This window comes from Kitasatospora sp. NPDC048239, from assembly GCF_043202015.1.
Taxonomy (GTDB): Bacteria; Actinomycetota; Actinomycetes; order Streptomycetales; family Streptomycetaceae; genus Kitasatospora.
On the sequence record NZ_JBICZP010000004.1, the window covers coordinates 1 to 55,785 of the forward strand.

The window sequence follows — 55,785 nt, forward strand, 5'->3', positions numbered from 1 at the left end:
TTGACTTTTGGCACGCTGTTGAGTTCTCAAGGAACGGACACTTCCTTCGGACCGCCTTCCAGCGGGCCCTCCGGGCGCTTCGTTCTTTCGTGTTTGAAGCTTATCAGATGTTTTCCACTCCGTTTTCCGGAGTTTCATTCATCGGACTTGCTTTCCGCCGCCCCTCTCGGTGCGACTCCGGAACTGTACGGGGACGGGACCGTCACAAGCAAATCGTCCCGTCCCGCATCCGCGGGACGGGACGATCAGCTGCTCGAACGCCGTCAGGCGCGGCCCATCTCCTCGACGATGGCCGCCGCGAAGGCGTCGATGTCGGCCTCCGTGGTGTCGAAGGCGCACATCCAGCGCACCTCTCCGGTGTGCTCGTTCCAGAAGTAGAAGCGGTAACGCTTCTGCAGCCGCTCGCTCACCTCGCGCGGGAGGATCGCGAAGACCGCGTTCGCCTGGACCGGGCGGACGATCGTCACGCCGTCGATCTCCCGGACGGCGGTCTCCAGCCGGCGGGCCATCGCGTTGGCGTGCCCCGCATTGCGCAGCCACAGGTCGCCGGTCAGCAGCGCCTCGAACTGCACGGACACGAAGCGCATCTTCGACGCGAGCTGCATCGAGGTCTTGCGCAGGTACTTGATGTTCCGGACCTGCTCGGGGTTGAGCACGACCACGCACTCGCCGAACAGCAGGCCGTTCTTCGTACCGCCGAAGGACAGCACGTCCACGCCGACGTCCGTGGTGAACGCCCGCAGCGGCAGACCGAGCGAGGCGGCGGCGTTGCCCAGGCGCGAGCCGTCCACGTGGACCAGCATGCCGTGCTGGTGGGCGTGGTCGACGATGTCCCGGATCTCGTCCGCGGTGTAGAGGGTGCCGAGCTCGGTGCTCTGGGTGATCGAGACCACCAGCGGCTGCGCCCGGTGCTCGTCCCCCCAGCCCCAGGCCTGCTGGTCGATGAGCTCGGGGGTGAGCTTGCCGTCCGGGGTGGGGACGGTGAGCAGCTTGATGCCGCCCATCTTCTCCGGGGCGCCGCCCTCGTCCACGTTGATGTGGGCGCTGTCGGCCGCGATCACCGCGCCCCAGCGCGGGAGCAGGGCCTGCAGGGCGGTGACGTTGGCGCCGGTGCCGTTGAAGACGGGGTACGCCTCGGCCTTGTCCCCGAAGTGCTTGCGGAACACGTCCTGCAGGTGCGCCGTGTAGTCGTCCTCGCCGTACGCGACCTGGTGGCCGCCGTTGGCGAGGGCTATCGCGGCGAGGATCTCCGGGTGCACGCCGGCGTAGTTGTCGCTGGCGAAACCGCGGACGGAGGGGTCGTGCCGCCGTACGGCGTCCGTACGGGACTCCGTCGTGGAGGTGGGGTCGGTCATCGGGCTGTCAGCCACAGGTGCTGTCCGTTCAGTTCTGCTGCGGGGCGGTCCCAGAGGCCCGCGAGGTGGTCGGCGAGGTCGGCGGTGTCCGTGAAACCGGCGAACTTCGCCTCCGGCTTCTCGGCCCGCATCTCGGGACTGACCAGCGCCTTGATCACCAGGATCGCAGCCGCGGCGGTGGGCTCGCCATCGGCCGAGGTCGTCTCCTTCTTGAAGGAGTCGGCCATCGCGAGGGTCCAGGCCTCGGTGGCGGCCTTGGCCGCCGCGTAGGCGGCGCCGCCGGAGGTCGGCTTGTGGGCCGAGGAGGCGGAGATCATGGCGTACCGGCCGGACTCGCTGCGGATCAGGGCCGGCTGGAACGCCAGCGAGGTGTGCTGGAGCGTGCGCACCACGGTGTCGTGCAGGAAGTCCCAGTCGTCGATCCGGGTGTCGAAGAACCTCTTGCTGCCGCGCCAGCCGCCGACCAGGTGGAACAGGCCGTCGACGTGGCCGTGCTCGGCCTCCAGATGGTCGGCCCAGTCGTGGACCTCCTGCGGGTCGAGCAGGTCGATGACCTGCCCGCTGACCCGTGCGCCGGGGACGGCCCCGCGCACGGCGTCGAGCGCCTTCTCCAGCCGCTGCGCGTCGATGTCGGCGCCGATCACGGTGGCACCGTCGGCCGCGAGGCGGCGCAGGACGGCCTGGCCGGCCGGGCCGCTGGCTCCGGCGACGGCGATGACCTTGCCGGTCAGGGGCTTGGCGGATGCGGTGGTCATGCGGCGACTCCCTGGATGCCGGCGCCGGTGATGCCGGTGGTGGCGGCGATGACGCCGCTGAGCTTCTTGGAAAGGGCCTCGTAGAACATGCTCAGCGGGAACTCGTCCGGGTGGACGGCGTCGCACAGGGCCTTGTTCAGCGCCTTGCCCTCGGAGATGTCGAGCGGCAGCGCGTCGGTGCCCTTCGCCCACGTGGAGGCGGGGTGCGGGGTGAGGTAGCGCGAGACCAGCTGGTAGGCCGCGATCCAGTGGGCGGTCTTGGGACGGTCGATGCCGTCGCGGTACAGGGTCTCGATCTCGCCGCAGAGCGCGTTGGTGACCTCGGCGACGCGGTCCCAGTCGATGCTGAGACGGTTGTCACGCCAGCGCAGCGCGTCGTGCTTGTGCAGGTAGGCGAAGAGCAGCTGGCCGCCCATGCCGTCGTAGTTGCGGACGCGGTCGCCGCTGACCGGGAAGCGGAACATCCGGTCGAAGAGGATCGCGTACTGGACGTCGCGGCCCTGGTCGTAGCCCTCGGCCTGCAGCTTCACGGCCTCCTTGAAGGCGGTGAGGTCGCAGCGGAGCTCCTCCAGGCCGTACATCCAGAACGGGCTGCGCTGCTTGATCATGAAGGGGTCGAACGGCAGGTCGCCGTGGCTGTGGGTGCGGTCGTGGACGAGGTCCCACAGGACGAAGGTCTGCTGGGCGCGCTCCTGGTCCTGCAGTAGGCCCTCGGCGTCGGCCGGGATCTCCAGGCCGAGCAGCTGGACGGCGCTGGTGGAGACGGCACGGAAGCGGGCGGCCTCGCGGTCGCAGAAGATGCCGCCCCAGGTGAAACGTTCCGGCGCCTTGCGCACGGCCACGGTCTCGGGGAAGAGGACGGCGGAGTTGGTGTCGTAGCCGGCCGTGAAGTCGGTGAAGGTGATCGGCACGAACATCGGGTTGTCGAAGCGGGTCCGCTCCAGCTCGGCCAGCCAGTCGGGCCACACCACGCGCAGCAGGACCGCCTCGAGGTTGCGGTCCGGGTTGCCGTTCTGCGTGTACATCGGGAAGACGACGAGGTGCTCCAGGCCGTCCTCACGCTGCTCGGCGGGCTGGAAGGCGAGCAGCGAGTCCAGGAAGTCGGGCTCCCGGTAGCCGGTGTCGGCCCACTTGGCGAGGTCGGAGTCGACGGCGGCCAGGTAGGCGGCATCGTGCGGGAAGAGCGGGGCGAGCTCCTCCACGGCGCTGCGGACGGTGGCTACCAGCGGGTCGACCGCGTGCCGCTGGACGGCGGCCAGGTCGATCGAGCCGTCCTTGGACTGCAGCGGGCGCAGACCCTCGACGGCGTCCTTGAGGCGCAGCCAGGCCGGGTGGCCGGCGTGGCTCGAGAGCGGGGCGTCGGCCGCCGCAGCGAGCCTTGGCGAAAGATTCTGCATCGTGGACTCACTTCGACAGGAGTTATTTCAACGAGAACACCATAAGTACGAAAGGTTCTGCTGTTCAAGGGGGGCTCCACCGGCAATCGTCCCGAGGCGGCCCCTGCGGCGGGGGCCTGCACCGGATGTCCGGCATGTGGACGGGTATCTGGATGTTCTGGACAGCGGCACCGTGGGGATGCGAACCTCCCGCCATGCTCCCGGCGGTGATCCTGGTGGCCCGGCGCCACATCGACCTGCACCGGGTGCCCTCGTGTTGTCACGCCTGCGGTTGTGCGCGCGGCCTCTGCCGCTGCTGCTGATCCGGCTCGGGGGGCACCGCGGATGCGGCCCCGTACGCCGACCATGCCGCCTGTGTTCCGGCGCCGCCACCGGGGGGAAGTGACCCGCCGAGGCGCGGTCCACCCACAGCGTCCCCTGCGCCTCGCACCGCCCTGCACAGCACCGCACCGCACCGTCTCCCCCTTGCCCGGTCCTCTCCCTGGAGCCTGCCATGTCCTCCCTCCGCAAGCCGCTCTCCGCGCTGCCGCTGGCCGTGCTGCTGGCCGCCGCGGCCGCGCTGACCTCGTGCGCCCCGCAGGACGCGAAGTCCGACACCGCCGCCTCGGGCGGCGCGGGCGGCTGCGCGCCGGGTGCACTGGCCACCCGCACCGCGGGCACGCTGACGGTCGGCACCGACAAGCCCGCGTACGACCCGTGGTTCTCCGAGGACAAGCCGGAGAACGGGAAGGGCTTCGAGTCCGCGGTGGCGTACGCGGTCGCGGCGAAGCTGGGCTACCCCAAGGAGAAGGTGACCTGGGTGGTGGCGCCGTTCGGCAAGGCGACCACGCCCGGTGCCAAGGACTTCGACTTCGACATCAACCAGGTGTCGATCAGCGCCGAGCGCAAGCAGGCGGTGGACTTCTCCTCCGGCTACTACGACGTGCGCCAGGCGGTGATCGCGCTGAAGAACTCCAAGGCCGCGGGGGCCAGGAGCATCGCCGATCTGAAGGGCGCCAAGCTGGGCGCGCAGGTCGGCACGACCAGCCTGGACGTGGTCACCGGCACCATCAAGCCGAGCACCCAGCCCGCCGTCTTCGACTCCAACGACCTGGCGAAGGCCGCGCTGAAGAACGGCCAGGTCGAGGCGCTGGTGGTGGACCTGCCGACGGCCTTCTACATCACCGGCGCCGAGGTGACGGACGCCCAGGTGGTCGGCCAGTTCGAGGGCGCACCGCAGGGCGGCTCGCAGGGTGAGCAGTTCGGCCTGGTGCTGGACAGGGGCTCCAAGCTGACCGGCTGCGTGACGCAGGCGGTGGACGCCCTGCGGGCGGACGGGACCCTGGCGGGGCTGGAGAAGCAGTGGCTCTCCGACGCCGTCGCCGCGCCCGTGCTGAAGTGAGCGACGCAGCGATGGGCACCGAGTCCGCGAGCGCCCTGCGCAAGGAGTCGCCGACCGGGCCGGACGACCGCTACCGCCCGTCCGATCGCCGGCTGGCGCACCAGGCGTACCGGCGTCGGCGGGCCCGCCGCTCGGCGCTGATCGCCGGCGCCTCGACCCTGGTGACGGCGGTGGCGCTGTACCTGCTGGTGGTCAGCTCCCCCGGATGGGAGCGCACCCGGGAGACCTTCTTCAATGCCGAGTACGCCCGCCGGGCGCTGCCCGAGGTACTGAAGGGGCTGCGGATCAACCTGGAGCTGATGCTCGGCTGCGGGGCGCTGATCCTGGTCTTCGGCCTGCTGCTGGCGGTACTGCGGACGCTGCGCGGACCGGTCTTCCTGCCGGTCCGGCTGCTGGCCACGGCGTATGTGGACTTCTTCCTCGGCCTGCCGATGATCATCTGTCTGCTGATCATGATCACCGGAGTGCCGGCGCTGCGGCTGGCGGGGGTGACCACCGACCCGCTGCTGCTCGGCGGCGCGGCGCTGGTGCTGACGTACTCGGCGTACGTGTCCGAGGTGTTCCGGGCCGGCATCGACTCGGTGCACCCGAGCCAGCGGGCGGCCGCCCGGTCGCTGGGGCTGAGCAACGCCCAGGCGATGCGGTACGTGGTGCTGCCGCAGGCGGTGCGCCGGGTGGTGCCGCCGCTGCTGAACAACCTGGTCAGCCTGCAGAAGGACACCGGCCTGGTGTCCATCGGCGGGGCGATCGACGCGGTGTACGCGGCGAAGATCATCGCCTCCCGGGCGTTCAACTACACCCCGTACGTGGTGGCGGCGCTGGTGTTCATCGCGCTGACCATCCCGCTCACCCGCCTCACCGACTGGATGACCGCCCGGATGAACCGCCGCCAGCACCAGGGAGGTGCGGTGTGACCACCAGCAACGGTGTCCCGGCCGACCGCGCCGGGACGGCGGACCCGGCTCCGGCCGCCGGACCGGTCCTGCGGCTGGAGTCGGTCCGCAAGGCCTTCGGCACCCAGGTGGTGCTGCGCGATGTGGACCTGGCCGTGCCCGAGCACTCGGTGACGGCGCTGATCGGGGCGTCCGGCTCCGGCAAGTCCACGCTGATGCGGTGCGCCAACCTGCTGGAGGAGATCGACGACGGCGCGATCTTCCTCGACGGCGAGGAGATCACCGACCCGCGGACGGACGAGGACGCCGTGCGCCGCCGGATCGGCGTCGTGTTCCAGTCGTACAACCTGTTCCCGCACATGACCGTGCTGGAGAACATCACCCTGGCCCCGCGCCGGGTGCACGGCCTGCCCCGGGCCGAGGCCGAGGCGCGGGCGCTGGAGCTGCTGGAGCGGCTCGGGCTGGCGGCGAAGTCCGGGGAGTACCCGGACCGGCTCTCCGGCGGCCAGCAGCAGCGGGTGGCCATCGTCCGGGCGCTGGCCACCGGGCCCCGGCTGCTGCTGCTCGACGAGATCACCGCCGCGCTCGACCCGGAGCTGGTCGGCGAGGTGCTGGCGGTGGTCCGCGACCTCAAGGAGCAGGGCATGACGATGGTGCTCTCCACCCACGAGATGGGCTTCGCCCGCGAGGTCGCCGACCAGGTCTGCTTCCTGGACGCCGGGGTGGTGCTCGAACACGGGCCGCCGGAGCAGGTGTTCGGCGACCCGCAGCAGGAGCGGACCAAACGGTTCCTCAGCCGGATCGTCGCCTCCGGACGGCTGAACCCGTAACCGCGGACGGCGCCCGCCGGAGGGTCCGCTCCGACGGGCGCCACCATGCGCCCCGCGCACGCCCTGCTCAGCGGGGCCCCGAGCGGTGATCGTGGACGGTACGCCCGTACGCGCCGCTCGGGGGAGGACGCCGTTGCACGGACCGGTCCTGGTCAGCTGGCTGCTGGCCGCTCTCACCGCGGCCTCCGGGGCCTACTGCCTGACCCGGCTGCGCCGCTCGCCCTGTACGGCCCACGGTGACCGGCTCACCGACGACCGCCACGGGGACGACCAGCACGGCGCCCATGGCGGCGGAGCCGACCGGTCCGGGCCGGGCCGCGGCGTGCACCGGCTGCTCGCCCACGAGTCGGACGCCGCCGAGGCGCTGATGGGCCTCGGCATGGCCGCGATGGCCGTCACCGAAGGGGTGGTGCCGGCCGCGGTCTGGGCCTGGCTGTTCGGCGTACCGGCCGTCGGCTTCCTGCTCGGCGCCGCCGCGCCGACGGTCTCGGCCACACCGGCGGCATCGGCCACACCTACGGCGCCGACCACACCGGCCCGGCGGACGCACCGGTTGCACCATGCGGTCGGGGCGCTGGCGATGACGTACATGGCGCTCGCCATGGCCGCCGCGCCCGCAGGCGCCCATACCCACCACACCGTGGCCGCGGGCACGCCGCTGCTCACCGGCGTGCTCCTGCTGTACTTCGGCGGCTACTCGCTCTGGACCGGAAGCAGGCTGCTGACCACCTCGGCGGGCGGGCTGCTCACCGGCACCGCCGGACTGACCAGGGCCTGCCGGCTGTCGATGGGGATCGGCATGTTCGCGATGCTCCTGACCTTGTGAACCCCCCGCGTGGCGTTGGTCACTGGGCGGCCGAAAGGCGTTCCACCCGGCGTCGGCAGCCCGTAGGTTGGCAGGGAGCGCGTTGTCGCGTTCCGTGCGTACTCGGGGAGCCCATGCCATGACGGCCCTGCTCGGCCTGCTGCTGCTCGGACTGCTGCTCTCGACCGTGGCACCCCGGCTGCTGGCCCGGGCCCACTGGGCGGAGCGGGAGCCCGTGCTGGCGCTGCTGGCGTGGCAGTGCCTGGTGGTGGCCGTCCTGCTGTGCTGCGCGCTGAGCCTGGTCCTGGCCGCCTCGGCGGCGCTGCCGGAGCTGCGCGCCCTGGTGTTCGCGGGTGCGCCGCACGGCGTGGAGGCCGCCTACGGGCTGCACGAGGCCGAGGGCTGGGGCCGGCTGTGTGCGGCGGTCCTGGCGGCGGGCGGGGTCCAGACGCTGCTGGCGCTGACCCGCGAGGTCCGCTCGGCGAAGGCGCTGCGCAATCGGCGGCACGCCCAACTGGCCAGCCGCTCCCCCGCGCTGCCGGAGTCGATGGAGAGCGTTCGGCAACGCCGGGAGCGCCTGGTGGTGTTGGAGAACGTCCGCCCGGAGGCCTGGTCGCTGCCCGGCCACAACTCCCGGCTGGTGGTCACCACGGGCGCGCTCCAGCAGCTGACCGACCGGGAGTTGGCCGCCGTGCTGAGCCATGAGCGCGGGCACGTCCGCGCCCGGCACCACTGGCTCTCGCAGTGCGCCCAGGCGCTCGCCTCGGGCTTCCCCGGAGTCGGGGTGTTCAGCGCATTCCGCGACCAGGTGGGCGAGTTGGTGGAGCTCGCCGCGGACGACCGGGCGGCCCGCCGGCACGGCCGGCACACCACGGCCCTGGCGCTGGCCGAACTCAACCTGGACCGCGGGGTGTTCGGCTCCTGCCCGCCCGGCCTGGCGCAGTCCCCGAAGCGGGTGGACCGGCTGCTCGCCGGTCAGCCCCGGCTGCCCGTGGTGCACCGGCTCCGGCTGACGGTCGCCGCCCTCGGCGCACCCGCGACGGCCGTACTGCTGGCCGCCGCTCCGGGGCTCTCCAGCCTGATCCGGTAGGGAAAGCCCGACCCGGAAAGGGAACAGACGGACCGTCAGGCATACTCGGGCGCCGCCAGGGACCCAAGCGTCAGGAGCCCTGCCGTCAGGAGCCCTGCCGACAGCCACCCTCCAGCGGGCCGCCGAGGGTGAGCGCGAGCACCTCGCGGTGCAGCGGGCGGGCCTCGGCGTAGCGCCGACAGCCGTCCTCGGTCAGTGCGACCTGGATGCCGCGCCGGTCGTCCGGGCACATCGTGCGCGTCACCAGCCCCGCCTTCTCCAGTCGGCCGATCAGCCGGGAGAGCGCGCTCTGGCTCAGGTGCACGGTGTCGGCCAGCTCCTGCACCCGCAGCGTGTGGGCGGTGTCCGCGTTCCGCTCCTCGACCAGGCGTTCCAGCACCTCGAACTCGCTCATGCCCAGGCCGTGCTTCTCCCCCAGCTCACGGTCGAGCAGGCAGGCCGTGGCGGCATGCCGGGCCAGCAGGGCGCGCCAGGACGCGACCAGGTCCACATCCGCGCCGGAGTCGAGTTCAGTCACCTGTCCACAGTACCACATGCAGAAGCACTTAATGCGTTAACATCTTATTCACTTGCATTGAATGCATGTGCATGTAGTGTCCTCCCCATGACCACCGCGACCGCCTCCCGATCTGACGGCCCATCAACCAGCGGGCCAGCCTGGACTCCCCGCCTCTGGGGCACCCTCATCGTGCTCTGTGCCGCGATGTTCCTGGACGCCCTGGACGTCTCCATGGTGGGCGTCGCCCTCCCGTCCATCGGCTCCGAACTGAACCTCTCCACCTCCACCCTGCAGTGGGTGGTCTCCGGCTACGTGCTCGGCTACGGCGGCCTGCTGCTGCTCGGCGGACGCGCCGCCGACCTGCTCGGCCGCCGCCGGGTCTTCCTGGTCGCACTGGCCGTGTTCGCCGCCGCCTCACTGGCCGGCGGCCTGGTCGACGACGGCGCCCTGCTGATCGCCGCCCGTTTCCTCAAGGGGGTCAGCGCCGCCTTCACCGCGCCCGCCGGCCTGTCGATCATCACCACCACCTTCGCCGAGGGCCCGGCCCGCAACCGGGCGCTGTCGATCTACACCACCTGCGGCGCCAGCGGCTTCTCCCTCGGCCTGGTGCTCAGCGGCCTGCTCACCTCGGTCGGCTGGCGCTGGACCTTCCTGATGCCCGTCCCGGTCGCCCTGCTGGCCCTGGCCTTCGCCGTCAAGCTGCTGCCGCGCCAGGTCGAGGAGCGCGCCAAGGGCGGCTACGACGTGGCGGGTGCCATCACCGGCACGCTCACCGTGCTGCTGCTCGTCTTCACCGTCACCGAGGCCCAGGGCGCGGGCTGGCTGAGCCTGCGCACCCTCGGCTCGCTCGCCGTGGTCGCCCTGCTCGCCGCCGCCTTCCTGGCGATCGAGAGCCGGACCGCGCACCCGCTGGTCCGGCTCGGCATCTTCCGCAACGGCTCGGTCGCCCGGGCCAACGTGGTCGCGTTCGCCATGACCGGCGCCTACGGCGGGTTCCAGTTCGTCGTCACGCTCTACCTGCAGCACCTGCTCGGCTGGTCGGCTCTGGAGATGGCCCTCGGGCTGCTGCCGGCCGGCGCCTTCATCGCGCTGTCGGCCCCGTTCATGGGACCGATCGTGGACCGCTTCGGCACCGGGCGGCTGCTGCCGATCGGCCTGCTGTCGCTGGTCGCCGCCTTCGCACTGTTCCTGCGGCTGGACGAGCACAGCTCCTATGTCGCCCTGGTGCTGCCGTCCATGCTCCTGCTGGGCGTCGGATTCGCCCTCGCCTTCCCCTCGGTGAACATCGCCGCCACCGACGGCGTCGACGACAAGGAGCAGGGTCTGGCCTCCGGGCTGGTCAACACCGCGATCCAGGTGGGCACCGCGGTCGTGCTCGCCGGCGGCACCGCGATGATCACCGCCGGCAGTGGCGGGGGCGACAGCCCGCAGGCCCAACTGGACGGCTACCGGCCCGCGCTGGTCCTGGTCACCGCGGTCGCCCTGCTGGGCTTCGTGATCGCCGCCGTGGGCGCCGTGCTCGACCGGCGACGCAAGAGTGCGGCCCCCGTGTCGGTGCCGGACTACGACTACCCGGCCGTGGATCTGGCCGACAACCGCGGCGAGGTCCTGAGCAAGAGCTGACCAGGGCTCCAGGCCCGGGACCTCGGACTCAGACCCGGCCCCGGCCCCGGCCCCGGCCCCGGCCCCGGCGGCAGACAAAAGGGTGCCGGCTCCACCAAACCCCCGTGTTGGTGGAGCCGGCACCTCCGTACGAGCCGGCCCGCGGCACCCCGACTACGGGGTTCACCGGTTCGACCGCTCGCTCCGCCAGTATATTGGCCGAGAGCCAACGAACCTACGGAGCTGACACGATGGCACCTCGCGGGGATTCGGTCAATGAGGAAATGCGTCAACGCTCCCGCCGGCGCATCATGCGCGCCACCGTCGAGCTGGTCGACCAGCACGGATACGCGGGAACCACGCTGACCGACATCGCAGAGCGGGCCGGGCTCGCCCGCGGACTGCTCTCCTACTACTTCGACGGCAAACGGCTGCTGATGCAGTCGGCCACCCACCGGATGATCCACCAGGCGCTCTCCGCGAACCTGGGCGAACTGCCCGCGGACGCCTCGCCGGACGCGCGACTGGCCCGGGGCATCGACACCGTCCTGGGCCTGGCACTGGACCACCCCCGGGTGATGCGCTCACATCTGGCACTGATCCTGGACCCGGACACCGGGACCTTCGTCCAGGACCCGGAGCAGCAGCAGGTGGCGGCGATCCTCCAGGGGCTGGTGCGCGAGTGGGGCGCGACCGACCCGATCGCCGAGCACGCGGTGCTGCGCAGCGCGCTGATGGGCGGCTGCATAGGCCTGCTCCTCCCGGGGGCCGAACTGCCGCTTCCGCTGATCCGCGCCGACCTGTTCCGCCTCTACGGCCTCGCCTGGGCCCTCGGCTGCCCGCCGCAGCCGGAGCCGCCGGAGCGCGAACGGCCGCCGGCCCGGGGGTGAACCCGGACCGGCGGCCGTTCGCCGCCCGTCAGGAGCCGGTTCCTGTCCGGCCGATCCGGCCGGACAGGACCGCGCGCCTCCCGAGGGGCGTCGCCGAGGCTGCAGTCGGACCCGGTGGGACTTTGCAAAGTCCCGCCGGGTCCGACACGACTTCGCAGAGTCGCCCTACCGCTCCTTGAGGATCGACGCGAGCAGGTCGATGGTGCGCTCGGGCGTCAGGCTGTCCACGCAGAGCCGCTCCATGACCTGGATGTAGGCGTCCACGTCGTCGCGCTTGTCGAGGTACAGCGCACTGGTGAGCTGCTCCAGGTAGACCACGTCGGCGAGGTCCTGCTCGGGGAACCGCAGGATGGCGCACGCCCCGGACTCCCCGGCGTGCGCCCCGAAGCGGAACGGCATCACCTGGATGACCACGTTGGCCTGCTCGGCGACGTCGATCAGGTACTGCACCTGACCGCGCATCACCTTGGGCCCGCCGACCGGCCGGCGCAGCGCGGCCTCGTCGATGACGGCCCAGAGCCGCGGGCTGTTGCCCTCGGCGAGCAGCTTCTGGCGGCGCAGCCGGAGGCTGACCCGCTTCTCCAGCTCCTCCTCGGAGATGACCGGCCGACTCTGGCCGAAAACCGCCCGCGCGTACTCCTCGGACTGCAGCAGTCCGGGGATGAACTGCACCTCGTAGGTGCGGATCAGCGCGGCGGACTCCTCCAGGCCCACGTAGGTCTGGAACCAGCCCGGCAGAACGTCGTTGAAGCTGTGCCACCAGCCGGACTTGTTGGCCTCGCGGACCAGCCCGAGCAGGGCCTCCCGCTCGCCGCCGTCGTCCACCCCGTACAGGCTGAGCAGGTCGGCGACGTCGCGCTCCTTGAAGCTGACGCGGCCGAGCTCCATGCGGCTGATCTTGGACTCGGAGGCGCGGATGGCGTATCCGGCGTCCTCCCGGGTGATGCCGCGCCCCTCGCGGAGTCGGCGCAGCTGGGAGCCGAGGAGGATCCGGCGGACCATCGAGCCGCCGCCCGGCTGAACTGTGGTCATGCGGTCGAAACCTCCACCTAGGGCAAACAGCGCACAGTCTGCCATCAGTTGAGCGCTGACGGTGCCGATACTGACGGATGTTCCTATCAGTTCTGCACTCCGCACACCAGGATGCACGTGCATTCGACGCTTGCATATGCCAATAGTGCGACTGCACGTGAATCGACTCTTGCATCTGCAGTGAGCGCAGAGGACCATGGTGCACGTGCACCTGCACATCCCTGGCAATCCCGCGGGCTCCGCGTCGACCGAACGCGCGACTCCGTGCACCAGCCCGGCAGCGCATCCGCGTTACCGGGCCTTCGTGTGCGCGCGCGCCTGGTCGAGGGGGCGGCCGTGCGGCCGAGCGAGTCGGAGGTGACCGGCATGACCCCGGCGGGTCCAGCCGTGTCCGCCCCCTTATGGGAGGAGCTCTTCATGAGCACCGGTACGGCTTTGGCAGTCGACCCCCATGTGGTCACCTGTACGCTCGCTCCCCGCTACGAAGCCGTCAGAACCGCACGCGAATTCGCCAGGACCGCTCTGCAGCGCTGGGGACTGGGCGAGCTGTTCGACGATGTCGCACTGGTGGCCTCCGAGCTGGTGACCAACGCCCTGCGGCACGCGATCGGTGCCAGGCCCGACCTGTCGGGCCACGCGCTGGACGCCCTCCCCGGGCCGGCCCTGCCGGACGGGCGGCTACCGATCCGAATAAGCCTGGTCCACCGGGCCCCCCAGATCGTGTGCGCGGTGAGCGACCCCAGCAGTATCGGGCCGGTGGCGCGGGAGGCGGACTTCGTCGCCGAATCCGGCCGCGGACTGCACCTGGTGGACTCCTTCAGCCGCTCCTGGGGCTGGCATCCGCTGGGCGGCGGCAAGGTGGTCTGGGCGCTGTTCGAGGCGGAGGAGAGCGCGGTACCGGAGATCGGCGGTCGACACCGGCGCTCCGCCTAGCAGCGGCGGGGCGGCGATCGGACGGACGACGGCAGTGGCAGGACCGGGACGCACCACACCGTTCCGGGCGCACGGCGCGACGGGCAGCCGCGCACGGGCGGGCCACGCCGGAGACGGTCACACCCACCGGGCAGCACCGCGGGCACCGTTGCGGGCACCACCGCAGACACCACTGCGGAATTCCCTGCGGACGCCGGTCCGGGCAGCGACCGAAAGACTAAAGGCCGTCGCGGTGTCAGCACCCACGACGGCCCCCCGATGGCGAAGGCGACGGCCGGTCAGACCGCCAGGTGGTCGAACTCCCCGTCCTTGGCCCCCAGCAGCAGCGCCGCTATCTCGGCTCGGGTGTAGATGAGCGCCGGACCGTCCGGGAAGCGCGAGTTGCGCATCGCCACATCGCCCCCCGGGAGGGCGGCGAACTCGACACAGTTGCCCTGAGAGTTGCTGTGCAGGCTCTTCTGCCAGACCACATCCTTGAGGTCTGCAGCCGCCATCCCGTTGTACGCGTCGTACATGTCGTGCATAGAAATCTCCCGAAGAGCTCCGGAGTGGTCGTCCAGCTCGGCGCCCCGGCCTCAGCCGCAACGGCTGGGCCGGCCCCGTACCGGCCCGGCACAACGCCTCACTTGACGTGATGATAGCTCCAGTGCACGTGCATCAGCACGGGACATTGCAGGTGCACGGGCTCTTCGCAGCCAAACCGGAACTCTCCACAGGTGACCGTTCTGACGGCACGTAAGCGGACATAGCCGACTGAATCGACAGGCCGCCGATAACCGCCCGTAGGCGACCACCCGCTGAATGTTGATCTTCGAACGCCCGGAGTCGCGCCGCCGTGACCCTCCGTCAGCCAGCACCGACCCTGTGAGACATCTCACTCACCCGGGGTGCAACGAACCGCCCGTCCCGACGCGTCAAGAGGGACACCGGGGGCCTAGCAGGGATTGGTTGGGAAATGTCCGGATTTTCAACATCCAGACCCTCCCGAAACGGCAGCCGACTGCAGGCCCGGCCGGTCAATGTCCTACGATCTCCGCCATGAGCACCGCAGCCATCCCGGGCGCGCCACTGCCCGTCCGCAACCCAGGCTCCCGTGCGCGGGGGCGCCACCGCCGCCCTGAGCGTCCCGAGATCCCCGCCGGCTCCCCGGCCCTGGTGCTCGCCGTGCCCGCGGCCGCCGGGCCCGAGTCCCGCTCCGTGGTCGAGGAACTGCTCTCGATCGTGCGCAGCGAGCAGAGCGGCGTGCAGACGGCGGCCGGCTACCTCCCGGGCGACGGCACCGACGGCGAGCGGGCCGGCGAGGACTTCACCGTCGCCGAGCTGCTGGCCCACGCCGCCGAGGCCGGGCTGCCGGCGCCGATCGTGGTTCCCCTCGTGCCCGGCCCGCACGGCTTCCTGACCGAGCTGCACGCGCTGGCCGCCCACTACGGCGCCCCCGTCACCGATGTGCTGGGCCCGCACCCGCTGCTCGCCGAGGCCGTCCACGTCCGGCTCTCCGAGGCCAATCTCGCCCGCGCCGACCGCGCCCGGCTGTTCGCCATCGCGACCGCCGCGGACGGCGTCGTGCTCACCACCGTCGGCGGCGAGGAGGCGGCCGCCGCGGCCGGGATCACCGGTGTGCTGCTGGCCGCCCGGCTGGCCGTGCCGGTCGTCGCCGCCGCGCTCGACGTGCCCGGCTCGGTGGCCGCCGCCGTCAACCACCTCAAGGAGACCGGCTCGCAGCGCCCGGCTCTGGCCCCGCTGGTGATCGGCCCGGAGGCCGACTCCGAGCTGCTCGCCACGGCGGCCGAGGAGACCGGCTGCCCGAGCGCGGCGCCGCTCGGCGGGTACCCGACCGTCGGTCAGCTGATCGCCTCCACCTATCTGGCCGCGCTGCCGGCCCGGGTCTTCGAGGCGCCCGCCGACGAGGCCGCGGAGCCCGTCGCCGAGTAGGGCCCGTCCAGCCCTGCCCGCCCGGCAGACCGAAGGGCCCGGAGCGCACCCCGCTCCGGGCCCTTCGGCCGTCTCCGCCCCCGCCGACGCACGACCGCCGACGCACAGGCCCCGCCCACACGCCCAAGCCCCGCCCACGCACAGCGCCCGCCGACCCGGACACCCCGCCGACGCACAGCGCCCGCCGGCCCGGACACCCCGCCGGTCAGGCGCGGCCGCCGACCCGGGTGGTGGGCGCGGCCGCGTCCTTCAGCCGCAGCGCGGGCAGCTGTACCGGCCGGGGCTGCACGGCGGGAGCCGGGGCCGGGTTGCTGACGGCGTTCCACTGCGGCTGCGCCGCCCCGCCGCCGTCCGCCCGGCCCACCTGGACGGCCTCGGACCGCCCGGCCCGGCGCAGCACGATGCTCCTGGGCGGCTGGGACTCCGGGTCGATCCAGAGCTCGTTGCCGCCGAACTCGCAGTCCAGTACCGCGATGTCGTCCGGCTTGCCGTCGCCGGTGGCCCGGAAGGCGACGCCGGCCCGGCGGTAGCCGGTGAACAGGCTGCGGCTGAAGGTGACGGCCTCCCCCGCGAGTTGGTGCTTCGCGGTGGCCACGGCGAAGTCGCTCTGCCCGGCGGCGTCGATCAGCAGCCCGTCGAAGAGGCTGCCCTTGTCCCGGCCGAGCGCGTGCAGGGCCACTCCCCCGGCGCCGTTGCCGTAGAGGACGCTCGCGGTGTAGTCGAAGTCGTTGAGGTAGGCGCCGTGCTCGATGCCCCAGCCGCCGTTGTGGTAGGCCGCGAACTCGGTGACCACGTGGTGGTGCTGGGCGTTCAGCCAGACGAAGACGCCGTCCTGCAGGTTGTTGTGGGCCAGGCAGCGCCGGAAGGTCCAGACGCCCTCGCTGTTCTCCGGCCACTCGTAGCCGGAGGCGCCGGTGGCGCCCTGGACGCCGACCGCGACGCAGTCCAGCGCCTTGCCGCCGGTGCCGGCCCCGAGGTTGAAGCCGGTCAGCCGGTAGGCCCGGGGGGCCGGTTCCAGCACCGTCCGGGAGGCGACGCAGGACTCGTACACGATGTCGTCGGACGGGCGCTGCGGGGTCCGGGTGTCCAGCGGGCCGTCCCACCAGTAGGCGTCCTCCCAGGTGTCGTGGCTGATGCAGCTGCGGAAGGTGATGCCGTGGCTGGCGTGCGGGACGAAGGCGTGGTTGCCGGCGTCGCGGACCACCACGCCCTCGACGACGGTGCCCCGGGTGGTGTCGCCGAGCATGTGGAAGTGCAGCCCGTACCGGCCGAGTACGGGCGCGGTGACCGGCGCGGCGCCGTCCGGGCCCTTCCACGTCTCCTTGGTGTCGGTGCGCGGGCCGACCCAGCGCAGCGCGGCGTGCCGGACGTCGGCGCGCCGGGAGCTGGTGAGGTGCACGTGGGCGCGGCCCTTGGCGGTGCCCTCGACCCGGACGCTGCGGGTCAGGTTGAGCACCTCGGCGCCGACGGTGACGCCCCCTCCGGCGGCCACCCGGGGGTGGGCGTGGGCCAGCGGGGCGTCCAGGGTGACGGTGGTTCCGTTGACGGACCGGACGGTGGCCAGGTCGTAGCGGGTGGAGAAGCCGTCCTCGTCGGGCGGGCCGGTCGGGGTGACGGCCAGTTCGTCGCCGGGCAGCCAACCCGTGGGTGCGGCGGCCAGGCTGACGGAGGTGTCGCCGGCCCGCAGGCCGCCGGCGGCGCGCACCCAGGCGGTCTTGGCGGCGCCGTCCAGCCGCAGGTAGCCGGCGCCGCCCACCCACAGGCCGGTGTCGGTGTCGACCACCTGCATGCCGTCGCCCTGGAAGCGGCGCTCGTCGACGGCGGGGAAGCGGACGGTGTGCACGGCGGCGCCGTCGGGGGCGAGGGCGAGGGTGCCGCGGATCTCGACGTTGCCGGCCGAGGCGAGGGTGAGCGTGCGGTCGGCGGCGAAGGTCAGCGCTCCGGTCGGTTCGACCAGCAGGGAGGCGACGGTGGCGTCGGTGTCCAGCAGCACCCGGTCGGTGATCCGGACGGCGCTCCCCGGGCCGGGGACGGCGCCGCCCCAGCCGGCCGGATCCGACCAGCGGCGGCCGCCCTGGTCGACGGTGGGTGCGGCGGCGGGCTGCTCGGGCGGCGCCTGGGCGGCGGCGGTGCCGTCGCCGCCGTCCTCGGGCGGTCCGGCGGACGGGTCGGACGGGTCGGCGGTGGCGGGCCCGCCGTGCCGGTGTCCGCCGGGCGCCTCCCCGGCGGCCGGGGCCCCGGTGGCGGCGACCGGCTGCGTCGGCCCGGTCAGCGAGCGGCGCACCACCTCCTCGCCGGCGATCGCGGAGAACACCGTGCCGACGGCGAGCCAGCGCAGCATCGTCCGGCGCGGTACGGGAGTTCGGGCCGCCGCCGACGGAATGTCCGGACTGTGGCGTTTTGCCCGGCGGTGCGCTCCGCGCGCCCTGACGGTCGGCCGTTCGGCGCGCGGGTCCTCGTCCATGGCCATCGTTGCGTAGCCCTCCCCCCAGACGGCTGCGTCGGTTGCGACGCTCTGAAGCATAGGCAGTTGCGCTCATCCGCAAGGGCGTTGCTCGAAAACGGTCATTTCTGATCATGATGGACAGGCGCAAAAGGTCAGGCCGGCACACTGTGACGACCATCACACATGTTTGCGGTTTGAACTTAAGTCTGCTTAACGTGCTCCCCGTTCGTGGCCACACGGACCCAGCTCATCCGCAACGCCGAGTCCTGCCGTCGGTTGCGCTGGCAGCGCAGAACGCACCACGGCAGGAGCGGGGGACCCACAGGTAAGTCGCCCTAGACCGGTCCCGTACCGGTCCAGGGCTAGGGGTGAAGCCGCGTCCACAGCGCGGCCGGGCAACTCCAGCCCGAATCCGACAGCTCACCTCGCAGGCGTGGGAGAGGACCGCGTCACCATGCTGCCCAGCAACGGCACCAGCCTGTCCAGCCGTACCCGCCGCGCGATCGCCACCCTCGGCGTCGTCGGGATCGGCCTCACGATTCCCTGCCTCACCTCCGGCACCGCCTCCGCCGCCTCCGTCGCGACCTGGGACAAGGTCGCCCAGTGCGAGAGCGGCGGCAACTGGAGCATCAACACCGGCAACGGCTTCTACGGCGGCCTCCAGTTCACCTCCAGCACCTGGGCCGCCTTCGGCGGCACCGCCTTCGCGGCGCAGGCCAACCAGGCCACCAAGGACCAGCAGATCTCGATCGCCGAGAAGGTGCTCGCCTCGCAGGGTCCCGGCGCCTGGCCGGTCTGCTCCGTCCAGGCCGGCCTGACCAAGGGCGGCACCCCGGCCGCCGTCGACACCTCGGCCGGTGCGACCGCCGCCAAGCCGGCCGCGCAGACCCCCGCCCCGGCCGCCAAGCCCGCCGCCAAGCCGACCACCCCGGCGCCCGCCGCCAAGCCCGCGGCCCAGGCCCCCGCGGACGCCGCCAAGCCGGCCGCCTCCGACTCCGCCAAGGGCGGCCAGAACTGGCAGCAGTACCGCCAGCAGGACGGCCAGGCGAAGTCCGCCGAGTACACCGTCATCGCCGGTGACTGGCTCTCCGCGATCGCCGACAAGAACAACGTCCAGGGCGGCTGGGAGCGGCTCTACGAGCTGAACCGCGACGTCCTGGCCGACGGCCCGCACGTCATCTACCCGGGCCAGCACCTGGCCCTGCGCGACCGCGGCCAGGCCCAGCAGTCCGAGGAGTCCGGCAAGAACTTCGACTGGTTCAACCGCTCCTCCTCGACCTCGGACCAGGCCGCCGGCTCCACCGCCGCCAAGCCGGCCGCACAGACCCAGGCCCCGGCCGCCAAGCCCGCCGCCCAGGCCGAGACCCCGGCCCCGGCCCAGGCCGCCACCGGCAGCATGGCCGCCGCCGTCTCCTTCGCCCAGTCGAAGGTCGGCCAGGCGTACGTCTACGGCGGCACCGGCAACGGCGGCTGGGACTGCTCCGGCCTGACCCAGGCCGCGCTGCGCGCCGCGGGCATCTCCGTCCCGCGGGTCGCCGCCGACCAGGCCGCCGCCAGCACCCACGTCTCGCTGGACAGCCTCAAGCCGGGCGACCTGCTGTTCTGGTCCAACAACGGCCAGGACTCGGGCGTCTACCACGTCGCGCTGTACATCGGCGACGGCAAGTACGTCGAGGCCGCCAACCCGAGCTCGGGCGTCCGCACCCAGACCGTCGCCAACTGGGCGCCGGACTTCGCGGGCCGCGTCTGATCACCCCGCGGTAGGGCCGCACGGGCCCCGAACCGCCGCGACCCCCGGGGAGAGTCTGGTCGGCTCCTCCCCGGGGGTCGCGGCCTGCCCTCGGCCATGGCCAAATCGGCCCGCAGCGGGCATGCTGCTGCTTCGGACCCGAGGAGGAGTCACCATGGCCCAGGTCACCGTCACGCTCGACGCCAATCTCGCCATCGACGCGATGATGCTCTCCGGTACCAGGAACCCGCAGGACGCGGTCGAACTCGTCCTGCGCGACTACCTGGCCCGGGGCCGGCGCACCGATAGCCTCACCGGTGACTCCGAGGACGGCCGGCGGGTCACCCCGGAGCGCCCGACCGCCCAGGAGGGCTGAGCAGGCACGCGCAGGGGCCCCCGGAGAGCGGTTGCTCTCCGGGGGCCCCTGCGTCGGTTCACCTGGCCCTGGCGCCGGTGGAGCCGCGCATCACCAGCTCCGGCTGGAACATGAACTCCCCGCGCTGGACGGCGTTCGCGCCGACCTCCTCCAGCAGGGCGTCGACGGCCGCGGTGGCCATCGCCTCGACCGGCTGGCGGATGGTGGTCAGCGGCGGCTCGGTGAAGGCTATGAGCGGCGAGTCGTCGAAGCCGACCACCGAGACGTCCTGCGGCACCGAGAGCCCGCGCTGGCGCACCGCGCGGATCGCGCCGAGCGCCATCATGTCGCTGCCGCAGACGATCGCCGTGCAGCCCTTGTCGAGCAGCGCGCCGGCCGCCGCGTGCCCGCCCTCCACGCTGAACAGCGTGTGGTGGACGAGGTCCTGGGCCTCCTCGGCGGTCCGGCCGAGCACCTCGCGCATCGCGGCCGTGAAGCCCTCGATCTTGCGCAGCACCGGCACGTAGCGCCGCTGCCCGACGGCCAGCCCGATCCGCTCGTGGCCGAGTTCGGCCAGGTGCTGGACGGCCATCCACATCGCGGCCCGGTCGTCCGGCGAGATGAACGGCGCGTCGATCTTCTCGCTGTAGCCGTTGATCAGCACGAACGGCACCTGGCGGCCGGTCAGCCGGGCGTACCGGTCGTGGTCGGCGGTGGTGTCGGCGTGCAGGCCGGAGACGAAGACGATGCCCGCCACGCCCCGGTCGACCAGCATCTCCACCAGTTCGTCCTCGGTGGAGCCGCCCGGCGTCTGGGTGCAGAGCACCGGCGTGAAGCCGTGCCGGCTCAGCACCTGCTCGATCACCTGCGCCAGCGCGGGGAAGATCGGGTTGCTGAGCTCCGGGGTGATCAGCCCGATGAGGCCCGCGCTGCGCTGGCGCAGGCGGGTGGGGCGCTCGTAGCCGAGCACGTCCAGCGCCGCCAGCACGGTCTGCCGGGTGGCGGCGGACACGTTCGCCTTGCCGTTGAGTACGCGGGAGACGGTGGCTTCGCTGACCCCCGCCTGCGCCGCGATGTCTGAAAGTCGCGCCGTAGTCACGGTCCCAGAGCTTATTGCAACCACGTCAGACCGCCCACCAGTCGGTGCTGTCCGGAGCGAGCACCGTCTCGCCGCCGTCCACCACCGCGTCGGCGGAGGAGAGCAGCAGACGGCCGGGCGCGGCTATCCGGACCGGCTCGGCGGTGGTGTTCACGGTGCAGACGAACGAGCCGCGGCGGAACACCAGGGTGCCCTCGGGGCCGTCCAGCCACTCGACCGCGGTGCCGGCGCCGAGGTCGGCCTGCGTGCGGCGGACGGCCAGCGCGCTGCGGTACAGCTCCAGCGTGGACGTCGGGTCGCCGGTCTGCGCCTCGACGCTGAGCCCGGCCCACTCGGCGGGCTGCGGCAGCCAGCTGGGGCCGCCGGCGGTCGGCCCGAAGCCGTACGGCGCCTCGGTGCCGGACCACGGGATCGGCACCCGGCAGCCGTCGCGGTAGCCGTCCTGGCCGGCCTGGCGGAAGAACGACGGGTCCTGGCGGACCTCGTCGGGCAGGTCGGTGACGTCCGGCAGGCCGAGCTCCTCGCCCTGGTAGAGGTACGCGGATCCGGGCAGCGCGAGCATCAGCAGGGTGGCGGCGCGGGCGCGGCGCAGGCCGAGGGCGCGGTCGCCGGCGGTGCGGATCTGGGTGCCGAGCCCGGGCGGGTTGGCGAACCGGGTGGCGTGCCGGGTGACGTCGTGGTTGGAGAGCACCCAGGTGGCGGGGGCGTCGACCGGACGCATCGCGTCGAGCGAGACGTCGATCACCTCGCGCAGCTCTGCGGCGTCCCAGGAGGTGCCCAGGTACTGGAAGTTGAAGGCCTGGTGCAGCTCGTCGGGGCGGACATAGTTGGCGGTGCGCTGGACGGTCGGGGTCCACGCCTCGGCGACGCCGATCCGCTGGCCCGGGTACTCGTCGAGGATCTTGCGCCAGCTGCGGTAGATCTCGTGCACGCCGTCCTGGTCGAAGAACGGCATCACGTCGTTGCCGAGCAGCTTGAGCTGGTCGGCGCCGCCGAGGTCGGGCAGGCCGGGGGCCTTGACCATGCCGTGCGCGACGTCGATCCGGAAGCCGTCGACGCCCATGTCCAGCCAGAAGCGCAGGATCGAGCGGAACTCGTCGGCGACGGCCGGGCTGTCCCAGTTGAAGTCGGGCTGCTCCGGGGCGAACAGGTGCAGGTACCAGTCGCCCGGGGTGCCGTCCGGGTTCGCCGAGCGGGTCCAGGCCGGGCCGCCGAAGATGGACTCCCAGTCGTTGGGCGGCAGTTCGCCGTTCTCGCCCTTGCCGGGACGGAAGTGGTAGCGCTCGCGCAGCGGCGATGCCGGGCCCTCGCGCAGGGCGCGCTGGAACCACTCGTGCTGGTCCGAGGAGTGGTTGGGGACGAGGTCCACGATGATCCGCAGGCCCAGCGCGTGGGCGTCGCGGATGAGCGCGTCGGCGTCGAGCAGGGTGCCGAACATCGGGTCCACCGCGCGGTAGTCGGCCACGTCGTAGCCGGCGTCGGCCTGCGGGGAGGCGTAGAAGGGGGAGAGCCAGACGGCGTCCACGCCCAGGTCCCGCAGGTAGGGCAGGCGGCTGCGGATGCCGGGCAGGTCGCCCATGCCGTCGCCGTTGGAGTCGGCGAAGCTGCGCGGGTACACCTGGTAGATGACCGCGTCCCGCCACCAGCCTCTGGACGCGCCGGCGCTGGCCTTGTGAGCGGTGGCGTCGGCGGCGGGCCGGGAGGTGTCGGCCAGGTTCTGGGTCATGGACGGTATCCCTTGGGGACTAGGCGGTGAGCGGGCGGCAGGTCAGGACTTCGAGGCACCGGCGGTCAGGCCGGTGACGAGGTGACGCTGCACCAGGTAGAAGAGGACCGAGGACGGGATCGCGATCAGTACGGCGGTCGCCGCCATCAGGTTCCACTGCGCGTCGTGCTCGCTGACGAAGGTCTGCAGGCCGACGGCGAGGGTGTACTTGTCGGAGCTGAGCATGAACGTGGAGGCGAAGGCCACCTCGGCCCAGGCGGTCAGGAAGGAGTAGAACGCGGCCACCGCCAGGCCCGGGCGGGCCAGCGGCAGCACCAGCCGCCAGAAGGTGCCGAACGGGTTCAGCCCGTCGACCCGGCCGGCCTCGTCGATCTCCACCGGGATGGTGTCGAAGTATCCCTTCAGGAGCCAGGCGCAGTACGGCACGGTGGTGGTCGAGTAGACCAGGATCAGGCCGAGGTAGCTGTCCAGCAGGCCGATCTCGGAGAGGATCGTGTACATCGGCACGATCAGCACCGCGATCGGGAACATCTGGGTGACCAGCAGCGACCACATCAGCGGCTTGTGGCCGGGGAAGCGCATCCGGGAGACGGCGTAGCCAGTGGTGGCGGCGATCAGCACACCGAAGACGGTGGTGATGCCGGAGACCAGGAAGGCGTTGCCGAACCAGCGGAAGAAGTCGGTGTCGAACAGCACCTTGTCGTAGTTCGACAGCGTCATCTTGTCGAGGATCTCGCCGGGGTGGAGGTAGTCCGTCTTGTCCGGACCGAGCGAGACGTAGAGGATCCAGACCACCGGGAACAGCGCGATCAGGCTGGCCAGGATCAGCGCGCCGTGGGACAGCGCCCGGGCCAGCGGGCTCGCCTGGCCGCGGCGGCGGACCTTGGCCGGGCGGGCGGCGGCCGGCGCCGCGGGGCCCGTGGCCAGGGTGGTGGGTCGGTCGGTGGTGGTGCTCATCGGGGGGTACCTGCCTTCGTGGTCGCTGGAGTCGCCGGGGTCAGCCGTTGGCCTGCTCGTTGCGGGCGAGCCAGCGCCGGTAGAAGGCGGTGAAGACGATCAGGATGGAGAGGAGGATCACGCCGTACGCGGCGGACTGCGCGTAGTCCCGGGGCTGCTGGCCGAAGCCGAGCCGGTAGGCCCAGGTGACCAGCAGCTGGGCGTCGGGGGCGCCGTTGGCGCCGAACAGCAGGAAGATGACGGCGAACTGGTTGAAGGTCCAGATCACGCCGAGCAGCACCACGGTCGAGGAGACGGTGCGCAGCCCGGGCAGGGTGACGTGGCGGAACCGCTGCCAGGCGGTGGCGCCGTCCATCTCCGCGGCCTCGTACAGCTCGGCCGGGATCGACTGCAGGCCGCCGAGCAGCGAGATCATCATGAACGGCACGCCGACCCAGGTGTTGACCAGGATCGCGGCGGCCTTCTGCGCCAACGGGTCGTCCAGCCAGCCGGGTTCGGGCAGGTGCAGGGCGGCGAGGACGCCGTTGACGGCGCCCCCGTCGGCGAGCATCAGGCGCCAGGAGAAGACGGTGACGAAGGTCGGGACGGCCCACGGCAGGATGAGCAGCATCCGGTAGACCGCGCGTCCGCGCAGCTTCTGGTTGAGCAGCAGGGCGAGGCCGAGGCCGACGGTGTAGTGCAGGAAGACGCAGAGCGCCGTCCAGGTGATCGTCCAGACGAAGTGCGACCAGAAGCGGTCGTACGAACCGGGGCCCCAGAGGATGTCGGCGTAGTTGTCGAAGCCGACGAACTGGTAGCTGGCCGGGATCTCGTTGACGCCGATCGTGCGGGCGGCGTTGAGGCTGTTGGCATCGGTGAGGGTCAGCCAGAGACCCTCGGCGAGCGGGTACAGCACCAGGACGCCGAGGACCAGCACGACCGGCGCGATCATCGCGTAGGCGTACCAGTGCTTGGCGTACGAGCGCTTGACGCGCTCCATCAGGCCCGGACGCGGATCGCGCTCCCGGCTGCCCTGGCCGGTGGCGCCCTGCACGGCGACTGACATTGTTCGACACCTTCTCGGGGAGGTCCGCCGCCTCGCTGCGGCGACTGCTGCTACGGGTCTGGCCGTCCGGCCCGCCGGGAGGTGGCGGCGGGCCGAACGGCCCGGGGCCGGTCCGACGGTTGCCGCCGCGCGCAGTTGCGGCGCGAACCGTCGGACGGGCCCCCGTTGCCTACTTGGCGAAGCCCGGGAGGAGCTTGGCGTAGTCGGTGGCGACGGTGTTCAGGCCGTCCTGGGTGCCGGTGCCCTGGGCCACCTTGCCGAGGTTGGTCCCCAGCGAGGCGAACAGCGAGCTGTACTCCGGCAGTTCGGGGCGCGGCTTGGCGCTGTCGAGGACCGCCTGGAAGCCGGCGATGCCGGGGTCGGCCTTGACCTCGGGGGTGAAGGCGTCGGCGCGGGTCGGCAGGGTGGAGTTCTTCTTCGCGATGAAGGACTGGCTCTCGGCCGAGGTCATGAAGGCGGCGAACTTCTCCGCCGCGGCCTTGTGGGCCTTGTCGGCGCCGGCGTAGACGGAGATGTTGTGGCCGCCGGTGGGGGCGCCGGCCTTGCCCGCGGAGCCGGCCGGGACGGCGGCGATACCGAGGTTGGTCTTGTCGGAGAACGCGGAGCCCTTGTAGATGTTGGTGATCTCCCAGGGGCCCTGGATGATGGCGGCGACCTTGCCGCTGTTGAAGGCGTCCATCATGTGCGCGTAGGCGTCGGTGGTGACGTCGGCCTTGGCGGTGCCCGGCGCGGTGAACATCGACTTGTAGGTCTCGATGGCCTTGACGGCCTCCGGCGACGCGACGGTGATCTTCTTGCCGGCGGCGTCGACGGTGTCGGTGCCCTCGCCGAACAGGAACGGCATCGCGTAGTAGCCGTCGGCGGCGCGCAGCCAGAAGCCGTCCACGCCGGCCTTCTCCTTGACGGCGGCAGCGGCGGTCTTCAGCTCGTCCCAGGTCTTGGGGGCGGCGGTGATGCCGGCCTTGGTGAAGAGCTCCTTGTTGTAGAGCAGGCCGAGGGTGTCGGTGACCAGCGGCACACCGTAGATCTTGCCCTCGTACTTGGCCTGCTGGATCAGGCTCGGCTGGAAGGCGGCGGAGTCGGCGGCGGCCGGGGTGCCGTCCAGCGGCTCCAGGAAGCCGGCCTTGGCGAAGGCGGCGGTCCAGCCGACCTCGGAGCGGAACACGTCCGGAGCGCCCTTGGCCCCCATGGCGGTCTGGAGCTTGTTCTGCGCCTGGTCGAACGGCACGTTGACGAAGTCGACCTTGACGTTCGGGTTGGCGGCCTCGAACTTCTTGGCGAGCTCCTGGTAGTTCGGCGCCTCGTTGGTGGCGTTCGAAGTGTCCCAGTAGGTGAGGGTGACCGGCCCGTCGGCCTTGCCGTCCGAGCTGGAGCCGCTGCTGCCACAGGCAGCCATCGAGACCGCGAGGGCCACAACGAGGGCAGAGGCCGCGATGCCACGCCGCATGAGAACTCCTTGGAGGGTGGGGGTGCCCGAGATGGGGGGAGACAGGCGCATAATGGCTGTCTCGTGCCGACTGCGCCGTTCCGGCCGTCGGGCTCGGAAGGAAGTTAACAGCGGCACAATCACCACGGAAAGTCCTTGCAGCAAGTTTCTGCAAGAAACGGCGATCGTTACGCCCACGTGTCCTTGACGTTGCCGCACGGTAGTTGACAGGCGAAGGTCTTGCCACGGTTTGTCCGGTTCGCCCCCGCGTTCCCCCGGGGCTGGAAATACGCTGGGTTGCGGCAAGCCGCTTGCAGCAGACTGGGCGGATGCGAATCAGAGCCGTCACGAGGGAAGAACTGCCGCTGCTGGCCGCGCTCGAACGCGCCGCCGGGGCACCGTTCGCCGAGATCGGGATGCCGGAGATCGCCGAGGACGAGCCGCCCACCCTGCCCGAGCTGGCCCGCTACCTGGACGAGGGGACGGCGCTGGTCGCGCTTGACGACCTGGGCGCGCCCGTCGGCTACCTGCTGGCCGAGCCGGTGGACGGCGCGCTGCACATCGAGCAGGTCTCGGTCCACCCCGGCCACGCCCGCCGGCGGATCGGCCGGGCGCTGATCAACCACCTGGCGGCGGGCACCGACGCACCGGCCCTCACCCTCACCACCTTCGCCGACGTCCCGTGGAACGCCCCCTACTACGCCCGCTGCGGGTTCCGCCCGCTCGCCGAGGGCGAGCTCACCCCCGGCCTGCGGGAGATCCGCCGCCAGGAGGCCGCGCACGGCCTGGACCGCTGGCCCAGGCTCTGCATGCGCAAGGAACTCGGCTGACCCCCGGGCCCGGCGGGCGGCGTCTGCCCGGCCGCCCCCGGGCCCGACACGGGCCGCCTGGTCAGCCGACCCCCAGCCGCAGCACCGTGGTCGAGCGGAACTCCTCCCCCGGGCGCAGCTCGGTGCTGGGGAAGGCCGGGTGGTGCGGGGAGTCGGGGAAGTGCTGCGTCTCCAGGGCTACCCCGGAGAACGGCCCGTAGGCCACCCCGCTCGCCCCGGTCACCGCGCCCCGGAAGCCGTTGGCCGTGTACACCTGGACGCCCGGCTCGGTGGTCAGCACCTCCAGGGTGCGGCCGCTGGCCGGGTCCTCCAGCAGCGCCGCACGCCCCGGGGTGCCGTCGGCCGGGCGCGGGCGCAGCACCCAGTTGTGGTCGTACCCGCCCGGGCCGGTCAGCTGCGGGTGGTCGTCGTGCACCGACTTGCCGATCGGCCGCGGCGAGGTGAAGTCGAACGGCGTGCCGGCCACCGGCTCGGTCCGCCCGTACGGGATCTGCCGCTCGTCGGTGGGGGTGTACGCGTCGGCGTCCAGGGTGAGCAGGTGGCCGAGGATGTCGCCGGCGCCCTCACCCGCGAGGTTGAAGTAGGCGTGGTTGGTCAGGTTGACGACCGTCGGCCTGGTGGTGACCGCGTGGTAGGCGATCGCCAGCTCGCCGGCGGCACGGAGCGTGTAGTCGACGGTGATGTCCAGCCCCCCGGGGAAGCCCTGGTCGCCGTCCGGGCTGTGCAGCCGCAGCCGGACGCCCTCGGGCAGCGGCTCGGCCTCCCACATCCGGTGCGCGAAGCCGTCCGGGCCGCCGTGGATGGTCATCCCGCCGCCGGTGGGGGCGAGCGGGTGCTCCTCGCCGTCGAGGGTGATCCGGCTGCCGTCGATCCGGTTGGCGTACCGGCCGACGAGGGCGCCGTAGTGCCGGGCCGGGCCGAGCACTTCGGCCAACCGGTCGGTGGAGAGCAGGATCTGCGCCGACCGGCCGGCGCGGTCGGGGGCGGAGAGGGTGTGCAGGGTGGCGCCGAGGGTGAGCACGCTCGCCTCGTACGGGCCCGCCTGCAGGATCCAGCGCTCGATCGCGGCGCCCGCACCCGCGGGGTCGAAGGGTTCGTGCCGCACGCTGGTCGTCTGCGGCCCGTCCGCCGGGGGCGTCGCCATGGCCTGCTCCTCACTGGCGGCCACGGCGCGCCGCGCCCGCCTTGGTTCCGAGTCCGGTCCGGGGTCCGTCGCGGCGGCCCCCGGCTGTTTCAGCCTAGTCAGCGGACCGGCGGGCGCCGCCTGAAACGCCCCCGCGCGCCGCGGGTCACTCCTCGGCATCCCTGCGCTGCTCCGGCGGGATGCCGAGGGCCGAGGCGAGGCCGTCCGGGCCGCTGCCCGCCTTGCGGTAGACGGCCGCCAGCCGGCGGTTGACCAGGTTGAGCTCGACGCCCAGCGTCTCGGAGATCCGCTGCGGCGGCACACCCTCGACGGCGAGCCGGGCGACGTCCCACTCGGACTGGCTGAGCGTCTCGGGGAAGTCGTCCAGCCGGTTGGGCCGCAGGCCGTAGTTGGCCAGCTCCCGGCGGGCCTGGTCGACCAGCCCGTCGGCGGCGCAGTGCTGGGCCAGCTCGATGCCCTGGTACAGGTACTCCTGGGCGTCCTCCAGCCGGCCGACCCGGCGCAGCGCGGCGCCGAGCTCCACCAGGGCGACGGCGTGCTCGTACCCGGCGGGCGACTGACCGAGGTGGCGCACGGACTGCTCCAGCAGCTCCACCGCCTGCTGGCCGTCCTCGATCTGGGCGGACAGCCGCAGCGCGGTGCCGATCGCCGAGGCGGTGCCGAACCGGCGGGCGTCGCGGACGGACCGCTGGGCGTACTCGCGGGCGCGGTCGGGCTCGTCCTCGGCGAGGGCGATGGCGAGGTGGCTGGCCCACGGCGCCCAGACGGTGTTGTGCCAGCCCCGGGCGTCGAGCTGGGCGCCGGCCTCGATGAGCGCGGCCGCGGCCCCGGCGGGCCGGCCCACGGCGAGCAGCAGCTTGCCGTAGAGCGAGGGCGCGTCGGGCAGCACCATCGCGGTGGCGTGGTACGGCGGGTTGAAGCCGAAGCCGATCGCGAGGTCCCAGGCCTCGTCGACCCGGCCGCGGGCGAGCAGGGTGTCCACCAGGACGCCGACGGCGTCCCAGGCGAGCGGCAGCTTGGAGCCGATCCGCTCGGACAGTCGCAGCGAGCGCCGCAGGAAGTCCTCGGCCTCGGCGAGCAGGCCGCGGCGGAAGCGCGCCAGTCCCATCAGGAAGTAGGCGAAGCCCCGGTGGGCGCCGCTCCAACCGGCCACCTCGAACTGCATGATGGCGTCGCCGAACAACCGCTCGGCCTGGGCGATGCGGTCGTTGTAGGTGTAGGCCAGACCGAGCGTGCCGGGCAGTTCGAAGCCCCAGGTGTTGTCGGTCCAGCCGAGGCCCTTGGGCAGCCGGCCGTGGTCGAGGACCTGGTCCGCGTGGCGCAGCGCCTCGGCGGAGGGTTCGCCGCGCAGGGTGAGGTCCCAGGCGCGCATCGCGAGGACGGCCCGGTCGGCGGCGTCGCGGCCGGTGAGGCTGGCGCTGAGCTCGCCCAGCCGCCGGGAGCGGGCGGGCCCGTTCTCCTCGGACTTGCGGTAGGCGTGCCACATGAACGACGCGGCCTGCAGGCGGAGTTTGCCCGCCGGGTCGCCGACGGTCTGCTCGGCCTCCTCCTGGCAGACCAGCGCGGCCTGGCCGAGTTCGCCGCTGTGGGCGAGCACCTCGGACAGCCGGAAGGTCGCGTCCACCCGCAGCTCGGGGCGGAGCGGCCCCTCCTCGGGGTCGAGCGCGAGCTTCAGCTGGTTGACGGTGGCGACCGGGTCGGTGAGCAGGGCGGAGCAGCCCAGCTCGTACAGCACCTCGGCGCGGATCTCGTCGGCGGGCGGTTCGGCCAGGGCGCGGTTCAGGCAGCGCTGGGCGGCCTCGGGGGCACCGATCAGCTGGTGTTCGCTGGCCGCCCGGCGGAGCTTGCGGACGGTGCGGTCGTCGCCCTCGCCGGGGATGGTCTCGACCAGGTGCCGGGAGGCGGCGAGCAGGCCGAGCCCGGCGTTCTCGATCTCGGCGGCGGCGACCCCGTGCATGGCCGTCCGGGCGGAGTCCGGCATGGTGTTGTAGATGGAGCTGCCGATCAGCGGGTGGACGAACTCCAGGTTCCCGTTGGGGGTCGCGGTGAGGACCCGTTGCTTGCGCAGCTGCTTGATGGACTCGCGGGAGCCCTCGGTGGTCTGGGTGGAGATCCGGGCGGCGAGGTCGGCCCGGATGTCGGTGCCCAGCATGGCGGCGGCCCAGGCGAACCGCAGGGTGGTGGCGCCGAGCCGGTCCAGCCAGCCCTTGAGGGTCATCCCGGTGGCGTCGACGGCGAGCTCGCGCAGCTGGACGGAGTTCTCCTCGACCGGGTCGAGGTCCTGGTCGCGGATCTGCTCCAGGAGGGCGGTGACCTCGTAGGGGTTGCCGTTGACGACGTTCCAGAACTCGTAGCAGAAGGCCTCCTCCGCCGCGTCGCCGAGCTCGGCCCGGATCATGTCGGTGACGGAGACCAGCGTGAGCCGGTTGAGCTCGTGCTTGCGGGTCGCGAGCTTGGCGATCTCCTTCTGCCGCTTCTGGGCCTCGCTGTCCCAGTCCGCCTCGTCGTCGCGGTAGGCGAAGACCAGCAGGACGGGCAGCTCCATGGCGCGCAGCGCGAACTGGGTGAGCCAGCTGAGGGATTCGAGGTCGGCCCAGTGCAGGTCGTCGACGATCATGACGAGCGGGGCGCGGCGCGGGGCGAGCTGGGTGAGGACGTAGTCGAGGCCGTCGCGGACGCCCTGCGGGTCGAGTCGGCGGGCGCCGGCCTTCGGCTGCTTGAGGCCCATGGCCGGCCCGACGACCTCCTCCCAGGTGCCCATCACCTGCTTGAGCTCGTCGGCGGCCAGGCTGCCGAGGACGGGCTGGAGCAGCTGGCGCAGGACGTGGTAGGGCTCGTTGAACTGCCGTTCGCCGCCGCGGGCGAACAGGACGGTGGCACCGGGTCGGAGCTTGGCGATCCGGCGGACTTCGTGCAGCAGGCTGGTCTTGCCGATACCGGGTCGGCCGGAGAAGGTGAGCAGCTCGCCGATCTCGGTGCCGCCGGCGGCGAACTCGCGGCAGAGCTTGTCCACAGCCGTCTCCGCGGAGCGGATTTCCGAGTCACGGTCGCGCAGCCTGATCCGGGGTGACACGGCGTCACCCTCGCGGCCGGAGCCGGAGCCACCCGCTGCCCGAAGTTCGTGTCCCTGCTCGGTCACCGTCGCGCCTCCGCCTCGCCGTTCCCTGCTCGTGCAGCCGAGATTAGCGTCGGCGAAGCGGCGTCGTGCGGCATTCGCCCAGGCTGGGGCCGAGTTTGAGGGTTCGGACGCCTTGCCGGGGGCAATTGCCCTATATCCCTAACGTCGGATCATTGCATCAGATACTCTACGGCCCGCGAGGCAGAGTTGATCTTGCCATGCCCGCGCCCGCCTGTCGAGCCGTACCGCACCACTCCCCCGCGATCAGTCCTCGAACCGCCAGCGCCCCCACCCTCCGCAGCACCGGGAGTCCGATGTCTGACGACACCTCACTTCAGATCCCGTTCCCGCACCGCCGCAATTCCCATGGCCCGTACGCCACCGCGCTCCACCGCGACTGGCTCACCCGCCACCCCCTGCTCGCCGACCCCTCCCACCCCGCCTACGCGCACTGGGAGGTGGTGGAGCTCGCCGCGCTCGGCTACCCCGACGCCGGGCCGGACGAACTCGCCCTGGCCGCCGACCTGATGGGCTTCTACTTCCTCTTCGACGACCAGTTCGACGGCCCCCTGGGCCGCCGCCCCGCCGAGGTGGCGCCGATCTGCGAGCGGCTGATCGCCGTCCTGCACGGCGCCCACCCCGATCCCGGCTCGCCGGCCGAGACGGCCTTCGCGGACCTCTGGGCGCGCAGCGTGCGCGGCATGCCCGCCCGCTGGCAGTCCCGCGCCGCCTACAACTGGGAGTGGTACCTGGCCAGTCACCCCGCCGAGGCGGCCGGGCGGATCTCCAAGCGCCCGCCGGACCGCGAGGGGTACCTGGTCCTCAGACGCGGTACCGCCGCCATGGAGACGATCTTCGACATGGTGGAGCGCCTCGGCCGCTTCGAGGTCCCCGCCGCCGTGCTGCACCACCCGGTGCTCCGCCAGCTGCGCCAACTCGCCGCCGACATCCCCTCCTTGAGCAACGACGTCCGGTCCTTCCCGCTGGAGGCCCCGCGCGGCGACGTCAACAACCTGGTGATGATCGTGCAGCGCGAACGCCACTGCTCGGCCGAGGAGGCCTGCGCGGTGGTGACGGCCGAGGCCCAGCTGATGGTCGAGCGCTGCCAGCACCTGTACGCCCAACTGCCCGACGTCTACCGGGAGCTGGGCCTGGCACGGGTGGAGCGGATCATCGCGCAGCGGTACGCGGACGGGCTGCTGACCTGGCTGGCCGGCTACCTCAGCTGGGAGTCCAGGACCGGGCGCTACCAGACGGCCTGACCGGGGCACCCGGGCGCAGCGGCCCGGACGGCCGCGGTCGCGGCCGCGCCGACGGACCACGGCTACGGACCACGGCCACGGCGCGGACCGCGACCGCCCGGGCGCCCGCGCCGGGTGGCCGGAACGCGCCACCCTCCGTGGGCGCCGGTCGCACGCACCGTAGCCGTGGCCGCCGTCCCGGGCTAGGGTGCTCGACGGCGGACGGCCCGGGGAGGCCCCCGGCCGCCGCCCGCGCCCAGGCGTGCCGGGGTGCGTCCGGCCACGGGCCCGCCCACCGGCCCGGCCGCGCCGTCCCCGAACCGCCCTCCGCCACTGCACCCGTGCCCGCTTCTGCACCCGCTTGTGCGTTCGCCCCTCCGCCGGGCCGCCCGGTTCGCGGCCCGGCGCACCACCCAGGCCCGTGCGCCGGGGTGGTGCCCCCGACGTCGCGAGGAGACACCCGAGCATGACGGTCTACCAGCCCCCGGGACACCCCGGAAGCATCGTCGCCTACCGCCCCCGCTACGAGCACTGGATCGGCGGCGAGTGGCGGCCGCCGGTCCGCGGCGAGTACTTCGAGAACCCCAGCCCGGTCACCGGCGAGGTCTTCACCGAGATCGCCCGCGGCACCGCCGAGGACATCGAGGCCGCACTCGACGCCGCCCACGCCGCCGCCCCCGCCTGGGGCCGCACCCCGCCCGCCGAGCGCGCCCAGGTGCTGCTGCGGATGGCCGACCGGATGGCCGACCACCTGGAGGAACTGGCCGTCGCGGAGAGCTGGGAGAACGGCAAGCCGGTCCGCGAGACGCTGGCCGCCGACATCCCGCTGGCCATCGACCACCTGCGCTACTTCGCCGGCGCGCTGCGGGCCCAGGAGGGCGGCCTCTCCCAACTGGACGAGGACACCGTCGCGTACCACTTCCACGAGCCGCTGGGCGTGGTCGGCCAGATCATCCCGTGGAACTTCCCGATCCTGATGGCGGTCTGGAAGCTCGCCCCGGCGCTGGCGGCCGGCAACGCGGTGGTGCTCAAGCCCGCCGAGCAGACCCCGGCGTCCGTCCTGCTGCTGGTCGAGCTGACCGCGGACCTGCTGCCGCCCGGCGTGCTCAACGTGGTCAACGGCTACGGCCTGGAGGCCGGCCGCCCGCTGGCCTCCAGCAGCCGGATCCGCAAGATCGCCTTCACCGGCGAGACCACCACCGGCCGGCTGATCTCCCAGTACGCCAGCGGCAACCTGATCCCGGTCTCGCTCGAGCTCGGCGGCAAGAGCCCCAACCTGTTCTTCGCCGACGTCGCCGCCGAGCAGGACGCCTTCTACGACAAGGCGTTGGAGGGCTTCGCGATGTTCGCCCTCAACCAGGGCGAGGTGTGCACCTGTCCGAGCCGTGCGCTGATCCAGTCCTCGGTCTACGACCGGCTGCTCGCCGACGGGCTGGAGCGGGTCCGGGCGATGCGCCAGGGCAACCCGCTGGACACCGACACCCAGGTCGGCGCCCAGGCCAGCGACGAGCAGCTGAAGAAGATCCTCTCCTACCTGGAGATCGGCCAGGCCGAGGGCGCCAAGGTGCTGGCCGGCGGCGAGCGCGCCGACCTCGGCGGGGCGCTCGCCGGCGGCTACTACGTGACGCCCACCGTCTTCGAGGGCGTCAACTCCATGCGGATCTTCCAGGAGGAGATCTTCGGCCCGGTCCTCGCCGTCACCCGCTTCGACGACTTCGACGACGCGGTCGAACTCGCCAACGACACCCCGTACGGGCTCGGCGCCGGAGTCTGGTCCCGGGACGGCAACACCGCCTACCGCGCCGGACGGGCCATCCAGGCCGGCCGGGTGTGGACCAACTGCTACCACGCCTACCCCGCGCACGCCGCCTTCGGCGGATACAAGAACTCCGGCATCGGCCGGGAGAACCACAAGACGGTGCTGGAGCACTACCAGCAGACCAAGAACCTGCTGGTGAGCTACTCCCCGAACGCCGTCGGCTTCTTCTAGGCCCTGCCCGGTCGAGAACCCCAGCCACCCGGCCGCCGGAGCGCCCACCGGGCCCGGACACACGGAGTGGGAAGTCGGACCAGCCGACTTCCCACTCCGCAACCACTCCCCGTGGTCCGCGGTCCGACGCCCTCACGAGCGCCGGTCCGCGGTTCTCCCGCACTCACCCCCCGAGCAGCCGCGCCTTCGCCGTCGCGAACTCCTCGGGGGTGAGCAGGCCCTGCTGGACCATCCGGCCCAACCGGGCGAGCTTGTCGGCGATGTCCGCGGGCGCCGCCGGAGCGGCCGGAGCCGCCTGGACGGGCGGCGCGGCCTGCTGCGCCTGCAGCTCGGCGATCGCCTCGTTCTGGTCCTGCTCGTTTCGGCGGCCGTTCGCCACGCTGCGGCCCGCCGCGTACGCGGCGCCGCCCACCACCAGGCCGCGCACCAGCGGCGCCCCGACCGGACGCATCACCCGCATCGGCCGGATCGGGCGCAGGGGTCGGAACATGGCGTCCTCACTTCCCGGCCGCGCGGTGTGCCTGCGCGGCGCGAACGGCCTCTTCGATGTGCTCCGGCGGAATCCGCACGCCGGAGGGGATCCGCCCGCCGACCGCGCGCAGCGCCTCGGCGGCCTCCTGGGCCCAGACGTGCTCGATCAGCACCAGCAGGGCCACCGTGCCCGGCGCCAGCAGCTCGGCCGCCTCCTGCGCGTCCTCCGGACCGATCAGCGGGAGCTCGGCGTGGCCGTTGGAGACGACCCCCGCCAGATGCTCGAAGTCGGCGAGCTCCCCGTAGGTCGCCTCCCCGTCGGGGTGGCGGGTGACCACCAGCGAGTCGATCACCCGGATGTCGCCCCCGGTGCGCAGCTTGCCGAGCGCGGTTGCGGCCTCGACGGTGACGGTCTGCTGCGGGAACGTCAGGACGAGCAGTTCGGCCGGACCCATGCAGGACTCCCTTCGGCGCGCAAATCACCCATATCGGGATCTAAGCACACCAATATCGGAAATCCTCGACGCGCCGCCGACATTCCCGGACACGCCCGGCGGACGCAATAGACAGGAGGTCCACACCCGTACCCCACCCCTGGGAGGCACCCATGACCATCGCGACCGCCAAGCTCTCCGACCCGACCGTGCGCGCCGCCGTCACCGCCATCAACGCGGGCGACCGGGGCGCCTTCGTGGCCCTGCTCACCGAGGGCGCCACGATGTCGGACGACGGCTCGGACCGCGACCTGCACGAGTGGATCGACCGGGAGATCTTCACCAGCCGCGGCCACATGGACGTCCAGACCGAGTCGGACCACGGGCGGGCGCTGGTCGCCAACTACAGCAACGAGACCTGGGGCGAGATGCGCACCGCCTGGCGCTTCGTGGTCGAGGACGGCCGGATCAGCCGCTTCGAGACCGGCCAGGCCTGACCCCCGCGGCCTGACCCCCGGGCCGGCCGGGGGCCGTGCGCCCGGATGCGCGCTCTCAGCCGGACACGCCGAGACACTCCCGCACCGCGCGGATCAGCGTGCGGGAGCGGATGTCCCCCGTCACCCCGGGCTGCATGCCGTTGGTGACATAGCCGAAGCCGACCCCGAGGTCCGGGTCGGCGAAGCCGAGCGAGCCGCCCCGCCCCGGGTGGCCGAAGCTCGCCGGCGAGGCCATCACGGCGGTCGGGCCGTGCCGGAAGAAGCCCAGGCCGAAGGTGGAGTTGACGATCAGCACCCGGTCCGGCCCGCTGACCACCGGCCCGACCGCCTGCGCCAGCACCGGCGCGCCCAGCAGGGGCGGCAGCAGCTCGCCCGGCGCGCCGCCGTGCCGGTCGGCCTGGCCGATCAGCGCGGCGTAGAAGCGGGCGAGCGAGCGCGCGGTGCCGATGCCGCCGGCGCCGGGGATCTCGGCGGCCTGCACGGCCGGGTCGTTGAGATCCACCCCGGGCCGCACCGAGGCGAAGGCGCGGGCGGTCAGCGAGGCCGGGTCCTGGTACGCGTCCCGCACCGCCTGCTTGGGGCGCAGCCGCAGTCCGCTGGGCCCGGTCCGGGCGGCCTCCGGCGCGGGCAGGTCGACCAGCCGCCCGACCCGGGGCGCCGCACCGGCCGGCAGCCCGATCCACAGGTCGAGCCCGAGCGGGCGGGCAATCTCCTCCGCGAAGTACTGGCCGACGGTCCGTCCGCTGACCCGCCGAACCACCTCGCCGACCAGCCAGCCGAAGGTGTACGGGTGGTAGCCGTGCGCCGTGCCGGGCTCCCAGGCGGGCGTCTGGGCGGCCACCGCCGCGGCCGCCCGCTCCCAGGTGAGCACGTCCTCCAGGCGCAGCGGCACGTCCAGCGCGGGCACCCCGGCCTGGTGCGAGAGCAGCCACCGCACCGGCACCCGCTCCTTGCCGGCCGCCTTGAACTCCGGCCAGTAGGAGGCGACCGGGGCGTCCAGGTCGAGCTGCCCGCGTTCGGCGAGCAGCAGCGCGGTGGTGGCGGTCAGGCCCTTGGTCACCGAGCGCAGCACCTGCGCGGTGTCCGCCGTCCACGGCACGGCCGGTGCGGGCCGCCCGCCGACCTCGGGCCGGGCGTCGCCGCCCCACAGGTCGACCACCTTGCGGCCGCGCACGTACAGCGCGAAGGCCGCGCCGAGCTCCCCGTGCCCGTCGAAGTTGCGGGCGAAGGCCGCCCGGACCGGCTCGAAGCCTTCGGCCGTCTCACCCCAGATCTCCACCACCGCGCCGCCCTCACCCTGTCCGTGCATGTGTCCGTCAGCCGACCCGAAACCCTAACCTGTGGGTCATGACCGATCCTGCCGAAGAGCTGTTGGACGTCGTCGACGAGCACGACCGGGTGACCGGGACCGCTCTGCGCGGGGAGGTGTACCGCCAGGGCCTGACCCACCGCTGCGTGTTCATCCTGGTCCGCGACCCGGCCGGGCGCATCTTCGTGCACCGGCGCACCGACACCAAGCTGTTCGCCCCCGGTGCGTACGACATGTTCGTGGGCGGCGTGGTCGGCTCCGGCGAGACGTACGCGAGCGCGGCCGTCCGGGAGGCCGAGGAGGAGCTGGGGGTCAGCGGGATCGAGCCGCGGCCGCTGTTCAAGTTCCTGTTCCGCCAGGACCGCCTCTCCTGGTGGTGCGACATGTACGAGGCCGAGTGGGCCGGCCCGGTCGCCCCGCAGGAGTCGGAGGTGGCCTGGCACGCCTGGCTGACCCCGCAGGAGCTGGCGCAGCGGATCACCCGCGACGAGTTCGTCGCGGACGGCCTGGAGGCGTACCGCCGCTACCGGGAGTTCCACTCGCTCTAGTCCGGCCGACGCCGCCGCACGATCCGCCCCGGCGCGTCGGACCGGCCGGATAGGGTGGCGGCCATGGCTTCCCGTAGGCCGTCGGCGCCGCCGACCGCCGCACCCTCGTCCACGCCCGCGCCCGCCGCCGGCGACCGCCCGCGTCGGCGGCTCAGCGTGGACGAGCGGCGCGAGCAGCTGATCGCCGTCGCGCTCGAGCTGTTCAGCCGCCGCCCGCCGGAGGAGGTGTCGATCGACGACATCGCGGCCGCCGCCGGCGCCTCCCGTCCGCTGGTCTACCACTACTTCCCCGGCAAGCAGGCGCTGTACGAGGAGTCGCTGCGCCGGGCCGGGCGGGAGCTGGCCGGGCGGTTCGAGGAGCCGCTGGACGGCCCGCTCTCGGAGCGGCTGTACCGGGTGATGGGCCGCTACCTGGACTTCGTGCAGAGCCACGGCCCGGGCTTCGCGGCGCTGCTGCGCGGCGGCTCGGTGGCGGCGAGTGCGGGCACCTCCGCGGTGATCGACGAGGTCCGGCAGGCCGCGCACGACCAGATCCTGACCCACCTGGCGGTCCCGAAGGCCAGCCCGGCCCTGCGGCTCACCGTCCGGGCCTGGATCGCCAACGCCGAGATCACCTCGCTGGAGTGGCTCGCCGAGCGCTCGGTGCCGCTGGAGGAGCTGCAGCTGCACCTGGTCCAGGAGTTCGTGGCCTCGCTGGCCCTCACCGCGGCCCGCGAGCCCGCGCTGGCCGCCGAGCTCTCCGGCTACCTCGCCGGGGAGCGCCCGGACGGCCCGACCGGCCGGCTGGTGCGCGACCTCGCCGGACTGTTCGCCGTCCCCGGCATCGCCGAGGCCGTCGCCGCGCTGTCCGCGGAACCCTCACCGCAGGACTGACCTCCCCTCACCGGACCTCCACCGGGCGCCCGGCCGCCGCCCGCCGACCCGGTGGCCGGTTCTGCCATGACGGCGGCCTCTGATAGGAATGTGCACGGATCTGACGGGACGCCGATCGCTCGGCGCCGCCCGCATCCCCAGGACCACCGAATGCACACGCAGCAAGAGCGGGGGGCTCATCAGTTGACCCAGGACGGCCAGTTCAGCACGGAGGCCGTGGACGCCGGCCCCTTCACGGCGGCGGAGCGGGTCTCCGCGACGCTCGGCACCCTCACCGACGCGCTCTTCGACGAGCGCACCTCGCGCCACCCGGCGGCCTCGCTGACCGCGCTGCGCGCGGCCTCGCACCCGTCCGCCGAGTCCCTGCTCGGCCTGCCGCTGGCGCCCAACGGCCCGGTCCACGCGGCGGTCCCGCGGCTCGGCACCGTGGTCACCGCCGGCACCGCCCGCCCGGGCAGCGGCGCCCGGGTGTCCGGCCTGGCCGCCACCGCCCTGCTCGCCCGGTACGGCGGCGAGCCGGTACGCGGCACGACGCCCGGGCAGGGCGCCCCCACGGCGGCGCTGTTCGAACTGCCGGTGACCGGCGAGATCGCCGACCCCAAGCTGCGGCCGCCCTTCACCGCCGCCCTGGCCGCGCTCGCCTCCGGGCAGCAGACCAGGCAGCCGATCGAGCTGGCCACCGGCTCCGGCGCCGAGGTCCGCCTGGTGGTCCCGCCCGGCTTCCACGCGCTGACCTCCCCGGGCGGCCCGGCGGGCGTCTCGGCCCGGACGGTCCCCACCGGCCCGATCACCGGCGACGGCACGGATCCGGCCACCGGCGCGGCCGCCGCCGAGCTGACGGCGCACCTGGCCGAGGTCGCCGAGGAGCTGTTCAGCGGGACGGGCCCGGCGCCGCGCCGCGACCTCGCGGTGATCGCCGCGTCCCTGGCCGACGTCATCACCGACTCGGGCGTGGTCTACGCCGGCGTGTCCGCACTGGAGGTGGACGGCCGGGCGGCCGACGCCACCCTGGTGGTCTCGCTCGCCCGGCACCCGCTGCCGGTCACCGGCCTCGCCACCGAACTGGCCACCCTGCGCCGGCACGCGGAGGTCTGGACGGTCCTGCTGCCGGCCGGCCCGGCGAACGTCCTGGTCGAGGGCCGCAGCGTCCCGGTGCCGGGCCCGCTGGCCGCCGACGGGCTGCGCCGCTGGGTGGTCACCTCCGTCGTGGAGGCCTTCGTGCCGCTGCCGGACGGCGTCTCGGTGCTCTGCGTCCAGCTGTCCACCGCGCAGCCGCAGGACTGGGAGCTGTACACCGAGGTCTTCGCGGAGCTGCTGAAGAGCGTGCAGTTCGGCTGGGACGGCGTCGCCGGGCGGCTCCCGGAGCCGGTCTCCGTGCCGGTCGCGGTGCCCACGGCGGTACCCGCACCCGTCGCCGTTCCGGTTCCCGCCACCGCGCCCGTGCCGGTCGCGGTCGCGACCCCGCCGCACGGCGTGCCCGCCGAGGCCGAGGCCCCGGCCGTCGTACCCGTACCCGCGCCGCCGGTCGCCGCACCGCCCGTCGACTCCGTGCCGCCCGTCGCCCCGGCCGTGCCGGTGCTCGCCTCGGCACCCGCCGCCCCCGTCGCGGCCGAGCCGGAGCAGCCGGTGCGCAAGGGCACGCCGGTCCGCATCCCGCCGGCCGACTTCAACCCCTTCGCCCCGATCGCCGACACCCCGTCGGCCGCGCCCGCCGGGCCGGAGGAGGACGAGGACCGCCGCCCGAAGGGCACCCCGGTGACGGTTCCGCCGCCGGACTTCAACCCCTTCGCCCCGCAGCCCCCGACGCTCACCGACACCACCGTGCCGCAGGAGGACGAGGAGCGCCGGCCCAAGGGCACCCCGGTGACGGTCCCGCCGCCGGACTTCAACCCCTTCGCCCCGCAGGCCCTGCCGACCGCGGCCGAGCCCGAGCCGGCCCCGACCGCGACCGCCGTCCAGGCCGCCGACCCGTTCGGCACGGTGATGGCCGGTCAGTCGGTCGACCCGTTCGGCACCACCATCCCGCAGCAGCCCGGGGCCGTCCCGCCGCCGCCCAGCGCGCCGCCGGCCGTGCCCGCCCCGACCGTCCCGGTTCCGCGCGCCGCCGCCGAGGCCGAGCCGGACGACTCGGACGACCCGGACCGCAAGCCCAAGGGCACCCCGGTGACGGTCCCGCCGCCGGACTTCAACCCCTTCGCCCCGCAGGCCCTGCCGACCGCGGCCGAGCCCGAGCCGGCCCCGACCGCCGCACCCGAGACCAGCCCGTTCGGCTAGGTCCCGTCCTCCGGATCACGCCCGACGGTTCCCAGCCGTCCCACCCCGGTGGCCGCCCCCCTTTCCGGAGGGGGGCGGCCACCGGGGTCGTTCCCGGCCCACTGCCCGGCCGGTACCGAGACCGCCCGGGGGTCCAGCCGCCGTCCGCCCAGGTCAACCGCCCGGCCCCGCAAGTCCTGCCATGCCCACGACCGACAACTGGTACAGACCTATTGCCAGTTGACGGTCGGCTCCCTACTCTCGGGGAGCACAGGATCCTCCGCGGCACCCCGACGGCCCGAGGTCTCCCGCTCCGCGCCACCCCACGGCCGGAGCGCCCGCACGCTGCTCCACGCACCTGACACCTCCCCACAGGTAACGGGGCGACCCGGCATGCCCGGAGGCCCCAGGACAGGAGCCACACCCATGCGCAGACGTCGGATCAAGCTGCCGCTCCTGGCGGCCGGGACACTGCTCGTCCCGCTGCTCGCCGTCGCCCTCCCCACCACCACCGCCCACGCCGCAGGCTCCGCCACGGCGACCTTCACCAAGGGCAGCGACTGGGGCAGCGGCTACGAGGGCAGCTACACCATCACCAACGGCTCCAGCGCCCCGGTCAACGGCTGGACCCTGGAGTTCGACCTGCCCTCCGGCAACACGATCGCCTCGCTGTGGAACGCGGGCTACACCACCGCGGCCTCGCACGTCACGGTCAAGAACCCCGGCTGGGCCGCCACCCTGCCGCCCGGCGGCACGTACAACTTCGGCTTCAACATCGCCTACTCCGGCACCTACAAGCCGCTGGCCAACTGCAAGTTGAACGGGCAGCCGTGCGACGGCACCGGCGGGGACCAGACCGCGCCGAGCGTGCCGGGCGGCCTCCAGGCCGGCAACACCACCCAGACCACGGTCGACCTGTCCTGGACGGCGAGCACCGACAACGTCGCGGTCACCGGCTACGACGTGTACCAGGGCACCACCAAGGTGGCCACCACGGACGGCTCCGCCACCGGCGTCACCGTCCAGGGCCTGACCGCCGGCACCGCCTACCAGTTCACCGTCCAGGCCTTCGACGCCGCGGGCAACCGCTCGGCCGCCGCCGGCCCGGTCAGCGCCACCACCAAGCCCCCGGTCGACCCGGACAAGCAGGCCCCGAGCATCCCCGGCACCCCGGTCGTCACCGGCTCGGACGCCAACAGCATCTCGCTCACGTGGGGGGCCAGCACCGACAACGTCGGCGTCACCGCCTACGACGTCTACAACGGCACCGCGCTCGCCGCGACCGTCACCAGCCCGTCCGCCACGGTGGGCAACCTGGCGCCGGACACCTCGTACACCTTCACCGTCAAGGCCCGCGACGCGGCCGGCAACGCCTCCGCGGCCTCGAACCCGGTGACCGGCAAGACCCAGCCCGGCGGGAGCAACCCCGGCGCGCTGAAGATCGGCTACTTCACCCAGTGGAGCATCTACGCCCGCGGCTACAGCGTGAAGCAGCTCGACACCTCGGGCTCGGCCGGGCGGCTCACCACGCTCAACTACGCCTTCGCCAACATCCACCCGACCACCAAGCAGTGCTTCATCACCAACAAGGCGGCCGGGCCGGACAACGACCCGAACGCGGGCGACGGCGCCGGTGACGCCTGGGCCGACTTCGGCAAGGGCTGGGACGCGGGCAGCTCGGTGGCCGGCACCACCGACACCTGGGACCAGAAGCTGGCCGGCAACTTCAACCAGCTGAAGCAGCTCAAGGCCAAGTACCCCAACCTCAAGATCCAGATCTCGCTGGGCGGTTGGTCGTACAGCAAGTGGTTCTCCGACGCGGCCGCGACCGACGCCTCCCGCAAGGCGCTGGTCAGCTCCTGCATCGACATGTACATCAAGGGCAACCTGCCGGTCATCGACGGCCGCGGCGGCGCGGGCAGCGCGGCCGGCATCTTCGACGGCATCGACCTCGACTGGGAGTGGCCGGCCTCCGGCGGCCACGACGGGAACATCTTCCGGCCCACCGACAAGGCCAACTACACCCTGCTGGCCCAGGAGTTCCGCCGCCAGCTGGACGCGCTCGGCACCACCGCCGGCAAGCACTACACGCTGAGCGCCTTCCTCCCGGCCGACCCGGCGAAGATCACCGCGGGCATCGACATCCCCGGCCTGTTCGGCGCCTTCGACTTCGCCACCATCCAGGGCTACGACTACCACGGCGGCTGGGAGATGAGCACCAACCAGCAGTCCGCCATCAAGCTCGCGGCCGGTGACCCGAGCACCCCGGACCGCCAGTTCAGCTCCGAGATCGCGATCGGCGCCTATGTCACCGGCGGCGCTCCGAAGAGCAAGCTGACCCTCGGCATCCCGTTCTACGGACGCGGTTGGACGGGCGTGGCGCGCGGCACCACCAACGGCCTGTTCCAGCCCGCCACCGGCCCCGGCCCGGGCACCTACGAGGCCGGCTTCGAGGACTACAAGAAGCTCAAGCAGATGGCCACCGGCGGCGGTTACACCATCTACCGGGATCCGGTGGCCGGCCACTCGTACATCTACAACGGGTCCGTCTTCTACACCTACGACGACCCGACCGAGATCGCCCGCAAGACCGCCTGGATCAAGTCCCAGGGGCTGGCCGGCGCGATGGTCTGGGCCTTCGACGGCGACACCGCCAACGGCGAGTTGATGGCCGCCGTGGACAACGGCCTGAAGTAGCCCACTCCCTGAGGGTCCGGCCCGAAACCCCGGCCCGAAGGTCCGCACCGAAGCGGACCGGACCGAAGCAGACCGGACCGTTCAGACCCGCCTGGCCCGTCGTGCGCTCACCGCGTGCGGCGGGCCAGGTGCACGACGTCCGGCACCCCGCGGAGCACCGGGATCTCGTGCGTGACGACGTCCGCGAAGCCCGCCGCGCGCAGCGCCTCCTCGAAGGCCGGGGACGGCTGCGCGCTCCAGACCGCCAGCACCCCGCCCGGCAGCAGCCGGTGCCAGAGCACGGCCAGCCCGTCCCTGCCGTACAGCCCCGCGTTGGCCTCGGTGACCGTCCAGTCCGGGCCGTTGTCGATGTCCAGGCAGAGCGCGTGGTAGCGCTCGCCGTCCGCCGCCGCCAGGTACTCCAGCAGGTCGGTGTGGAGCACCGCCACCCGCTCGTCCGCCAGCGCGCCCGCCGAGAAGGCGCCCAGCGGACCGCCGCGGTGCCACTCGATGATCGCGCCCTCGCGCTCGACGACCGCGATCCGACCCCAGCGCGGCTCGGCCGCCGCGTAGGCCAGCGAGAAACCGACCCCGAGGCCGCCGATCAGCACCGCCGGCCGCTGCTGGGCGGGGTCGAGCGCATCCAGCGCGGCCTGGATCAGCAGGCGCTCCGAGCGCCCGTCGGCGGTGTCCATCAGGAAGCAGCCGTTGGCGATGATCTCGAAGTGGTCCCCGCGCCGCCGCAGCGCCACCTCGCCGTACGGGCCCTCCCGCCGGTCGAGCGTGACGACGGCGTCCAGGCCGTCCCGGTCGGGCAGTGCGGTGGCCATACGGTCATCCTCGGAGGGCTCGGGTACGGACTACCCGCCCGACAATAGCGGAGCCGAGCCCGCACCCGCTCCGGTCACATCGTGAGCAGCACTCCCGCGTACGAGACGCCCGCGACCACCACCCAGGACCCGAGCCCCAGCAGCGCGATCCGCCCGCCGGTGCGCAGCAGGGTGGGCAGGTGGACGGCGCTGCCGAGGCCGAACAGCGCGGCCGCCAGCAGCAGCTCCTGGGCGTCGCCGGCCAGGGTGAGCGCCCCGTCCGGCAGCAGCCCGGTGGAGCGCAGCACGATCATCGCCAGGAAGCCGGCCACGAACAGCGGGACGATCGGCGGGCGCTTGCCGTCCTTGGCCTGCTCCCCGGACAGCCGCGCCCGCCGCCGCATCGCGACGGCCACCCCGGCGACCAGCGGCGCCAGCAGCACCACCCGCATCAGCTTGACCAGCACCGCCTCGCGCAGCGCCCCGGCCCCGCCGGTCTGCGCGGTGGCGACCACCTGTCCGACGTCGTGGACGCTGGCGCCGACCCAGCGCCCGAACTCGGCCTCGCCGAGCCCGAGCGGCTGCTGGAGCAGCGGCAGCACGGCGATGGCGAGGGTCCCGCAGAGGGTGACCAGGGCGACGGAGGCGGCGACGTCCTCCTCCTCGCTGCCGGCGGCCTGGCTGACCGCGCCGATCGCCGAGGCCCCGCAGATCGAGTACCCGGTGGCGACCAGCAGCGGCTGGTCGCCGGGCAGGCCGAGCCGGCGGCCGAGCCAGCAGGTGCCGGCGAAGGTCGCGGCGACGACGGCGAGCACCATGAGGACGGTGGCCCAGCCGAGGCCGAGCACGTCGTCCAGGCCGAGCTTGAGGCCGAGCAGCACGATGCCGATCCGCATCAGCCGCCGCCCGGCGGTGGAGAGGCCGGGCCGGGCGACACCGCGGACCACCGGGCGCAGCCCGGGCAGGTGGGCGGCGGCGATGCCGAGCACCACGGCGGCGGTCAGCTTGGGCACGGCCGGGACGGCCTGGTGGACGGCGACCGCGGCGGCCACGCCGAGCGCGGCGAGCAGCAGGCCGGGGGCGTCCCCGCCGAGCGGGGGCAGCAGGCGGGTGCGGGTGCGCCGCTCCCGGATGGTCAGTGCCACGTCGTGCTCACCGCTGCTGGTCGGCGGGCAGCCGGTAGACCCGGCGGATGCTGGTGCCGAGCCGGGCGACGTCCGCGCCGTAGACGTGGATGGAGATGGCGGTGGAGCTGCAGGCGTTGCGCACCAGGTGGATGTCGCCGGGCGGGGCGAAGGCGGCGACGCTGCCGGCCGGGCCGACCACGTGTTCGGTCTCGACGAGGTGGGCGGTGCGCCCGTCGGAGACCAGCCGGTAGCGGGTCTCGCTCTCCTGGCCCTGGTGGACGCCGGCCACGCACCAGGAGACGTGGTCGTGGATCGGGGTCTGCTGGCCGGGCAGCCAGACCAGCGCGACGACGGAGAAGCCGCCGTCCTCCTCGGCGTGCAGGACGTGCTGGCGGTAGCGGTCCGGGTCGCCCTCGCGCTGCGCGGCGGTGAGCAGTCCGGGGTCGCCCAGGTGCGGGGCGAGGCGTTCGCCGACCAGGTAGGCGGTGAGTTCCGGAGGCAGGCCGCGGTCCACGACCGCGCGGATCTCGCCGACCAGGGCGGTCATACGCTCGGTGAGCCGGTCGCTGCCGACCGTGGCTGAGGGTGTCATGGCAGCAGGTTCGCCCCGGCGGACCTATCACGTCCAACGAGGGTTCTTTCACGATCCTCTAAATCCAGCTTATGAGTCGCCGACCCGCACCGGCCCGGTCCCGACCGGCCCCGATCCACGAACCCGAACCACGGCCCGATCCACGAACCCGCCCGGTACCTCCGCCGGGCGCCTCCGGCGTCAGCAGCCCACCCGCGCGGCCGCCGCCGACCGCAGGTGGTCCAGCACCAGCGCGGTGGCCGGGATCCGGCGGTGCTCGCGAAGCACGTAGGCGCTGACCTGGCGGCGCAGGTGCGGTTCGACGGCCCGGCCGGTGACCTTGCGGTGGCACATGAAGGAGAGCACCAGCGCGGGCATCAGGGCTATCCCGACCCCGGCGGCGACCAGGCTCTGCACGGCGAGGTTGTCGTCGGTGGAGAAGACGATGTCGGGCGCGAAGCCCTCCTCCGCGCAGACGTGCAGCAGGTTGGCGCGGCAGCGCGGGCAGCCGGCGATCCACCGCTCGCCGTCCAGGTCGGCCAGCCGGACGGCGTGCCGCCGGCCCAGCGGGTGCCCGACCGGCAGCAGGACGGTGAGCAGGTCCTCCATCAGCGGGATCTCGTCCAGCCCGTCCGGCGGGTCGGCGGGCGCGCCGGGGTAGCGGAAGGCCAGCGCGATGTCGCACTCGCCGCGCAGCAGCCGCTGGAGGGAGTCCGGCGGTTCGGCCTCCAGCAGTTCGACCCGGACCCCGGGGTGCTCGGCGAGCAGCCGGGCCGTCGCCTCGGGGATCAGGGTGGCGTTGGCGCTGGGGAAGGCGCAGACCCGGACCCGGCCGGCGCGCAGCCGGGCCAGTGAGGCGAGCTGCTGCTGGGCGGCGGAGAGGCTGCCGAGGATGACCTCGGCGTGCCGGGAGAGCGCCTCGCCGGCCTCGGTGAGCCGCAGTCCGCGCCCGGCCCGGGTGAACAGCGGTACGCCGACGGTCCGCTCCAGGGCCTTCATCTGCTGGGTGATGGCCGGCTGGGTGTAGCCGAGCTCGCGGGCGGCCGCCGAGTAGGAGCCGGCCCGCACGACCTCGTGGAAGGTCCTGATGTGCCGTGAGTCGAACACCGGCTCCATTGACCCTCCGACCGTCCGTCCGCCGCCCCCGTTCGGCGTAATCATAAGCAGACTTTGGAGGTCTCGGAGATAACCCCGGCAGCACCTATGGTTTACCGGCGACCCGTCCGCCCCGTCACTGCCGGGGGGCCGGCGGCAGGCCCATCGACACCTCGGCGCTGGCCACCGGGGCCCCGCCGCGCATGCGCGGGCTGCGCCGGCTGCGGCGCTCGACCCACCGGGCCAGCCAGGAGAGCAGCAGACACATCCCGATGTAGATCGGGGTGATCACCATCACCACCGGGATGAACGGCAGGTCGTAGTCCAGGTTGGTGGCGATCAGCTTGCCGGCGTGCAGGAACTCCTCGTAGGTGATCAGGAACCCCAGCGAGGTGTCCTTGAGCGCCACCACCAGCTGGCTGATGATGGCCGGCAGCATCGCCCGGTTGGCCTGCGGCACGAGCACGTAGGCCATCACCTGCGTCTTGCGCATGCCGAGCGCGAACGCCGCCTCCTTCTGCCCCTTGGGCACCGCCAGCACGCCCGCCCGGAACACCTCGGCCAGCACCGAGCCGTTGTACAGCACCAGCCCGGCCACCAGCGCCCAGAGCGGCTCCACCTTGAGCGCGACGAAGATGAAGAAGATCATCACCAGCAGCGGCATCGCCCGGAAGAACTCCACCACCAGGGTGGAGAGCCAGCGCACCGCCCGGTGGTCGGAGAGCCGCCCGGCCGCGAACAGCGCACCGAACGGCAGTGCGAACAGCACCGTCCAGCCGAAGGCCTTCAGCGTGTTCCCGAGGCCGCGCAACAGCAGCTCCTGGACGCCCTTGTACTCGAAGGCCGTCCACTTCTCCGCGGTGAACTGCTCGGTGTGGAACAGCATGTAGACGATCCACCCGACCAGCCCCAGGATGGCCACCAGCGCGATCGCGCCGTACAGCCGGTGCCGGGCGAGCGCCCTGGGCCCCGGGATGTCGTAGAGCGCCGAGGATTCCGCCGTCATCGCGACACCGCCAGTCGTCGTTCCAGCACGGAGAACACGGCGCTGACGGCCAGCGTGATGATCAGATAGCCGACGGCGATCCAGACGAAGGTCCAGACGATGCCGTAGCCGAGCTCGTTGATGGTCCGATAGGAGCCGAGCAGCTCGGTCACGCTGAAGGAGCCCGCGATCGCGGTGTTCTTGGCCAGCGCGATCATGACGCTGCCGATCGGCGCCACCACCGACCGGTAGGCCTGCGGCAGCACCACCAGGCCCATCGTCTGGCCGAAGGTCATGCCCAGACTTCGGGCCGCCTCGCCCTGCCCGATGGGCACGGTGTTGACGCCCGACCGCATCGCCTCGCAGACGAACGCCGAGGTGTAGCAGCCGAGCGCGAGCACCGCGAAGGTGAAGAACGGCAGCGTGATGTCGAACCGCGGCAGGCCCAGCACCACGATGAAGAACAGCAGGGTCAGCGGGGTGTTGCGCAGCAGCGTCACCCAGGTGGTGCCGAACACCCGCAGCGGCTTGACCGGCGAGACCCGGAAGCTCGCCATCAGCACGCCGAGCACCAGCGACAGCGCGGCGCTCACCAGGAACAGCCAGAGCGTCCCGACGAAGCCGTGCCAGTAGGTCGACCAGTTGTCGGTCAGCGTCTTCACAGCGCGGCTCCTCTCAGTACCGGTCGATCGGCGGCGGGACCGGCGCGGGCACCCCGGACAGACCGAGGGTGGCGTCGTACGCCCTCCGCCAGTCGCCGTTCTCCTCGTGGTGCGCGAGCGCGTCGTTCAGGGCGCCGCGCAGCACCGTGTCGTTCTTCGGGGTGCCGATCCCGTACGGCTCCTGGGAGAACAGCGGGCCGACCACCTTGAGCTCGTCCGGCGCCTTGGCCGCGTAGCCCATCAGGATGGTGTTGTCGGTGGTGACGGCGTCCACCTGAGCGGTGATCAGGTTGTCCACGCACGCCGAGTAGGTGTCGTAGGTGATCAGCCTGGCCTTCGGATACTGCTTCTCGATCCGCTGGGCAGGCGTGGAGCCCGCCGCCGAGCAGACCTTCCTACCGTTGAGGTCCTCGGGCCCGTGGATGGTGTCGTCGTTCCTGCGCACCAGCAGCGACTGGCCAGCCAGGTAGTACGGCCCGGCGAAGCCGACCAGCTTCTTCCGGTTGTCGTTGATGGTGTACGTGCCGACGTAGTAGTCCACCTGGCCGTTCTGCAGCGCGGTCTCGCGGTTGGCCGAGGCGATCGTCTTGAACTCGATCTGGTCGGGCGCGAACCCCAGGTCGGCGCCGACCATCTTGGCGATCTCGATGTCGAAGCCGGAGTACTCGCCGGTGGCCGGGTTCTTCTGCCCGAGGTAGGGCTGGTCCTCCTTGGCGCCGACCACCAGGTGGCCGCGGCTGCGCGCGGCGTCCAGGGTGGGCGAGCCGGTGATCTCCGCGCCGCTCTGCACCTGGTAGCTGGGCAGGGCGCTGGGCTGCGGCCCCTTGGGCGGCGGGGTGCCGTCCTTGCCGCAGCCGGCGAGCAGCAGCACCAGGACCGCGGCGGTCGTGATCCTCTTCACGGCGGCCTCAGTGCTTCAGGATCTTGGACAGGAAGTCCCGGGCGCGCTCGCTCTCGGGGGCGCCGAAGAACTCCTCGGGGGCGCGGTCCTCGACGATCCGCCCGTCGGCCATGAAGACGACCCGGTTCGCCGAGGCACGGGCGAACCCCATCTCGTGGGTGACCACCACCATCGTCATGCCCTCGTGGGCGAGCTGGCGCATCACGTCCAGGACCTCGTTGATCATCTCGGGGTCGAGGGCCGAGGTCGGCTCGTCGAAGAGCAGCGCCTTCGGCTCCATGGCCAGCGCCCGCGCGATCGCCACGCGCTGCTGCTGGCCGCCGGAGAGCTGCGCCGGGTACTTGTCGGCCTGCGAGGAGAGCCCCACCCGGTCCAGCAGCGCCCGGGACTTGGCGTCCGCCTCCGCCCTGGACCGGCCGCGGACCTTGATCTGCGCCAGCGAGACGTTCTGCAGCACCGTCTTGTGCGCGAACAGGTTGAAGGACTGGAAGACCATCCCGACGTCCGCACGCAGACCGGCCAGCCCCTTGCCCTCCTCGGGCAGCGGCCGGCCGTCGATCACGATGGTGCCGGCCTCGATCGGCTCCAGCCGGTTGATCGCCCGGCAGAGGGTGGACTTCCCGGAGCCGGAGGGCCCGATCACCACGACCACCTCGCCGCGTCCGATCGTCAGCTCGATGTCCTGCAGCACGTGCAGCTCGCCGAAGTGCTTGTTCACGCCGCGCAGCTCGATCAGCGGCGTGAAGGCGGACGCCCCGGCGCCGGACGGGGCGGCAGGGGCGGTCACCTCCCGCTCCGGCCCTTCAGCAGCCAGCCCAGCGCGCCCCCGGCGACCAGGGTGGCCAGCAGCGCGATCCAGAGCGGCGCGGTCACCGTGAACACCCAGAACTGGATCTTCACCTTTTCGAGGTTGGCGAACAGGAACCACACTGCGAGGACGACGATGACGCCGATCCCGATGTACCGGGTGGGGATTCCCCCGATCTCGCTGCGCTTCGAACCGGACGATCCGTCTGAAATCTTGGTCACACGCGCAGTCTGCGGGCCTACCGACCGTAATGTCCGGTTACGCGCCCGGAAGTAGCCCGCACGGGGCAACACGGCCCCGCACGGGTTTCCCGCGCGGGGCCGCCGCCCTCCCCACCGGTGGGCCGCCCGCCTACCGTTCGTCCCGCCAGGAGCGCCACAGCGCCGCGTACGGGCCCCCGGCCGCCACCAGCTCGGGGTGGCTGCCGTACTCGCTGATCCGCCCGCCCTCGACCACGGCGATCACGTCCGCGTCGTGCGCGGTGTGCAGCCGGTGCGCGATGGCGATCACCGTCCGGCCCTCCAGCACCCGGGAGAGCGAACGCTCCAGGTGCCGGGCGGCCCTCGGGTCCAGCAGCGAGGTGGCCTCGTCCAGCACCAGGGTGTGCGGATCGGCCAGCACCAGCCGGGCCAGCGCCAGCTGCTGCGCCTGCGGCGGGGTCAGCACGGCACCACCCGAGCCGACCTCGGTGTCCAGGCCCTCCGCCAGCGCGTCCACCCATTCCCCGGCGTCCACCGCGTCCAGCGCGCTGCGCAGCTCGGTGTCGTCCGCGTCCGGCGCGGCCAGCCGCAGGTTGTCCCGCAGGGTGCCGACGAAGACGTGGTGCTCCTGGTTGACCAGCGCGACCTGGGCCCGGACCCGCTCGGCCGGCATCTGCGACAGCGCCGCCCCGCCCAGCGTGACGGTGCCCCGGCCGGGCGCGTAGATCCCGGCCAGCAGCCGGCCGAGGGTGGACTTGCCGGCCCCGGACGGCCCGACCAGCGCGACCCGGCTGCCGGGGGCGACGTCCAGGCTGATGCCGTGCAGGACGTCGGAGCCCTCCCGGTAGCCGAACCGGACGTCCTTGGCCTCGACCTGGCGCCCCTTCGGGTGCATGTCCTGGTCGCCCTCGTGCTCGGGCACCTCCCGCACCCCCACCAGCCGGGCCAGCGAGGCCTGGCCGACCTGCAGCTCGTCGTACCACCGCAGGATCAGGTCGACCGGGCCGGTGAGCGCCTGGGCGTACAGCACGCCGGTGGTCAGCTCGCCGACGGTGATCCAGCCCCGGAGGGTGAACAGCCCGCCGATCACCAGGGTGCCGAGCACCGCCAGGGTGTAGGCGGCGTCGATGGTCGGGAACCAGACCGAGCGCAGCCAGAGCGTGTAGCGCTCCCAGCCGAGCCACTCGCCGAGCTTGCGGTCGGTCAGCCGGATCCGGTCGTCGCCCAGGCGCAGCGTCTCGACCGTCCGCCCGGCGTCCACCGTCTCGGCCAGCACGGTGTTCACCGCGGCGTAGCCGGCCGACTCGTTCCGGTAGGACTGCGGAGCGCGCCGGAAGTACCAGCGGGAGCTGACCAGCAGCAGCGGCAGGCCGACCACCGAGGTGAGCGCGAGCAGCGGCGAGGTGACCACCAGGGCGCCCAGCACCAGCAGCAGCGAGACCACCGCGACGGCCAGCTCGGGCACGGCCTCGCGGACGGACTTGTCGAGCCGGTCGATGTCGGTGGTGCCCCGGGAGACGAGGTCCCCGGTGCCGGCCCGCTCAAGCACCCCGGGCGGCAGGGCGACCGAGCGGACCAGGAAGTCCTCCCGCAGGTCGGCGAGCACCCGCTCGCCGAGGACGCTGCCGCGCAGCCGGGACCACCAGGTGAAGGCGGACTGCACCAGCAGCGCCAGCACGTACCAGCCGACGGCGACCGCGATGGTGCTCTCCGCGGTGTCCGTGGCCAGCGACTGGACCAGGGTGCCGAGCACCCACGGCCCGACCAGCCCGGCCACGGTGGCCACCGAGTGCAGCGCCACCACCGCGGAGAACCCGGCCCGGTGGCGCCGGGCCAGCAGCCCCAGGTAGGCGCGCACGGCGGCCGGGGATCCGACCGGCAGGGTGGTGGTCGGCCCCTGCTCCTGGTGGACGGGGGGCTTCATGGCGTACTCCTCGACGGTGCGGTCCGGCGTGCGGGTCGGTGTGCGGTCCGGTGTGCGGTCCCGTGTGCGGTCCTGTGGTTCACACGCCCTCCCCGACCGGGGCGGGCTCCTCGTCGCGGGTGACCACGGCGCGGTAGCGGGGCTCGGTGCGCATCAGCTCCCGGTGGCCGCCGGTCGCGGCGACCCGGCCGTCCTGGACCAGGACCACCCGGTCGGCCTGGTCGAGCAGCAGCGGGCTGGTCGCGAAGACCACCGTGGTGCGCCCCTCGCGGCTCTTGCGCAGCCCGGCCGCGATCCGGGACTCGGTGTGGGCGTCGACCGCGCTGGTCGGCTCGTCCAGGACGAGCACCGGCGGGTCGGCCAGCAGCGAGCGGGCCAGCGCCAGCCGTTGGCGCTGGCCGCCGGAGAGCGAGCGGCCGCGCTCGGTGATCCGCGCCCGCATGGCGTCCCCGCCGCAGTCCGGCGAGCCGTCCACCAGGGCCTCCAGGACGTCCTCGGCACGGGCGGCGGCCAGTGCGTCGGCGGCCTCGACCCGGCCGGAGGCGGGGACGTCCAGCAGCTCCGCCAGGGTGCCGGAGAGCAGCATCGGCTCCTTGTCGTGGACCAGCACCGCGGCGCGGGCCTCGGCCAGCGGGACGGTGTCCAGCTCGATGCCGCCGAGCCGGGCGGAGGGCTGCGCCGACTCGCCCTCGGCCAGCGGGACGTGCCCGCCGAGCCGCTCGGCGAGCGCACCGGCGTAGTCCGGGTCTCCGCAGACCACGGCGGTCAGGCGGCCCGCGCGGGCGGTCAGCCCGCTGGCCGGGTCGTAGAGGTCGCCCTGCCCGGGCCGGTTCAGCTCCGCCTCGGCGGTGCCGTCGGTCCGGTTGAGCGACAGCACCCGGACGGCCCGCCCGGCCGAGACCCGGGCGACGCTCCAGGCGTGCGCGGCCTCGCCGAGGATCCGCAGCGGCGCGGCCAGGAACGCGGTGGAGCCGTAGACCGCGACCAGGGTGCCGATGCCGATCCGCCCGGTGGCCGTCAGATGGGCGCCGTACCAGGTGACACCGACCACGAACAGTCCGGGCAGCAGCACCTGCTGGGCCTGCATCAGCGACCAGAGCCGGGCCGAGCGCACGGCGGCGGCGCGGACCTTCTGGGAGGCGGCCCGGTAGCGGTCCAGGAACAGCTCCTCGCCGCCGATGCCGCGCAGCACCCGCAGCCCGGCCACGGTGTCGGCGGCCAGCTCGGTGGCCTTGCCGCCGAGCGCGCGCTGCTCGGAGTAGCGCCTCTCGAACGGTCCGAGCAGCGGCCAGACGGCGGCGGCGAGCACGGGGACGCCGAGCAGCACGGCGAGGCCGAGCACCGGCTGGGTCACCAGGACGGCGCAGCTGACGGCCAGCCAGACGAGCACCGCGGCGCGGACCCGGGCGACCAGCTCGACGTACCAGCCGATCTTCTCGACGTCCCCGCTGCCGACGGCGACGATCTCACCGGTGGCGATCCGGCGGGAGAGTCCGGCGCCGAGCCGGGAGGCCTGGCCGGCCACCAGCTGGCGCACCTGGGTGGCGGCGGTGATCCAGTTCCACACCGCCTGGCGGTGCAGCATCACGCTGCCGACCGCGGAGAACACGGCGAGGGCGAGGGCGGCGGCGCCGGCCCGCCAGATGCCGGCGCCGTCCCCGTCGACGGCGGCCTGGACGCCTCGGCCGAGTGGTACCGGCATGGCGGCCTGGCCGCCCATCTCCAGCAGCGCCCAGCAGGTGGAGAGCACCTGGCCGCGCCGTTGGCTGCGCTGCAGCCAGCGCAGGAAGGCGAGCGGTGAGGAGAGGTCCGGGCTGCCGGGATCGGCCAGCGGCAGGGTCTTGAGCGGCATGACGCTCCGTTGCGGGAGGGTACGGGCGGGTGGCGCGTGCACGCGCCGGGCACGCGCGGGCCCGGGTCTCGGGCACGGCGGCGCGGCGTCGGGTGGTGTCGGGGCGTGGGGTGGTGTCGGGGCGTCGCACCACGGGCACGGTGGCGCGGCTGCGAGGGCGTGGGCGCGGCGGGCGGCCGGTGTGGTCACAGCCGCTCTGGCGGGGTGTCGGTCAGGAGGCCATGGCAGCGAGCCTGCCAATCCCGATGTGACCTGCGCAACAGGTTTTACCGGCCCGCACGCCCCCCACACGCCCCCCGTGGCGCGGGATCCGCCCCGGACCAGCACGGCACCCCCAGGCGGCGCTCCCCCGCCCCCCGGGAGGCGGCCCGGTCCACCCGCCCACCGGTGCGGGCCGGCGGAGAATCCCGATCGGGCCGGGAACAAAATCCGGACCGCCACCGGTTGGCTACATGAGAACTCCCTTAAGAAGCACAGATCTGAACGATCAGGTCGGCGGTCGGGCAGCGACCAGGCGCACGGCCGACCGACGTCGAGCAGGCCGTCCGGACGAACAGAAGGGCACCCGTGAGCAGGATCCCCGGCACCACCCGGTTCGCCGCCCGGTCCGGCTCCGGCCTGCCGTCCGCCCCGGGCCCCCGGCGCCCCGCCCGCCACCGCCCACAGCCGCCGCAGGCCCGCGTCAACACCGAAGGCCGCCTTCCCGCTTACGGGTCGACGGCCTTCGGTATGTTGGCGAATCGTTTTGGCTGGAGCTCGAAAGGCGGAGCCTACAGCCGGCCTGCCTTGGCAATCAGCGCCAAGGCCTGCTCGTGTTCCTCCTCCTCCAGCGGAGAGAGCAGCAACCGCTGGACCTGGGCCACGCCCGCAGCCGAGCGGTGCAGCAGGTCCTGGCCCGCCGGAGAGAGCGACAGCAGGTTGCGCCGCCCGTCCGAGGGGTCGCGCCGGCGCTGCACCAGGCCACGGCGGACGAGACGGCTGACCATCTCGGCCATCGTCGCCTTGTCCAGCGAGGCGAGCTCGCCCACCGTGCGCTGATCGGCGCCCGGCTCCAGTTCGAGCGCATCGAGCACCGCGTACTGCGGCGCCGTCAGCTCCGAACCGACGTGCTCCGACCAGAGCTTGGTGTGAACCTGCTGGCTCACCCTGATCAGGTAGCCGATCGCCCGCTGGGCGTCCAGCATCGGTCGCGCGTCGGTGAGAACGGCGACCGCGGCGGGCTCCAGCCTGGCTATCTTGGCCATCACGCGAACGATTTCCAGCTGCTCCTCGGCCGTGAGCGGCTCGAAG

At 72.9% G+C, this 55,785-nt stretch carries 48 protein-coding genes and 1 riboswitch (1 of these 49 only partly in view); of the genes, 19 read left to right on the plus strand and 29 right to left on the minus strand.

The features are described 5' to 3' along the window. Nucleotides 1-263: 263 nt before the first annotated feature. Genes ACGFZP_RS11345 through ACGFZP_RS11355 form a run of 3 tightly spaced genes read right to left on the minus strand, consistent with a single transcriptional unit; the run spans nucleotide 264 to nucleotide 3,507 of the window. Nucleotides 264-1,355 carry a threonine aldolase family protein gene (locus ACGFZP_RS11345; RefSeq protein ID WP_392932202.1) on the minus strand — a complete coding sequence of 364 codons (1,092 nt, stop codon included), beginning with the start codon at nucleotides 1,353-1,355 and terminating at the stop codon, nucleotides 264-266. Further along, nucleotides 1,352-2,110: an SDR family NAD(P)-dependent oxidoreductase gene (locus tag ACGFZP_RS11350; RefSeq protein WP_392931046.1), complete on the minus strand. Its 759-nt coding sequence runs from the start codon at nucleotides 2,108-2,110 to the stop codon at nucleotides 1,352-1,354. Before ACGFZP_RS11350 ends, ACGFZP_RS11345 begins: the two co-directional genes overlap by 4 nt. After that, nucleotides 2,107-3,507 carry a DUF6421 family protein gene (locus ACGFZP_RS11355; RefSeq protein WP_392931048.1) on the minus strand — a complete coding sequence of 467 codons (1,401 nt, stop codon included), beginning with the start codon at nucleotides 3,505-3,507 and terminating at the stop codon, nucleotides 2,107-2,109. Before ACGFZP_RS11355 ends, ACGFZP_RS11350 begins: the two co-directional genes overlap by 4 nt. Nucleotides 3,508-4,000: 493 nt before the next feature. On the opposite strand from ACGFZP_RS11355, the gene ACGFZP_RS11360 reads away from it, so the two are divergent. From ACGFZP_RS11360 to ACGFZP_RS11380, 5 genes are all read left to right on the plus strand, one after another. Beyond that, complete coding sequence (locus tag ACGFZP_RS11360; protein WP_392931050.1) at nucleotides 4,001-4,888, plus strand: ABC transporter substrate-binding protein; 888 nt, start codon at nucleotides 4,001-4,003, stop codon at nucleotides 4,886-4,888. 11 nt (nucleotides 4,889-4,899) lie between these two features. After that, the gene (locus ACGFZP_RS11365; protein ID WP_392932203.1) at nucleotides 4,900-5,802 is read left to right on the plus strand and encodes an amino acid ABC transporter permease; all 903 of its coding nucleotides are present in this window, start codon (nucleotides 4,900-4,902) and stop codon (nucleotides 5,800-5,802) included. A gap of 68 nt (nucleotides 5,803-5,870) precedes the next feature. Then, complete coding sequence (locus ACGFZP_RS11370) at nucleotides 5,871-6,611, plus strand: amino acid ABC transporter ATP-binding protein (protein ID WP_392932205.1); 741 nt, start codon at nucleotides 5,871-5,873, stop codon at nucleotides 6,609-6,611. 133 nt (nucleotides 6,612-6,744) lie between these two features. After that, nucleotides 6,745-7,437: a DUF5134 domain-containing protein gene (locus ACGFZP_RS11375; protein ID WP_392931051.1), complete on the plus strand. Its 693-nt coding sequence runs from the start codon at nucleotides 6,745-6,747 to the stop codon at nucleotides 7,435-7,437. Nucleotides 7,438-7,555: 118 nt separating this feature from the next. Continuing rightward, nucleotides 7,556-8,506 carry a M56 family metallopeptidase gene (locus tag ACGFZP_RS11380; RefSeq protein WP_392931053.1) on the plus strand — a complete coding sequence of 317 codons (951 nt, stop codon included), beginning with the start codon at nucleotides 7,556-7,558 and terminating at the stop codon, nucleotides 8,504-8,506. 85 nt (nucleotides 8,507-8,591) lie between these two features. Here ACGFZP_RS11380 and ACGFZP_RS11385 read toward each other — a convergent pair whose 3' ends face one another. Next, nucleotides 8,592-9,023, minus strand: coding sequence for a MarR family winged helix-turn-helix transcriptional regulator (locus ACGFZP_RS11385; protein ID WP_392931055.1), 432 nt, complete (start codon nucleotides 9,021-9,023; stop codon nucleotides 8,592-8,594). An 87-nt stretch (nucleotides 9,024-9,110) separates the two neighbouring features. On the opposite strand from ACGFZP_RS11385, the gene ACGFZP_RS11390 reads away from it, so the two are divergent. Both ACGFZP_RS11390 and ACGFZP_RS11395 read left to right on the plus strand, forming a co-directional pair. Then, nucleotides 9,111-10,628 carry an MFS transporter gene (locus tag ACGFZP_RS11390; RefSeq protein ID WP_392931057.1) on the plus strand — a complete coding sequence of 506 codons (1,518 nt, stop codon included), beginning with the start codon at nucleotides 9,111-9,113 and terminating at the stop codon, nucleotides 10,626-10,628. A 263-nt stretch (nucleotides 10,629-10,891) separates the two neighbouring features. Next, nucleotides 10,892-11,497 (plus strand): TetR/AcrR family transcriptional regulator, encoded by a 606-nt coding sequence (locus tag ACGFZP_RS11395; protein WP_392931059.1) that lies wholly within the window; start codon nucleotides 10,892-10,894, stop codon nucleotides 11,495-11,497. A 165-nt stretch (nucleotides 11,498-11,662) separates the two neighbouring features. On the opposite strand, the gene ACGFZP_RS11400 is transcribed toward ACGFZP_RS11395, so the two are convergent. Then, the gene (locus tag ACGFZP_RS11400; protein ID WP_392931061.1) at nucleotides 11,663-12,529 is read right to left on the minus strand and encodes a helix-turn-helix domain-containing protein; all 867 of its coding nucleotides are present in this window, start codon (nucleotides 12,527-12,529) and stop codon (nucleotides 11,663-11,665) included. Between the two features lie 417 nt (nucleotides 12,530-12,946). On the opposite strand from ACGFZP_RS11400, the gene ACGFZP_RS11405 reads away from it, so the two are divergent. After that, nucleotides 12,947-13,462, plus strand: a complete 516-nt coding sequence (locus tag ACGFZP_RS11405) for an ATP-binding protein (RefSeq protein ID WP_392931063.1) — start codon at nucleotides 12,947-12,949, stop codon at nucleotides 13,460-13,462. A 278-nt stretch (nucleotides 13,463-13,740) separates the two neighbouring features. Here the strand turns inward: ACGFZP_RS11405 and ACGFZP_RS11410 are convergent, their stop codons facing one another. After that, entirely contained in the window at nucleotides 13,741-13,977 is a 237-nt protein-coding gene (locus tag ACGFZP_RS11410) for a DUF397 domain-containing protein (protein ID WP_392932207.1), read from the minus strand. Nucleotides 13,978-14,500: 523 nt separating this feature from the next. Here ACGFZP_RS11410 and ACGFZP_RS11415 point away from each other — a divergent pair. Continuing rightward, a complete protein-coding gene (locus ACGFZP_RS11415; protein ID WP_392931065.1) occupies nucleotides 14,501-15,394 on the plus strand; it encodes a hypothetical protein in 894 nt (297 codons plus the stop codon). 205 nt (nucleotides 15,395-15,599) lie between these two features. Here the strand turns inward: ACGFZP_RS11415 and ACGFZP_RS11420 are convergent, their stop codons facing one another. Continuing rightward, the gene (locus ACGFZP_RS11420; RefSeq protein WP_392931066.1) at nucleotides 15,600-17,735 is read right to left on the minus strand and encodes a hypothetical protein; all 2,136 of its coding nucleotides are present in this window, start codon (nucleotides 17,733-17,735) and stop codon (nucleotides 15,600-15,602) included. Nucleotides 17,736-18,087: 352 nt separating this feature from the next. Continuing rightward, nucleotides 18,088-18,287: riboswitch (cyclic di-AMP (ydaO/yuaA leader) on the plus strand. Between ACGFZP_RS11420 and ACGFZP_RS11425 the strand changes: the two genes are divergently transcribed. After that, on the plus strand, nucleotides 18,274-19,590 hold the full coding sequence (locus ACGFZP_RS11425) for a transglycosylase family protein (RefSeq protein WP_392931068.1): 1,317 nt from the start codon (nucleotides 18,274-18,276) through the stop codon (nucleotides 19,588-19,590). It overlaps the preceding riboswitch by 14 nt. Nucleotides 19,591-19,744: 154 nt before the next feature. Beyond that, nucleotides 19,745-19,945 (plus strand): hypothetical protein, encoded by a 201-nt coding sequence (locus tag ACGFZP_RS11430; RefSeq protein ID WP_392931070.1) that lies wholly within the window; start codon nucleotides 19,745-19,747, stop codon nucleotides 19,943-19,945. 58 nt (nucleotides 19,946-20,003) lie between these two features. On the opposite strand, the gene ACGFZP_RS11435 is transcribed toward ACGFZP_RS11430, so the two are convergent. From ACGFZP_RS11435 to ACGFZP_RS11455, 5 genes are all read right to left on the minus strand, one after another. Further along, a complete protein-coding gene (locus ACGFZP_RS11435) occupies nucleotides 20,004-21,023 on the minus strand; it encodes a LacI family DNA-binding transcriptional regulator (protein ID WP_392931072.1) in 1,020 nt (339 codons plus the stop codon). A gap of 25 nt (nucleotides 21,024-21,048) precedes the next feature. Further along, a complete protein-coding gene (locus ACGFZP_RS11440; RefSeq protein WP_392931074.1) occupies nucleotides 21,049-22,749 on the minus strand; it encodes a glycoside hydrolase family 13 protein in 1,701 nt (566 codons plus the stop codon). 42 nt (nucleotides 22,750-22,791) lie between these two features. After that, nucleotides 22,792-23,706 carry a sugar ABC transporter permease gene (locus ACGFZP_RS11445; protein ID WP_392931076.1) on the minus strand — a complete coding sequence of 305 codons (915 nt, stop codon included), beginning with the start codon at nucleotides 23,704-23,706 and terminating at the stop codon, nucleotides 22,792-22,794. A 40-nt stretch (nucleotides 23,707-23,746) separates the two neighbouring features. Beyond that, a complete protein-coding gene (locus tag ACGFZP_RS11450; RefSeq protein ID WP_392931078.1) occupies nucleotides 23,747-24,751 on the minus strand; it encodes a carbohydrate ABC transporter permease in 1,005 nt (334 codons plus the stop codon). Nucleotides 24,752-24,920: 169 nt separating this feature from the next. Then, a complete protein-coding gene (locus tag ACGFZP_RS11455; protein ID WP_392931080.1) occupies nucleotides 24,921-26,198 on the minus strand; it encodes an extracellular solute-binding protein in 1,278 nt (425 codons plus the stop codon). A gap of 308 nt (nucleotides 26,199-26,506) precedes the next feature. Between ACGFZP_RS11455 and ACGFZP_RS11460 the strand changes: the two genes are divergently transcribed. Continuing rightward, nucleotides 26,507-27,007 (plus strand): GNAT family N-acetyltransferase, encoded by a 501-nt coding sequence (locus ACGFZP_RS11460; protein WP_392931082.1) that lies wholly within the window; start codon nucleotides 26,507-26,509, stop codon nucleotides 27,005-27,007. Nucleotides 27,008-27,068: 61 nt separating this feature from the next. Here ACGFZP_RS11460 and ACGFZP_RS11465 read toward each other — a convergent pair whose 3' ends face one another. Together ACGFZP_RS11465 and ACGFZP_RS11470 are read right to left on the minus strand one after the other, a co-directional pair. Then, entirely contained in the window at nucleotides 27,069-28,151 is a 1,083-nt protein-coding gene (locus ACGFZP_RS11465) for an aldose epimerase family protein (protein ID WP_392931084.1), read from the minus strand. Between the two features lie 145 nt (nucleotides 28,152-28,296). Further along, on the minus strand, nucleotides 28,297-31,164 hold the full coding sequence (locus ACGFZP_RS11470) for an ATP-binding protein (RefSeq protein WP_392931086.1): 2,868 nt from the start codon (nucleotides 31,162-31,164) through the stop codon (nucleotides 28,297-28,299). Between the two features lie 419 nt (nucleotides 31,165-31,583). On the opposite strand from ACGFZP_RS11470, the gene ACGFZP_RS11475 reads away from it, so the two are divergent. Beyond that, nucleotides 31,584-32,531, plus strand: coding sequence for a terpene cyclase (locus tag ACGFZP_RS11475; RefSeq protein ID WP_392931088.1), 948 nt, complete (start codon nucleotides 31,584-31,586; stop codon nucleotides 32,529-32,531). 445 nt (nucleotides 32,532-32,976) lie between these two features. Continuing rightward, a complete protein-coding gene (locus ACGFZP_RS11480) occupies nucleotides 32,977-34,500 on the plus strand; it encodes an aldehyde dehydrogenase family protein (RefSeq protein ID WP_392931090.1) in 1,524 nt (507 codons plus the stop codon). 163 nt (nucleotides 34,501-34,663) lie between these two features. On the opposite strand, the gene ACGFZP_RS11485 is transcribed toward ACGFZP_RS11480, so the two are convergent. Both ACGFZP_RS11485 and ACGFZP_RS11490 read right to left on the minus strand, forming a co-directional pair. Further along, nucleotides 34,664-34,990 carry an SHOCT domain-containing protein gene (locus ACGFZP_RS11485; protein ID WP_392931092.1) on the minus strand — a complete coding sequence of 109 codons (327 nt, stop codon included), beginning with the start codon at nucleotides 34,988-34,990 and terminating at the stop codon, nucleotides 34,664-34,666. 7 nt (nucleotides 34,991-34,997) lie between these two features. Beyond that, nucleotides 34,998-35,426, minus strand: a complete 429-nt coding sequence (locus ACGFZP_RS11490; protein ID WP_392931094.1) for a DUF6325 family protein — start codon at nucleotides 35,424-35,426, stop codon at nucleotides 34,998-35,000. A gap of 152 nt (nucleotides 35,427-35,578) precedes the next feature. On the opposite strand from ACGFZP_RS11490, the gene ACGFZP_RS11495 reads away from it, so the two are divergent. Next, on the plus strand, nucleotides 35,579-35,902 hold the full coding sequence (locus ACGFZP_RS11495) for a nuclear transport factor 2 family protein (RefSeq protein WP_392931096.1): 324 nt from the start codon (nucleotides 35,579-35,581) through the stop codon (nucleotides 35,900-35,902). Nucleotides 35,903-35,957: 55 nt separating this feature from the next. Here ACGFZP_RS11495 and ACGFZP_RS11500 read toward each other — a convergent pair whose 3' ends face one another. Then, nucleotides 35,958-37,211 carry a serine hydrolase domain-containing protein gene (locus ACGFZP_RS11500; RefSeq protein WP_392931098.1) on the minus strand — a complete coding sequence of 418 codons (1,254 nt, stop codon included), beginning with the start codon at nucleotides 37,209-37,211 and terminating at the stop codon, nucleotides 35,958-35,960. 38 nt (nucleotides 37,212-37,249) lie between these two features. On the opposite strand from ACGFZP_RS11500, the gene ACGFZP_RS11505 reads away from it, so the two are divergent. The 4 genes from ACGFZP_RS11505 to ACGFZP_RS11520 all read left to right on the plus strand — a co-directional run bounded on the left by ACGFZP_RS11505 (nucleotide 37,250) and on the right by ACGFZP_RS11520 (nucleotide 43,582). Continuing rightward, a complete protein-coding gene (locus ACGFZP_RS11505) occupies nucleotides 37,250-37,759 on the plus strand; it encodes an NUDIX hydrolase (RefSeq protein WP_392931100.1) in 510 nt (169 codons plus the stop codon). A 63-nt stretch (nucleotides 37,760-37,822) separates the two neighbouring features. After that, nucleotides 37,823-38,632, plus strand: a complete 810-nt coding sequence (locus ACGFZP_RS11510) for a TetR/AcrR family transcriptional regulator (RefSeq protein ID WP_392931102.1) — start codon at nucleotides 37,823-37,825, stop codon at nucleotides 38,630-38,632. Nucleotides 38,633-38,782: 150 nt separating this feature from the next. Continuing rightward, complete coding sequence (locus ACGFZP_RS11515; protein WP_392931104.1) at nucleotides 38,783-40,906, plus strand: hypothetical protein; 2,124 nt, start codon at nucleotides 38,783-38,785, stop codon at nucleotides 40,904-40,906. Nucleotides 40,907-41,311: 405 nt separating this feature from the next. After that, the gene (locus tag ACGFZP_RS11520; protein ID WP_392931106.1) at nucleotides 41,312-43,582 is read left to right on the plus strand and encodes a glycoside hydrolase family 18 chitinase; all 2,271 of its coding nucleotides are present in this window, start codon (nucleotides 41,312-41,314) and stop codon (nucleotides 43,580-43,582) included. Nucleotides 43,583-43,689: 107 nt separating this feature from the next. Here the strand turns inward: ACGFZP_RS11520 and ACGFZP_RS11525 are convergent, their stop codons facing one another. The 12 genes from ACGFZP_RS11525 to ACGFZP_RS11580 form a co-directional block, all read right to left on the minus strand. Continuing rightward, the gene (locus ACGFZP_RS11525; RefSeq protein WP_392931107.1) at nucleotides 43,690-44,391 is read right to left on the minus strand and encodes a spermidine synthase; all 702 of its coding nucleotides are present in this window, start codon (nucleotides 44,389-44,391) and stop codon (nucleotides 43,690-43,692) included. 74 nt (nucleotides 44,392-44,465) lie between these two features. After that, nucleotides 44,466-45,509, minus strand: a complete 1,044-nt coding sequence (locus ACGFZP_RS11530; protein ID WP_392932209.1) for a YeiH family protein — start codon at nucleotides 45,507-45,509, stop codon at nucleotides 44,466-44,468. A 13-nt stretch (nucleotides 45,510-45,522) separates the two neighbouring features. After that, nucleotides 45,523-46,089: a cysteine dioxygenase gene (locus ACGFZP_RS11535; protein WP_392931109.1), complete on the minus strand. Its 567-nt coding sequence runs from the start codon at nucleotides 46,087-46,089 to the stop codon at nucleotides 45,523-45,525. 180 nt (nucleotides 46,090-46,269) lie between these two features. Further along, nucleotides 46,270-47,175, minus strand: a complete 906-nt coding sequence (locus tag ACGFZP_RS11540; RefSeq protein ID WP_392931111.1) for a LysR family transcriptional regulator — start codon at nucleotides 47,173-47,175, stop codon at nucleotides 46,270-46,272. 124 nt (nucleotides 47,176-47,299) lie between these two features. After that, nucleotides 47,300-48,169 carry an amino acid ABC transporter permease gene (locus ACGFZP_RS11545; RefSeq protein WP_392931113.1) on the minus strand — a complete coding sequence of 290 codons (870 nt, stop codon included), beginning with the start codon at nucleotides 48,167-48,169 and terminating at the stop codon, nucleotides 47,300-47,302. Next, entirely contained in the window at nucleotides 48,166-48,810 is a 645-nt protein-coding gene (locus ACGFZP_RS11550) for an amino acid ABC transporter permease (protein WP_392931115.1), read from the minus strand. The genes ACGFZP_RS11545 and ACGFZP_RS11550 overlap by 4 nt, the downstream gene beginning before the upstream one ends. A gap of 13 nt (nucleotides 48,811-48,823) precedes the next feature. Further along, nucleotides 48,824-49,711, minus strand: a complete 888-nt coding sequence (locus ACGFZP_RS11555) for a glutamate ABC transporter substrate-binding protein (protein ID WP_392931117.1) — start codon at nucleotides 49,709-49,711, stop codon at nucleotides 48,824-48,826. Nucleotides 49,712-49,718: 7 nt separating this feature from the next. Then, nucleotides 49,719-50,447: an amino acid ABC transporter ATP-binding protein gene (locus ACGFZP_RS11560; RefSeq protein ID WP_392932211.1), complete on the minus strand. Its 729-nt coding sequence runs from the start codon at nucleotides 50,445-50,447 to the stop codon at nucleotides 49,719-49,721. Between the two features lie 47 nt (nucleotides 50,448-50,494). Further along, nucleotides 50,495-50,740 carry a LapA family protein gene (locus ACGFZP_RS11565; RefSeq protein ID WP_392931118.1) on the minus strand — a complete coding sequence of 82 codons (246 nt, stop codon included), beginning with the start codon at nucleotides 50,738-50,740 and terminating at the stop codon, nucleotides 50,495-50,497. A gap of 130 nt (nucleotides 50,741-50,870) precedes the next feature. Then, a complete protein-coding gene (locus ACGFZP_RS11570; protein ID WP_392931120.1) occupies nucleotides 50,871-52,643 on the minus strand; it encodes an ABC transporter ATP-binding protein in 1,773 nt (590 codons plus the stop codon). Nucleotides 52,644-52,722: 79 nt separating this feature from the next. Continuing rightward, the gene (locus tag ACGFZP_RS11575) at nucleotides 52,723-54,495 is read right to left on the minus strand and encodes an ABC transporter transmembrane domain-containing protein (RefSeq protein ID WP_392931122.1); all 1,773 of its coding nucleotides are present in this window, start codon (nucleotides 54,493-54,495) and stop codon (nucleotides 52,723-52,725) included. A gap of 770 nt (nucleotides 54,496-55,265) precedes the next feature. Then, nucleotides 55,266-55,785, minus strand: partial view of a MarR family winged helix-turn-helix transcriptional regulator gene (locus ACGFZP_RS11580; protein ID WP_392931124.1) — the 3' portion only. Its footprint extends 377 nt past the window's final position; 520 of the gene's 897 nt are visible here — the last part of the coding sequence; the start codon falls outside the window, past its right edge; it ends in the stop codon at nucleotides 55,266-55,268.

What these genes read in the sequence shown, in the direction of transcription:
- ACGFZP_RS11345 (WP_392932202.1), bottom strand. Translation starts at nt 1,355, where the DNA reads ATGACCGACCCCACCTCCACGACGGAGTCCCGTACGGACGCCGTACGG.
- ACGFZP_RS11350 (WP_392931046.1), bottom strand. Translation starts at nt 2,110, where the DNA reads ATGACCACCGCATCCGCCAAGCCCCTGACCGGCAAGGTCATCGCCGTC.
- ACGFZP_RS11355 (WP_392931048.1), bottom strand. Translation starts at nt 3,507, where the DNA reads ATGCAGAATCTTTCGCCAAGGCTCGCTGCGGCGGCCGACGCCCCGCTC.
- ACGFZP_RS11360 (WP_392931050.1), top strand. Translation starts at nt 4,001, where the DNA reads ATGTCCTCCCTCCGCAAGCCGCTCTCCGCGCTGCCGCTGGCCGTGCTG.
- ACGFZP_RS11365 (WP_392932203.1), top strand. Translation starts at nt 4,900, where the DNA reads ATGGGCACCGAGTCCGCGAGCGCCCTGCGCAAGGAGTCGCCGACCGGG.
- ACGFZP_RS11380 (WP_392931053.1), top strand. Translation starts at nt 7,556, where the DNA reads ATGACGGCCCTGCTCGGCCTGCTGCTGCTCGGACTGCTGCTCTCGACC.
- ACGFZP_RS11390 (WP_392931057.1), top strand. Translation starts at nt 9,111, where the DNA reads ATGACCACCGCGACCGCCTCCCGATCTGACGGCCCATCAACCAGCGGG.
- ACGFZP_RS11395 (WP_392931059.1), top strand. Translation starts at nt 10,892, where the DNA reads ATGCGTCAACGCTCCCGCCGGCGCATCATGCGCGCCACCGTCGAGCTG.
- ACGFZP_RS11400 (WP_392931061.1), bottom strand. Translation starts at nt 12,529, where the DNA reads ATGACCACAGTTCAGCCGGGCGGCGGCTCGATGGTCCGCCGGATCCTC.
- ACGFZP_RS11405 (WP_392931063.1), top strand. Translation starts at nt 12,947, where the DNA reads ATGAGCACCGGTACGGCTTTGGCAGTCGACCCCCATGTGGTCACCTGT.
- ACGFZP_RS11410 (WP_392932207.1), bottom strand. Translation starts at nt 13,977, where the DNA reads ATGTACGACGCGTACAACGGGATGGCGGCTGCAGACCTCAAGGATGTG.
- ACGFZP_RS11415 (WP_392931065.1), top strand. Translation starts at nt 14,501, where the DNA reads ATGAGCACCGCAGCCATCCCGGGCGCGCCACTGCCCGTCCGCAACCCA.
- ACGFZP_RS11420 (WP_392931066.1), bottom strand. Translation starts at nt 17,735, where the DNA reads ATGCTGCGCTGGCTCGCCGTCGGCACGGTGTTCTCCGCGATCGCCGGC.
- ACGFZP_RS11430 (WP_392931070.1), top strand. Translation starts at nt 19,745, where the DNA reads ATGGCCCAGGTCACCGTCACGCTCGACGCCAATCTCGCCATCGACGCG.
- ACGFZP_RS11440 (WP_392931074.1), bottom strand. Translation starts at nt 22,749, where the DNA reads ATGACCCAGAACCTGGCCGACACCTCCCGGCCCGCCGCCGACGCCACC.
- ACGFZP_RS11445 (WP_392931076.1), bottom strand. Translation starts at nt 23,706, where the DNA reads ATGAGCACCACCACCGACCGACCCACCACCCTGGCCACGGGCCCCGCG.
- ACGFZP_RS11450 (WP_392931078.1), bottom strand. Translation starts at nt 24,751, where the DNA reads ATGTCAGTCGCCGTGCAGGGCGCCACCGGCCAGGGCAGCCGGGAGCGC.
- ACGFZP_RS11455 (WP_392931080.1), bottom strand. Translation starts at nt 26,198, where the DNA reads ATGCGGCGTGGCATCGCGGCCTCTGCCCTCGTTGTGGCCCTCGCGGTC.
- ACGFZP_RS11460 (WP_392931082.1), top strand. Translation starts at nt 26,507, where the DNA reads ATGCGAATCAGAGCCGTCACGAGGGAAGAACTGCCGCTGCTGGCCGCG.
- ACGFZP_RS11465 (WP_392931084.1), bottom strand. Translation starts at nt 28,151, where the DNA reads ATGGCGACGCCCCCGGCGGACGGGCCGCAGACGACCAGCGTGCGGCAC.
- ACGFZP_RS11475 (WP_392931088.1), top strand. Translation starts at nt 31,584, where the DNA reads ATGTCTGACGACACCTCACTTCAGATCCCGTTCCCGCACCGCCGCAAT.
- ACGFZP_RS11480 (WP_392931090.1), top strand. Translation starts at nt 32,977, where the DNA reads ATGACGGTCTACCAGCCCCCGGGACACCCCGGAAGCATCGTCGCCTAC.
- ACGFZP_RS11485 (WP_392931092.1), bottom strand. Translation starts at nt 34,990, where the DNA reads ATGTTCCGACCCCTGCGCCCGATCCGGCCGATGCGGGTGATGCGTCCG.
- ACGFZP_RS11490 (WP_392931094.1), bottom strand. Translation starts at nt 35,426, where the DNA reads ATGGGTCCGGCCGAACTGCTCGTCCTGACGTTCCCGCAGCAGACCGTC.
- ACGFZP_RS11495 (WP_392931096.1), top strand. Translation starts at nt 35,579, where the DNA reads ATGACCATCGCGACCGCCAAGCTCTCCGACCCGACCGTGCGCGCCGCC.
- ACGFZP_RS11500 (WP_392931098.1), bottom strand. Translation starts at nt 37,211, where the DNA reads ATGCACGGACAGGGTGAGGGCGGCGCGGTGGTGGAGATCTGGGGTGAG.
- ACGFZP_RS11505 (WP_392931100.1), top strand. Translation starts at nt 37,250, where the DNA reads ATGACCGATCCTGCCGAAGAGCTGTTGGACGTCGTCGACGAGCACGAC.
- ACGFZP_RS11510 (WP_392931102.1), top strand. Translation starts at nt 37,823, where the DNA reads ATGGCTTCCCGTAGGCCGTCGGCGCCGCCGACCGCCGCACCCTCGTCC.
- ACGFZP_RS11515 (WP_392931104.1), top strand. Translation starts at nt 38,783, where the DNA reads ATGCACACGCAGCAAGAGCGGGGGGCTCATCAGTTGACCCAGGACGGC.
- ACGFZP_RS11520 (WP_392931106.1), top strand. Translation starts at nt 41,312, where the DNA reads ATGCGCAGACGTCGGATCAAGCTGCCGCTCCTGGCGGCCGGGACACTG.
- ACGFZP_RS11525 (WP_392931107.1), bottom strand. Translation starts at nt 44,391, where the DNA reads ATGGCCACCGCACTGCCCGACCGGGACGGCCTGGACGCCGTCGTCACG.
- ACGFZP_RS11535 (WP_392931109.1), bottom strand. Translation starts at nt 46,089, where the DNA reads ATGACACCCTCAGCCACGGTCGGCAGCGACCGGCTCACCGAGCGTATG.
- ACGFZP_RS11545 (WP_392931113.1), bottom strand. Translation starts at nt 48,169, where the DNA reads ATGACGGCGGAATCCTCGGCGCTCTACGACATCCCGGGGCCCAGGGCG.
- ACGFZP_RS11570 (WP_392931120.1), bottom strand. Translation starts at nt 52,643, where the DNA reads ATGAAGCCCCCCGTCCACCAGGAGCAGGGGCCGACCACCACCCTGCCG.
- ACGFZP_RS11575 (WP_392931122.1), bottom strand. Translation starts at nt 54,495, where the DNA reads ATGCCGCTCAAGACCCTGCCGCTGGCCGATCCCGGCAGCCCGGACCTC.